Genomic DNA, 57671 nt, shown 5'->3' with positions numbered 1-57671 from the left:
ATCGTGCCCTGTTGGCTTCTACTGGAAGTACTAAGCTGAACCATGCTCATCGTCCTATGCGAAACCTTTTTGTAAACATGACTTAACTCTTTGTGCACTTTAGGTTGATCCAAAGCCTAACTGTTAGACAGCTGTAGCAAGTGAAAGCTTCCTTAATTTGTCAAAGTGCTGGACGTTCCGCCACTGCGTGAAGACGCTGCGCGCATATTCCGAGACAGGATTCATATGCGTGCCTGATATCAGTCGATAACAACAGTTTCTCCACCTTCGTCTGGAGTCTGTCACCCATTGCCAGCATCCGGTCATCCAAAACACTGTTTTGGTTGTATTTCTTCCAATACTGCTCGCGAAACCGGCTGAACCGGTCAGGCGCATCAATCGGTTTCGTTCCCTGACCGCGCTGGCGCTTTAGTTCGAAACTGTCCCTTGTTTTCACCGGGTAGTGAAATACAGCGGCCCAGTCATGACAAACTAGGTGCTCGGGCGCAGCTCCAAAGGCATGCCGTCTCCGCACGCCGGAACGATAAATATCGTCATGCATGGGTTGCCCCGAGGCGTTGACGAACTGCCCTCCATCAACCTGAAACCCCTTGTACAGGTGGGGCCTGTGGATGCCGAACCCGCGAATTTTTTCAGATGTCTGAAACAGAGTTTTGTAGCGTCGATGCAGGCGATGATGGTCGTCCGCGCGTTGCAGAAATCGTTGGGTGACGAGGCCGGGTTCCCAGTTGTGGTGAAATCCGTCCCCGAATATCAGCCAATTCACCGCTACACCCTCTGCGTTTCCAGCGCATCGCTCGATCAGATCCGTGACCTTATTGTTGGGGCTCGCACAGTAGAGGAATTCATCAATATCGAGCCACATCAGCCAATCGGCATAAACAAGCGATGGGTGCAAAAAGGCCTTGTCGGCAGCCGCGTGCTGAGGAATTTCGCCCGACTTCAAGTCCTGCAGAACATGAGCGATGATGCCATTGCGATCGAGTGCATCAAGCAGTTCAGTTGTGCCGTCAGTTGAGTCATTGCTGTAGATCAGGATCGGGTCAAACCCGACGAGCAAATGATAGGCGACCCACTCAAGAATGAACGGCCCCTCGTTTCTGGCGCAAGAGAACAACCCGACATTCATATCGAATTGATCCCAGGCCCGGCTATGAGGGTTGGCTCTTGCTGCATGACCTACCTTTTGAATATGATATTGCGCTGGGTTTGAAAGACATTCTTGTAACCACGGCCGGAAATGGCGGCAAAGAGGTTTTCAGCACCTTCGTCAAGCTTCACGGCCTCCAGTTGCAGGTATCGGGGAAGAGCCTCGTCCTCAGCGACCTCAAAGAAAGGCATAAGAATATTCGGCTCGTGCCCTTCCACGTCAAGCTTGGCGTAGTCGACCCCGTGCAGATGCGTCAGCTCCAAAAGCGATCGGGTTTGCACTTGTATGAACTCGTATTTTGTCTTGTCCAGGTGCGCTGGGTCGGTGGTCAGATGCGCTTCACCAAGATTGGTCGCTGTGTCCCCGCGCAGCTCGATTGAAAGCGTTGCTTCGCCGGTTTCGCCCGAGATGGCGCAGATGTTGAGGTCTACATTGTCAAAACCATTCAGAGCGCAGTTTCTCTTGAAACGCTTAGCCAACGTGGGGTTTGGTTCAAATGCATAAATCCGGGAGTCCGAGGCGAGGACTGACGCAAAGAAAAGCGAGTACAGGCCAAAGTTGGCCCCAATATCCAAGATTTTGACAGTTTTGCCCCCAAAAGTGTCTTTCAACCAGTTCAGCTCAAGCTCTTCTGGGGACCGACCCTTTCGCCAAAGAACAAACTCGCTGAAATTGTCGCAAGGGTGCAGATGGATATTCAAGTTGCGATACTCGATCATCTGCGGCAGCAGCGATTTTCGGATCAGATTGCGCACCCGCCCCCGGCCCGCCAGATTGTAGGCTTCGCGCAAGCAGGAATTGGCGTATTCCATCTGCGCGTCTGTTACCCGTGCCCGGCTATCTGCATCGCTCATTTGAACCTGCGCCCGATAATAGTGTTGTTTATTGGCGGCCTAGCCTGCGCCGCACCGCTGACCTAGAAACTGGATAATAGCTCTTCGTGCCGCGCGGTATAGGCCTGTCGTACGTCGAGTGGTGGGCGCAGTTTGATCTGTAACCCCTCCAGAACTGCCCTGTCAGGGCGGCCAAAGAACTTTGTCGCCTCGGCCTCAGAAAAGCCCGCGATTTGCGTGGCCTCCATCCAGGCGCTGATCTTGTCGGCCTTTTTGATCTGGCGTTTTATCGTTTTCGGCACTGCAGCGGGCAATCCGAAACGGATATGTATGGCCGCAGCCAGCCGGTCATCTAAATCACCGTAATCCGGGCCAACAGCGGATTTGACAGGGGAAATCATGTCTCCGATCACATATTCGGGCGCGTCGTGTAACAGTGCTGCCAAACGCCATTTTGCGGGTGCATTTGGTGCGATGCGGCCAAAAAGCTCTTCAACCAGCAAGGAATGTTCGGCCACGGAATAGGCAAAATCCCCGTTTGTCTGCCCATTCCATCGCGCCACAAAGGCCAGCCCGTGCGCGATATCTTCGATCTCGATATCCACCGGTGTCGGATCTAATAAATCCAGCCGACGGCCCGACAGCATTCTTTGCCACGCTCTGGGTTGTGTTGCCATTTTGCCATGCCTTGTGAACTAGGACACGTTCAATCCGTGTTCTTATGTTATGATGTACCTGTCTGGATCACATGCTGCCAACACTTTCTTGAGCATTCGTGCTTTGAAACGGTACGATACGATCCCGACATAAAGGACTGAGGGGGGTGCTGATTCCTCCCAGTTGCGCCCTCTCGAAACGAAACTCGTATCGAAAGGAGCTTGTTATGTTCAAGCGTTTGTTTGCAATCACCCTGACCTTCGGAATGGCTGCGACCGCACCGCCTGCTTTTGCCCAGAATTGTGCAGAACGCGAGCACGTGATTACCAAACTGCAAGACAGTTACGCCGAGGAATTGGTCTTTGGCGGTCTGCAGAAGTCTCGTGGCGCGCAATCGGTCATGGAGGTTTGGACCTCGAAAGAAACGGGAAGTTATACCGTTTTGGTGACCCAAGCGAACGGCATCAGTTGTATTGTCGCCGTTGGCACAGATTTTTTTGAAGCGATCCCCAAGATCAAGGTTGAGGGCACGCCAAGCTGATATTTTTCAGTGTCAGGTTTTTTGCCTCGGCCATCCACATTGCCACCTGCCTCAATGAGTGTTAGGGCAGCCCGGATCAATATTTACCGGAGTGGAGCACCTGATGGCCGGGGACTATATCGTCAAAGACATTTCGCTGGCCGGATTTGGCCGCAAAGAACTGAATATTGCTGAAACCGAGATGCCGGGCCTGATGTCCCTGCGCGCTGAATACGGTGACAGCAAGCCATTGAGTGGTGCGCGGATCGTCGGTTCGCTGCACATGACCATTCAGACCGCTGTTCTGATCGAAACACTGGCTGCGCTGGGCGCGGATGTACGCTGGGCGTCATGCAACATCTTCTCAACGCAAGATCACGCGGCCGCGGCGATTGCCGAAGCGGGTATTCCCGTCTTTGCCATCAAGGGGCAGACGCTGGAAGAGCATTGGGATTATCTGGACAAATCCTTCTTGTTCGAAGATGGCCCGAACATGATCCTGGACGATGGCGGCGACGCAACATTGTACATCCTGCTGGGTGCCCGTGCCGAAGCGGGTGAGGACATTATCCCTGTTCCCGGTTCGGAAGAGGAAGAGGCGATTAAGGCGCAGATCAAGAAGCGCATGGCGGCCTCACCCGGCTGGTTCACCAAAATGCGGGACCAGATTCAGGGCGTGTCCGAGGAAACGACTACGGGTGTTAATCGGTTGTATCAACTGGTTAAAGAAGGTCAGTTGCCCTTCCCCGCGATCAACGTGAACGACAGTGTTACCAAGTCGAAATTCGACAACAAATACGGTTGCAAGGAATCGCTGGTCGACGGTATCCGCCGTGCTACCGATACGATGATGGCCGGTAAAGTTGCTGTGGTGTGTGGTTACGGCGACGTAGGCAAAGGTTCGGCCGCGTCTCTGCGCGGCGCTGGTGCCCGCGTGAAGGTGACCGAAGTGGACCCGATCTGCGCCCTGCAGGCTGCGATGGATGGGTTCGAAGTCACACTGCTGGAAGACGAAGTTGCAACGGCAGACCTTTTCATCACCACGACCGGCAACAAGGACGTGATCCGCATCGAGCATATGCGCGCGATGAAAGACATGGCCATCGTTGGCAACATCGGTCACTTCGACAATGAGATTCAGGTGGCCAGTTTGAAGAACCACAAATGGACCAACATCAAGGAACAGGTGGACATGATCGAGATGCCTTCGGGCAATCGCATTATCCTGCTGTCCGAAGGTCGTCTGCTGAACCTTGGCAACGCCACCGGCCACCCCTCTTTCGTGATGTCGGCCTCGTTTACCAACCAGGTTCTGGCGCAGATCGAGCTATTCACCAAGGGCGATGAGTACAAAAACGACGTCTACATCCTGCCCAAGCATCTGGATGAAAAAGTCGCCCGGCTGCATCTGGATCGCATTGGTGTAAAGCTGACCCAGATGGACAGTGAACAAGCGGCCTATATTGGCGTGAAGCCGGAAGGCCCGTACAAGCCGGAACATTATCGCTACTAATCCCGGCTCATTGTCAAACTACCCTGAAAACCACCGGCCAACCCCGGTGGTTTTTTCGTTGTGCTTTAGGGGGAAGGAACAGCGAAAAAAATCCTATTTGAGAAGCCCGGTTCTCTGCCAATCCTAGCATTCAGGCAATTGGGCCACTTTTAATTGAAATTCTGCGCAGGAGAGTTGAAAATGGGCAAACGCGATGAGCTGATCGCCAAATACGCTGAAGATTTGAAAGGCAAATGCGGGCTGGACCCTGATATGGACCTTTTGACCAAGGTTACAATCGGTTGTGGTCCGGCGATCTATGATGCGGATGCGTCAACAGTGGCTGCCAGCCAGGAAGCTGAGCTTGAGACGGTCAAGAACAACTTCCTTGTCAAAAAACTAGGCTTATCGGATGGTCCAGAACTGATGGAAGCGATCAACAAGGCCATGGAAACTTATGGCATGTCCGAACGCAACAAATACCGCGCTGTGGTCTATTACATGCTGACCAAGCATTTCGGTAAAGAGTCGGTCTACAGCTGAAAAGGGCTATAAACCAATGCGGAACCCATCGGTTGTTCCGGCGGGTGTTCCGTATTTGAGTGAAACTCTAACTACTTGGCGTTTGAAGCGCTGGGCGCAAATCGGTTAGGGTCAGGACATGACCAGGACGGTCAGAGCCAACAGATTTCCGTATGCGTGTGGTGAGTTTGGGAGCACGCGGGGTAGGGAAGGTTCTGCATTCGTCAGGGCCTTCCCTTTTTTCAATCCGCCACTGTGTGCCCCAGACCACAGATCAGCGACCATTCCGCATCACTGACCGGTTGCACGGATAGTCGAGAGTTCTTGACCAAGACCATCTCAGCCAGACGTTCATCCGCTTTGATCTGATCCAGTGTGACCGGAACGGTAAAAGGCCGTATCGCCTTGATGTCCACGCATTCCCAGCGTTCATCATCGGTGGTGCTGTCAGGATGCGCCTTGGCACAGACCTCGACAATGCCAACAACCGCCTTTTCCTTTTGCGAATGGTAGAAGAATCCCCGATCGCCAATCTGCATCTGGCGCATAAAATTACGGGCCTGATAGTTTCGGACCCCGTCCCATTCTTCGCCTGCATCACCTTTGGCGACCTGCTGATCCCAGCTCCAGGTTGAAGGTTCGGATTTGAACAGCCAGTACGCCATCAGCCAATCACCTTCTTCCATGGGATCAGCTCGACCGAGTCGAAAAGCCCTGCCAGCGCATAGGGGTCGTTGGCCGCCCAGGCCTGAGCGGCGGCCAGGTCTTCAACGTCCAAAATGATCAGCGACCCGATCATCGCATCGCCGTCCAACAGCGGACCCGCCTGCGACACAACACCGGTTTTCTCGATATAACCCAGATGGGCGGCGCGGTTGTCCATTCGGGTTTGCAGAGCGCCAGTTTTGTCCCGGGCGATCAGGGCAATGAGCATGTTATTCCTCCTTGAGCGGGCGACCCAGCAGCGCTTGAATCGCGTCAGTCACACTGTAATCACCGCTGCTGAGTTTCGCCACAGTCGAGCTGATGGGCATGTCCAATCCTTCATTCGCGGCGATCTTGGACATGGCTTGTGCGGTGGCAACACCTTCGACGGTGGTTGCGCTGTCGAATGATTTATTTAGGCCCAAAGACAGGCCAAAACGGTAATTTCGTGACAGCTCGGACGAGCAGGTCAGCACCAGATCGCCCAGACCTGACAGCCCCATCAGCGTGTCGGGCCGTGCGCCGCGCAGGGCGGCGAAGCGTTGCATCTCGGCAAATCCGCGGGTGATCAGCGCAGCGCGGGCGCTGTCACCCAGCCCCGCGCCAATGGCGGCGCCACAGCCAATGGCCATCACGTTTTTTAGCGCACCGCCCAGCTCAGCCCCGACAGTATCGGTGGTTCGATATAGACGCAGGTTGGCGGTCGTCAGTTCTTGTTGAAGGTTCTCACCCAATCCGGCGTCAGTGCAGGCTAGCGTCAGCGCGGTGGGCAGACCGCGCGCGATATCGTCGGCAAAGCTGGGTCCGGTCAGCAAGGCAGGATGCGCATCCGGGACGGTCTGATTAATAACGGCAACCGGTCCAAGCCCCGAGGTCAGTTCGATCCCTTTGCAGCAGGCCACCAGCGTCTTGCCGCTCAATTGAGCAGAGTTGAGGGTCAAGGCATCGCGTAGTTTCTGCATCGGCACCGCCAACAACAAAACATCGGATTGCACCGCCCGTTCAAAATCAGCCGTCACAGAAATGTTGTCAGGCAACGTCACGCCCGGCAGACGACCCGAATTCTCGCGTGACTGCTGCATAAGCTGCGCTTGCTCGGTGGTGCGCGACCAGAGTGTGACGGGCCCATTTCCCGCAAGAGATATAGCCAGAGCGGTTCCAAAGGCCCCTGATCCAAGTACGGATACGCTCATGCCTTGGCCCCTTTCCTACCACCACCGAGCATCGAAGGGCTGGTTTGATCCAGAGGCCATCGGGGACGTGCGATCAGATCAAGCCCGTCCCTTGCGCCGGTGCGATATCGCTCTAGACCGGCAAAGGCAATCATAGCCGCATTGTCGGTGCACAAGGCCAGTGGCGGGGCAATAAATCGGGCACCCATTTCTTCAGAAACAGTTTCTAACGCTGAACGAATGGCGGTATTTGCCGCAACACCTCCGGCTACTGCGATGACCGGAGCAGGTGGCGAGACTTCAAGGTACAGCCCAATTGCGCGGCGCGTTTTCTCAGCCAACGTATCGACGATGGATCGCTGGAACCCGGCACACAAATCGGCCCGATCCTGACGGGTCAGGCCACCTTTGTCGGCGACGATCTGATCCCGCAAACGCATCAAAGCGGTTTTTAGGCCCGAGAATGACAGATCACATCCGGGACGATCCAATAGCGGGCGGGGAAAGCGGAAACGGTTGGGATCACCCGCGCGGGCCTCGGCCTCGACCGAAGGGCCGCCGGGCTGCGGAAGGCCCAGCAGACGAGCTGTTTTGTCGAAGGCCTCTCCCGGAGCATCATCGATTGTACCCCCGAGGCGGGTGAACTGTTCCGGCCCGTGCGCGATCAGGTATTGGCAATGACCCCCTGAAACCAGAAGCATCAGATAGGGAAAGGCGATCCCGTCCGTCAGGCGCGGTGTTAGGGCATGCCCGGCCAGATGATTCACGCCGATCAGGGTCAGGCCGGTCGCGGCGCTCAGGCCCTTTGCGCACATGACACCGGAAATAACGCCGCCAATCAGGCCCGGACCGGCAGTTACGGCAATTGCATCGAGATCACTGAGGGCAATATCAGCCTGTGTTAGAGCCTGTTCTACGCAGACGTCCAGTTTTTCTGCATGCGCGCGGGCCGCGATCTCAGGCACAACACCACCATAGGCGCTGTGCAACTCGGCCTGGCCGTGCACCACTGATGACAGAATCTCGGCCTGCGCACCTGACTGCTGTCGCACGACAGCGGCGGCTGTATCATCGCAGCTGCTTTCCAGTCCGAGGACGGTAAGTGTTTGCACCATAGGCCTGATCCGTTGCATCATGATTGCCATGCGGGGTACCATCCCGCGCGGACGCAAACAATCCCAAGGCCGAAGGCGCCGACCGTTGTATTTGTTGATGACCCGCCCTCGCGCCGCCTCGGAAAGGTTTGTTGCGCAACTGCCGGCCCACATCAGGTCAGAGGTCGAGGTTATCCATTCACCCCTGTTGGAGATCGAACCGTTGAGGGTTGCGGTTGCGGCAGATGCAGTTGCTGGACTGATATTTTCATCGGCCAACGGCGTGAACGCTGCAACTATGTTGGATGTGGATCGCGACTTGCCCGCCTATTGTGTCGGTCCCGCGACCACAGAGGCCGCGAAAGCAGCTGGTTGGAACGCGCAGGTGCTGGGTGCAACGGCGGACGAGTTGGTGGCCAATCTGTTGAAGTGCGCACCGCAAGGTCCGCTGCTGCATCTGCGCGGAGAACATAGCCTTGGTAATGTCGCCGAGCGTCTGACCAATTCGGGCCTGACGACCCTTGAGCAACCGATTTATCAGCAACATCTATTACCGCTCAGTGACGCGGCAACCCAGGTCGCCGAATGTAATTCGCCAATTATCGCCCCAATTTTTTCGCCCCGCACAGCGCGACAATTTGCCGATATATGGGCCGGAACAGCGCCTTTGTTGCTGGCTGCAAATAGCGAAGCCACCGCGTGGCCCCTTAATTCCTTGACCTTTGAGCGATTGAAGATTGCGCGCGAGCCGAGTTCGGACCAAATGCAGGAAGTCGTTAAAAAACTTGTGAAACACGCGTTGCGGGTTGAGAGCGCGCCGGGTGCAGATTAACTTGGGTTAGTCTGTTGTTCACGTGTTTTGGGAATCGATAAGGGGATTAGGACGGTGGCTGATAAGAAGAAACCAGATCAGGAGCCGGTCGAAGACCCCAAGATTGAGGATGTTGCTGAGGCCATTGAGGATGAAAGCAACTCTAATTCGGAAGACAAAACCGTTGACGAAGCAGAGCCTGCGGATGATTTGACTTCCGAAGCCGAAGCCGAAGCCGAAGCCGAAGCCGAAGCCGAAGCCGAAGCCGAAGCCGAAGCCGAAGCCGAAGCCGAAGCCGTCGAAGTGCCAGAACCTGCAGAAGAGAAAGTGATCGAGCGCACCGTCGAAAAGCGGGGCGGGTTCGTTCCAGCCCTGCTCGGCGGGGTTGTTGCCGCCGGGATCGGGTTCGCAGTAGGCGGCGGATTTTCATCGCAAGGAGCAGACAGCGCAGATGCGATTGCCGCGCTCGAATCGAAACTGGCGGAACAATCCGATCAGATCGCCAAACTGACAAAATCCATGAGCGATAGCCCGGATGTCTCGGGTTTATCGGCTCAGATCACGGCACTGACAGACAAGCTGACGCCGGTCGAAAGCGATCTGGGCAGTTTGAAGTCCAGTGTTGATGGCCTGACAGGTCAGGTCGGACCTCTGGATGAGCGCCTGACCGCGCTGGAAAAGAAGCCGATCGAGGCAAATGTTTCACCCGAAACAACGGCCGCGTTTGAGGCTGAGCTGAAGAAACTTCAGGATTCACTGGCCGCTCAGCGCAGTGAAGTGGAAAAGATGGTTGCGGATGCGCAGGCATTGGAGGCCAAAGCCTCGGCCGAAGCACGCGCTGCGACCAATGCAGCGATCCTGTCGCGCTTGCATGGTCAGTTGGATGCGGGACAACCCTATGAGGATTTGGTTGCTGAACTGAAAGCCGGAGGTGTCGACGTGCCGGATGCATTGGCGGCGTCTTCGAAAGACGGGGTCGAAACACTCTCGGCCCTGCGCACTTCGTTTGCCCCGGCCGCCCGCGCGGCACTCTCCGATGCGCGCGATGCGGATAAAAGTACCGGGCTGGTTGCCTTTTTACAGCGTCAGACGGGCGCCCGGTCGGTGACACCGCAAGAGGGCGACGACCCGGATGCGATCCTGTCGCGCGCTCAGGCGGCGTTGGCGGATGGCGATGTCACACAGGCGCTGACCGAATTGAAATCTCTGCCCGAGGCGGCGCAGACCGCATTGGCTGATTGGGAGCAGGCGGCGCAGACGCGGGTCTCTGCCGTCGAGGCCGCAAACACGCTTGCTTCAAGCCTGAACTCGAACTGAAGGACCTGCCATGCTGTGGTCATTGTTAAAGATCCTTGTTTTTGTTGCGATTATCGGCCTGCTGGCCATGGGCGCGGGTTTCCTGATGGAATCGTCGGGCGGTGTTCAGATTACCGTCGCAGGTACTGAATACACGCTGGGGCCGTTGCAATCGGTGATCGCTCTGGGTGTTCTGGTGTTCGCAGTCTGGCTGTTCTTCAAACTGCTGACCCTTCTGATCGCGACGCTAAAATTCCTCAATGGCGATGAAACCGCCTTGTCACGCTATTTCGACCGCAGTCGCGAGCAGCGCGGATATCAGGCGCTGGCGGATGGTCTAATGGCGCTGGCCTCTGGTGAAGGCCGCGTTGCGATGACCAAGGCGAGCAAAGCCGAGAAGCTGTTGAATAAACCGGAATTGACCAATCTTCTGGTGGCGCAGGCTGCCGAGATGACGGGTGATACAAAAAAAGCCTCTGACACCTACAAGAAGCTGGTCGCTAATAATGCCACACGCTTTGTCGGTGTGCGTGGGATTATGAAGCAGAAGCTGGCGGAAGGGGATGATGAAACCGCGCGCAAGCTGGCCGAGAAGGCGCTGACGCTGAAACCCCGGCATGAAGAAACTCAGGATATGCTTTTGAACCTGCAGACCAAAGCGCAGGATTGGGCCGGGGCGCGGTCCACGCTGACGTCAAAGCTGAAGGCAGGGTATCTGCCACGCGATGTGTTCAAGCGGCGCGATGCGGTACTTGCCCTGTCCGAGGCCAAAGAGCTTTTGGATGAAACGGCAACGATCGAACAGCAGGAACACGCGATCGAGGCCAACCGCCTGTCACCTGATCTGGTGCCGGCTGCGGCCATGGCGGCGCGGGCTTATATCAAAAAAGGCAAACCGCGCCCGGCGACCAAAATTCTGAAAAAAGCATGGGAAGTTCAGCCCCACCCCGATCTGGCCCATGCCTTTGCCGAGATTGCGCCAGATGAAACACCCGAGCAGCGGGTCAAGCGATTCACAGTGCTGACCCGTATTCACCCCGAAAATATGGAGACCCGCCTGATCCTGGCCGAACTCAACATCGTTGCCGAGGATTTCCCCGAGGCGCGCCGCGCGCTGGGCGATGTGGTTGAAAAGCAAGGGGACGCACGGGCCTATACGCTGATGGCTGCGATTGAACGGGGCGAAGGTGCCTCGGACGCGGTGGTTCAGGGGTGGCTGGCCAGGGCGTTGAACGCACCGCGCGGACCACAATGGGTTTGCGACAATTGCCACGACATTCAGGCCGAATGGGGCCCGGTCTGCCAGAACTGCGGCAGCTTTGACACGCTTAGCTGGCAGACACCGCAGACGCCCGAGATCGCCAGCGCGACTGGGGTACATATGTTGCCGCTGATCGTCGGAGCACTAGAGGACCAAGCCGAACCCGAAGAGGTCGAGGAAGTGGAAGAACCCGACGAAACGCCGGCAGAGGAAGAGGTGATCGAAGTCGAGGCTGAACCGGTTACGGAAGAGGTCGCAAGACAGACTTAACGCGCGGTTTCGATGTTGAATGCGTCGTTCCACAGTTTGAACAACCCGGCCCGCCGGTTCTGATCAAGGGCCACCAGCAATGCGGGCGACAGCGGGATAAAGCGGCGGGCGCTCGGGGTTAGGCCGGTCTCAGATTCGTCCAGACGCGTCACGAGGCCCGAGGCTGCCAGCATTTCCTGCGCCTCAGGTGACAGCAGGAAATCCAGCAGCACAATAGCGGCTTGTTTGTTCTGTGCCTGACGCGGGATCATATAGGCACGGGACAGGACAAGCGTGTAGTCCTCGGGCAAGATCACGCCAACGCCGGGCAGATTGGCATTGGCCACATAAGATCCAAGCACATTATAGGCGATCAGAAAACGCCCCTGTGCTACCTCGTCAATAATGTGGGCAGAACAGCAGGTCGCTACTGCATCGATGCGGGCAAAGCCTTCGATCAATGAGCCGAATGTCGTCGCCTCAAGGCTGTCACCGTAGGCAAACAGATACCCAAGGCCGGATGCGGCGATGTCATATGTTGCGACCCGCCCGCGCAGCAAGTCAGGGCGTGTCCGCATCGCGTCGAGCAGCGCAAACCGGTCTCGTGGCACATCCTCATTCGTCAGGCCATCCTTGTTATAGACGATAACTGCGGGTTCCGTCGTGATGCCCCACAATTCATCCCGCCAACGTCGGGCCGGGGGCAGGGCCTGCGTTTCCGGTGAGCTGTAGCGATAGGCGCATGCAGAGTTCACCAGCCAGACCATTTGTTGAATGGCCGAGGAAAACACAACATCTGCTGGTGCCTCACCGGACTTACATGCGGTTTTGCTATGCTGAAACAAGGCGTTTGAGCCCCATTGCTCATAGGTGATGCTCAGGTTCGGGTTTTGTGCTGTAAACCGTTCCAGCACGGGACTGATGATTGCGATATCTGTGGTTGACCGGATCAGCATCATCTCGGGCCCGGTACCGAACTGAGTGACGTCCTCTTGCGCGCGCAGGGATGTCGCCGCGATCAAAGTCAAGCCAAGCAACAAGCGGATCATCATCGCACTCCTTCCGGTGCGGCTGGGAAACTCAGCGCCGCCCTGAAACCTGTGGTGTCGGCGGACATTTCAACCTTGCCGTCAAACGCTTCGGCCGTGGATTTCACGATCGAAAGGCCAAGCCCTGTGCTGTCTTCACCGGATCCAGCGGTGCGATTGAACCTGTCACCCAGTTGACTAGAGATGTTTAAGGCAGGGCCTGAACCGCAGTCACGAACCCAAAGGATTGCGCGATTGTCTGCGCATTCTGCCCCGATGCTCACTGGCGGTTTGCCGTGGCGAAGTGCATTGCGCAGCAGGTTCTTGGCGGCCTCACTGATGGAAAAGGCATCCCCTAGCACAAGAACCGGGTCTTCGCCGATCTCCAAACGTACTTCAACGCCGGGCGCGATCAGTTCATGATCGCGTTCTTCCAGGATTTCCAATGCCACCTCGCGCAGATCGACCGGAAGGCGCGGGGCGCTGTCGATGCGATGGATCACCATCGCGCGCGACAGAAGTTGATCCAGCAGGGTGCCCAGAGACCGGGTGCGCCCCAACAACCGGTCCAACGCACGTTTGCGCGCGGGCGCGTCTGGGTCGTCCTGTGCGATTTCGGCTTGTACGCGGATTGCTGCAACGGGGGTGCGCAATTGGTGCGCAGTATCCGCGATCAAGTTGCGCATCGTGTCCACCTGCCGGTCCAAACGCCCCATGAACCGGTTCATTGCACCAAGCATCACCTGCAGCTCTCGCGGTAAACCATCGCTTGGCATCGGCGTCAGATCATAGGGGTCGCGTCCCGTCAGATCATCCGATAGCGCCTCGAGCGGACGCAGAGCAGAGCGTGTGACAAACCACGACATGATCAACAGCAGAATTCCGGCAACGGCCATGGGCAGTAGGGCATCCCGCATTAGGCTGGCCGTCATGGACTGGCGCGCGCGCAGGGTCTGACCAACAAGGACCTCAACCTCGCCCGAGAAATCGCGTTCTGCAAACAAGCGCGTCACGCGTACAAAGCGGGCGGGTTCATCGTTCAGATCCGCTGCAAAATACTGTGGACCAATGCCATTTGGTTCGGGCGGAAGGATCTTGGTCTCCGGGTCCAGCCCGGTGATGAACGGCCCCTCGGGCACCTGTACCGCATAATAGATGCGATCATCGGGTGCCTGCGCCAGTAGCTGAAACGCCGAGACCGGCAGATCGACCACGGGCATACCGTCCTGAATACGCACCGATTCCGCGATATCGCTGGCGGCCCCCAGCAGTAACCGATCATAAGCTTCGCGCGCGGCCAGACGCCCGTTGACCCAGATTGACAAGGCCACCAACAAACCGCCAAGCACAAGGATCAGAATAACGGCGCTGAGAACGCGGGCCGTCAGGCTGTGGGGCAAGTGCAATCTAGCCATCCAGACCGATCCGATACCCCACGCCGCGTTGTGTTGTGATGCTGATAACGCTGCCAGAGAACCTTTTGCGCAGCCGAGCGATGTAAAGCTCGATTGCGTTTTCGCCGACGTCTGCGTCCTCGAACCCGTAGAGCGAATTATACAGCCGGGTCTTTGACATATACTGACCTTCATGCCGGATCAGCTCATCCAGGACCGCCGCTTCGCGCGCTGTCAGGTTCAGGCGTTTACCGTTCAGAGAGGCGCTGCGGTCCTTGGGGGCATAGATCAGTGGTCCCAGTGTGATTTGTTCGCTTTTGCGGTTCGCATCGCGGCGCACCAACGCGCGTAGCCGCGCCTCAAGTTCTCGCTGGTCGAAGGGTTTGCCCAGATAGTCGTCTGCGCCCTTGTCCAGCGCGGCGACGCGATCCTCAACCGAAGTCAGCGCCGTCAGCATCAAAACCGGGGTTCGGTCGCCCGAGGCACGGATCTTGCCCAGAAAGCTAAGGCCCGACCCATCGGGAAGATTGATATCCAACAGCATGGCGTCATAGCTCTGCACCGCGCGAAAATCTTGGGCGGATTCCACGGTGGTCGCCAGATCGCATACCACGCCGGACCGGGCCAGATGGGTCACAACCCCCTCGGCCAGATCTTCGGTATCTTCGATCATCAGTACGCGCATGTTCCCCCGCAAACCGTCCGTCAGCCGCGTGACAGGTTCGTGACAGCATTATTCGCTAAAGAAAATCATCCTGCAAGAAAAGGCCGCGCGGCCCAAAGCTTGCGGGGATTGGTTTTGGCTGTCGTGTAAGGCCCAAAAAGACCCTTGGAGGAGGAACGAATGAAACTGTTTGGAACAGGCGGCGCGATTGCCGCTGCTGTCTTTGCCCTATCTGGCGTTGCCGCCAGTGCTCAGGAGTGCATCGCCCCGGCCAACCCGGGTGGTGGCTGGGATTTCACTTGCCGTCAGGTCGGCAAGTCGCTGCAGGACCTGGGCCTGATCGACCAGACCATGCAGGTTGTGAACCTAGCCGGCGGTGGTGGTGGCGTTGCCTTTGCCGAGGTCGTGAACAAGCGTGGTGAAGACAACGAGTTGATCGTAGCCGCCAGCGCAGCCACAGCGACCCGTCTGGCGCAAGGCGCTTATCCCGGAAATACCATGGATCAGGTGCGCTGGCTGGCTGCGATCGGTGCCGATTACGGCGTGATCGCTGTTGCAGCTGATAGTCCGGTCAATACGTTGCCGGAACTGCTGGACCAGATTAAGGCAGACCCGACTACAGTTTCGGTCGCTGGCGGTTCGGCTGTGGGCGGCTGGGATCACCTGAAGGTGCTGATCGCGGCAAACGCATATGGTATCGACGATGTGCGCGCCGTTAAATACATCGCCTTTGATGGCGGCGGCGAGGCGGTGACACAGCTGCTGGCCGGTTCAGTTCAGGCCTTCACCGGTGATATTTCGGAAGCCAAAGGCTTTGTCGATTCAGGTGACATCAAGGTGATTGCAGTCCTCGCGCCCGAACGTCTGCCGGGCGAGTTCGCGGACTTCCCGACGGCCAAAGAGCAGGGCATCGACGCGATCGGCGCCAACTGGCGCGGATTCTACGCTCCGGGTGGTATGACCGATGAGGCTTATGGCGATTGGGTCGGCAAGATTGGTGATCTTTACGCGTCGGATGAGTGGAAAGAGGTTATGGCCGCTAATGGCCTAGCCCCACTGGATCTGCAAGGTGCGGACTTCCAGAACTTCGTCGCTGAATCTGTGGGCCAAATTCAAACCATCTCGAAAGAGATCGGCATCATCAAGTAATCGGCTCTAACTAAGGGTGTTTCGCATGTGTGTGAAACACCCGACAAGAATTCAAACGAATAGGAGACACCGATGAGTGACCGCATCTTCGGGGTCGTCGGACTGCTTCTCGCCATCGGATTTGCCTTTTCCGCACTGGCGATTGAAGAAAGCTTTCTGTCCGATGCCGTTGGACCCAAAGCTTTCCCGCTGATCATCGCCGCCATCTTGGGGTTGTCGAGCATTGTCATCGCGATCCGCCCGGATGCCGAACCTGAATGGCCCGCGCTGGGCCGGTTGGTCGAGGTTGGGGCCGCTGTGGTTGTCATGATCTTTTATGCCGAGCTGTTGCCGGTTGTTGGCTTTGTCATCGCCACTGCATTTGCCGCCACTTATCTGGCGTGGCGGCTGGGCTCTGGCCCGATTGAATGCGTTATAGTGGGCGTGGGAACGTCGCTGGGCATCTACGTTATCTTCCATCTGGTTCTGGGGCTTTCGCTGGCCCGCGGGCCACTGGGTTTCTGAGGAGGGGATCATGGAAACTTTTTCATCCCTTGCCGACGGTTTCGCCATCGCGTTGACATGGCAGAACCTGATGCTGGCCCTGCTGGGTTGTTTTCTGGGCACGATCATGGGCGCGTTGCCCGGTCTTGGCCCGTCTAACGGTGTGGCCATTCTGATCCCACTGGCGTTCACGCTGGGTTTGGGCGCGACACCTTCGCTGATTTTGCTAACCAGTGTCTATTACGGGGCAATGTATGGTGGGCGGATCTCATCCATCCTACTGAACATCCCTGGGGATGAGCCCGCAATGATGACCTGCCTTGACGGGCATCCTATGGCCAAGAAGGGGTTGGCTGGCGAGGCGCTTTCGCTATCCGGCATCGCCTCGTTTGTCGGAGCATTCCTAGCCACTTGGGGCCTGATCTTTCTGGCCCCGCAGTTGGTGAAGATCGCGCTGCTGTTTGGACCGGCCGAATATTTCGCACTATTCGCGCTGGCCTTCATGACGTTGGGCGGCGTGTCGTCGACCAATCAGGCGAAGTCGGCCTTTGCCGCAGCGCTGGGTCTTGGACTAGCAACTATTGGCGTCGATACCCAGACGGGCGTGCCACGTTTCACTTTCGGCGAGGTGCATCTGTATGACGGTCTTGATTTCCTCGTGGCCATTGTCGGTCTGTTTGCCCTGTCCGAGGTGTTCATCTTCCTTGAACACCGGCACGGCGGATCAGATGCTGAAGGTCGCAAGCTGAAGATTGGCCGTCTCTACCCACCGATGTCGATGGTCAAACAGTGTACACCCACCATGTTGCGTACTTCGTTCCTTGGGTTCCTCGCAGGCGTTCTGCCGGGGGCGGGGGCCTCTCTGGGCTCGTTCATCTCCTATTCGATGGAGAAACGGCTGGTCGACAAGGAAAACACATTTGGCACAGGCGACCCCCGCGGTGTTGCTGCACCTGAGGCCGGGAATAACGCGGCAGCGGGCGGAGCCCTGGTGCCAATGCTGGCGCTGGGCGTGCCGGGGTCAGGAACGACAGCGGTTTTGCTGGCCGTGCTGCTGGCGCTGAATATCACGCCGGGGCCTCTTTTGTTCACGCAAAACCCAGATGTGGTTTGGGGCCTGATTGCAGCTCTGTTCATAGCCAATTTCATGCTTCTTGCGATGAACATCCCGATGGTTGGCCTGTTCACCCGCGTGCTGATGGTGCCCTCGCGCATTCTGATGCCGGTCGTGGCGATGGTCAGCTTTGTGGGGATCTATGGCATCTCGGGATCCAGCTTTGATTTGCTGGTGATGATCGGGTTTGGCGTCATGGGCTGGGTTCTGCGCAAGCTGGATGTGCCGCTGGTGCCTATCATTCTGGGCACATTGCTGGGCAACTCGATGGAAAACAACCTGCGCCGTGCGGTTACCATCGACAATGGCAACTGGTGGACTCTGGTCGACAGTCCTCTGGCGATTGGGCTCTGGGCCATCGCGATCATCGGATTTGTCCTGCCCCTGATCGTAGGCGCGCGGGTCAAAGCAAAGATGCATCAGCGCCGCGACGAAGAAGGAGCGATCAGCGATTGATGACGGCAGGTGCTAATGCATCTGCCCGAACAGCTCATAAAGCTCGATTGTGGTTTTCACGCCTACTTTCTGCTGAATGCGCCCACGATGAATCTCCACCGTGCGGGGGCTGATGCCCAGCGCGGTGGCGATTTCTTTGCTCGATGTGCGAGATGGGTGAGTCAGAATATGCTGCAACACCTGTTCCTCGCGCTCGGTCAGAAGACCGCGCTTGTCCGCAAGCATTTGGCGCCGTGTTTTTTCGGCGCGCATTTGTGCGCCAAGGTCGAACGCAGCCTGTATCCGTTCAATCAAAACGGTCAGATCGAAGGGCTTTTCCAGAAAATCAATCGCACCCGCCTTGGTGGCACGCACGGATTCCGGAATACCCCCATGGCCAGAAATGAAAATGATCGGAATGGTCGATTCCCGCCGGTTCAGATGTTCCTGCAACTCCAGCCCGTCCATGCCGGGCATGCCGTAATCAAGGATCAGGCAACCTTTGGCGTCCTCATGCACCTGATTCAGAAATGTCTGCGCGTCCGCGAAGTGCTCGACCTGCATCCCGCGTTTGCTGAGGGAGCGCGACAAGGCAACGCGAACGCCTTCGTCATCATCGACAATGTATACAACCAGTGGATCAAAGATCATTCCTGATCTCCCTCGGACAGATCACTGCGGCGCAGGGTGAAACAAAAACACGCGCCTGATGTTTCGGTGGGTTCATACCATATCGTGCCACCATTGGCTTTGACGATGGTTCTGCAAATTGACAAGCCCAGACCCATCCCGTCGGTCTTTTGGGTGTCGAATGTATTGAACAATGTGACGTCATCGCTAACGCCTGGCCCGTTATCTCGGACATGCACCTCGACCATCGCATCAGTGATCCGTGTTATGATGTTGATTTGACCCTTGGTAACCGGATCGCGGGCCAAAGCGTCGATGGCGTTGCGCAACAGATTGACCAGAACCTGCGCGATCTGTGTTCGGTTTCCGATAACAGGGGGCAGGTCCGTTTCAACATATTGCAGTCCGATTTCGTGTAGTTTCGCCTCGGATTCCATCAAGCTGACGGTTTGCTGAATCAACCCGCCCAACTCGAACGGAGTCTGCCGCCCACGATCCTTGCGCACTATCTCGCGCAGGGCGCGAATGATGTCGCCCGCCCGGCGCGACTGGCGGTCGATATCCGACAGGATCTCGGTCAGTTCAGGGTCGGGATTACCGATTTCATCCAGCGTGATCTTTGCAGCATCGACGTTATACGCAATCGCGCTGAGCGGTTGGTTCAGCTCATGCGCCAGTCCTGAGGCCATCTCGCCCATCAAATTGACCCGCGCCACATGGGACAGATCGCGGTTGAGGCGGCTGGCCTCATCCTCGGCCTGTTTCCGGTCACTCACATCGTCGATAATGGCAACCGCGTGATCGGGCGTGCCACTTTCGTCGCGGATCAGAATGGCGTTGACCCGCAGCCAGATTGGTGACCCGTCTTTTCGGATGAACTGGTTTTCGGCAATGAACTCAGAATCCTGCAACAAAGTTTCGCGGAACTTGACGGCGATCTGCTGCCCGTCTTCAGGCAGAATATCGGCCAGGGTCATCGTCTCCAACTCATCCGGCTGGTATCCCATGATGTCACAGAGCTGTTCGTTCGCGCGCTGAAACCGCCCTGTTTCGGGCGCGATCTGCGCCATCCCGCGCGAGGCCAGATCGAAGGTGCGGCCATAGGCGGTTTCGAACCGTTGCCTCTGTCGGACTTCCTGCGTCAGAGCCGCGCCAGTATCTTCAAGCTCTCGATAAGGGCTATGCAGACCTTCTTCGGGTGTGATCTCGCCACTGGACAGTTGCTGGCTTTGGCTGGCAAATGTGCGCACCGGGGCATAAATCCGGTCGGCCATGGCCAGTCCGATTGCTCCGGTTAAAATGGCAATGGCCAGCGCGATCCAGATGCCTTGAACCCGGTTCTTCTTGATCTCGCCGATAAAGTTATCCTCGGCCGCATAAAGCCCGATGAGCCATCGTAGCCCCGGTTCCGAGACCTCGATCAGCATCGCGACATAATCCTGACCGTTCAGTTGGAAATCCGTATGAACGGGACCCTGAGCATCACTCAGGCCGGTTCGCACCACATCCCCGAATGCCTTTTGCGCAATGGGGTCTGCGATCTGATCCACGCGTGTCAGCTCGGGCGCTTCCATATGCGCCTCCTGACGGATCAGCACCAATGTCGGATGTGCCAGTACTGCGCCATCTTCGTTCAGAACCAGTGCGGCGCCGCGCCGTTCGGACCAGATATCCAGTAGGAAGCCCGAAAGCGCATCGATCTGGATATCCACGCCCAAAATGGCCCGGATTGCCCCGTCCTCGTCCAGTATCGGCACGCTATAGGTGATCCCCGGCTGCCGCGTGGTGAAGAAAATATAGGGCTCTGTCCAGATCGGTGCTTTGGTTTCAGAGACCATTCTGAACCATGGCCGGGTACGCGCCTCATAGGTATCGGTTTGGGTGGAGGCCGTTTCAAGAAGTGTGAACTGATCATTGCGCCATTGAAAAGCGGCGGGGTGTTCTGCTGTTCCCGGCGGGAAAGGCGGAACAAACTTTGTCCGATAGCGCCCGGGCTCTTCCGCGCGCATCACATAGATGAACCGTCCACTCTGGTCCGCCAGATAAATCCCAGCGAGCTGAGGCGCGACTTGAAGCTGCTGGAAAAAATGGCTTTCCAGCGCAGTCGGGTTGTTGATGTCCAACACGTCATTCTCAGCCAGCCGCCTTGTCGCATCTAATGCCTGCCGGGCTGGGTTCAGAAAGCTTTTGACCTGACCGATGACATTGACGCTGACTTCGTTCAGCGAGTTTCGCGATTGCCGCAGCAGCGCATTTTCCGAGCTGACAAAGGTCGACAGGATCACCGACAGGATGGCGAGAAACTGCAGCCCGCCCAAACACAACGCCAGTGTGGCGCGCAGCGACCTGCGCCTGCGGGCGGGTTCGGCCTGATCCTGGCGAGGTTCGTGTTGTCCTGCGTAGTTCAAGTTCTGTCCAAACAACCATCTTTAAGGGTCGGTATCTCGACCGCGGCCCGTGGCCGGTTGCCCTCAATCCCCTATGTTTGAGCCCAAGCCTATACGTAATCAACCGTATAGACACCTGCCGTCTGGTTTCGCTTTCCTGTTTACCATCGGGGGGCCTGATTCCATTGCGATTTTTTCTGTTGTGTTCTGAACGGTTTCAGGCGCCCCAACAGGTCAAAAAAAAGACTGACAACAGGAGTGTCAAAGTGTTCAGGAAATCTTCAATCACCGCATTTGCGGCAGCAGCGATGATGTCGTCTGCGGCCTATGCAGAAGAATTTATCACGATCGGAACTGGCGGCGTTACGGGTGTTTATTACCCGACGGGTGGCGCGATCTGCCGACTGGTCAACAAGGGCCGGAAAGAGCACGGAGTCCGGTGTTCGGTGGAATCAACCGGGGGGTCGGTTTACAACATCAACACCATTCGCGAAGGCGAGCTTGAATTTGGTGTGGCGCAGTCGGACTGGCAGTACCACGCTTACAATGGCAGCTCAAAATTCGAAGAAGCCGGCCCGTTTGAGAGCCTGCGTGCCGTGTTCTCGGTTCACCCAGAACCGTTCACGGTTGTGGCGCGTGCAGATTCCGGCATCACCAACTTCGAGGATCTGAAGGGCAAGCGCGTCAATATCGGTAACCCAGGTTCCGGTCAGCGCGGCACCATGGAGGTTCTGCTGGGCGAGATGGGCTGGACCACCGGTGATTTCGAACTGGCGACCGAACTGAAAGCAGCTGAACAGTCGGCAGCTCTGTGTGACAACCAGATCGATGCGATGGTTTATACCGTTGGTCACCCATCGGGTTCGATCCAGGAAGCAACCACAGCTTGTGACTCGGTTCTGGTCAACGTCAGCGGCGATGCGGTTAGCAAGCTGGTTGACGACAATTCGTTCTATCGTACAGCCACCATTCCCGGCGGCATGTACCGTGGTTCGGATGGTGACACCGCGACCTTTGGTGTTGGCGCGACCTTCGTGACATCGGCAGACGTATCGGATGATGCGGTTTATGCGGTTGTCAGCTCGGTTTTTGAGAACTTCGATGATTTCAAAAAGCTGCACCCGGCATTCGCCAACCTCAAACCTGAAGAGATGATTGCGGACGGCCTGTCGGCGCCGCTGCATCCAGGTGCGGAGAAGTACTACAAAGAAAAAGGCTGGATTCAGTAAACCAGACCTGATGCGGGGCGCCTGTTGGGCGCCCCGATTCACATCCGGGGTAAACCGGTGACAAGAAGGCCACAAAAACCAAGGCCAAGGACGGGGAGATTTCATCATGAGTTCCGACACACAGGGCAATCGCCCTTTATCTGAAGAAGAGCTTCAGGATCTGGTCGCCTCATCTGATGCGGGTGCGCGTAATCCGGCCGGGAATGTGGGGCTGTTTCTGGCGATTGTTGCTGTCTTGTGGTCGGTGTTTCAGGTGGTGTTAGCCTCTCCCTTGTCCAACTACCTGCTGCCGGGCAGCGTAGTGAACAATTCACGCCAGATTCATCTGGCCTTTGCAATGTTCCTGGCGTTCTCGGCTTATCCGGCACTCAAATCCAGCCCACGCAACTATATCCCGGTTCAGGATTGGATCATGGGCATCGTCGGCGCGTTCCTGGCGTTGTATGGCTACTTCTTCTACCAAAAGATTGTCGATGCCGGTGGGCTTGCAGACCATACAGACAAGTGGTTTGCGCTTGTAGGCCTGTTGCTGTTGTTCGAGGCCGCGCGTCGCGCTCTGGGCCCCGCAATGGCAATCATCGCGACGATTTTCTTGGCTTATGTTTTCTTTGGCGCGTCCTCATGGGTGCCCGAAGTGATCCGCTGGAAAGGTGCTAGCCTGCAAAAGGCGATGAGCCACATGTGGATCACGTCCGAGGGTGTATTTGGCATCGCGTTGGGCGTTTCGACTAAATTTGTCTTCCTGTTTGTCCTGTTCGGCGCATTGTTGGATAAGGCGGGTGCGGGGAACTACTTTATCAAGATGGCCTTTGGCGCGCTGGGCCACCTGCGGGGTGGACCGGCCAAGGCGGCTGTCGTGGGATCTGCTGCAACCGGTCTGATCTCGGGCTCGTCCATTGCCAATGTCGTGACTACCGGTACCTTTACCATCCCGCTGATGAAGCGGGTGGGCTTTTCCAGTGAACAGGCCGGATCGGTCGAGGTGGCCAGTTCGGTGAATGGCCAGATCATGCCGCCGGTCATGGGCGCCGCGGCCTTCCTGATGGTGGAATATGTCGGCATTTCTTATGTCGAGGTGATCACCCACGCCTTCCTTCCTGCGGCGATTTCCTACATCGCGTTGGTCTATATCGTGCATCTTGAGGCGGTGAAGCGGAATATGCCGACGCTGGGTGACCGCGTTGTTTCGATGGGTCGCACGATTGGCGGCATGGCGCTGTTCTTTGTTGGCTTTGCCGGGCTGTGCTATGGCATCCAGTATCCGATCAAGGCAATTATCGCGATGGTGCCCGATGCCTCGGGACTGGTCCTGTCTGCGCTGATCATTCTGGCCTACCTGTTCCTGCTGAAACTTGCGTCTGGGGTCGAGGATTTGGTTCCCGATGACCCCAATGCCAAAGAAGTTGAATTGCCGGTGATCGCCGAGATCTACAAAGCCGGTTTGCATTATCTGCTGCCGATCATCGTGCTGGTCTATTTCCTGATGATCGAACAGAAATCACCCGGTCTGTCCGCCTTCTGGGCGACCTCGCTGTTGTTTGTGATCCTGTTGACGCAGAAGCCGATGAAATCAATCTTTCGCGGTGAAAGCGATACGGCGAATGCTTTCAAAGACGGTGTTGTAGATCTTTGGAACGGACTGATCGACGGTGCGCGCAACATGATCGGTATCGCGCTGGCAACTGCTACCGCGGGCGTGATCGTTGGTACGGTGACGTTGACCGGAGTGGGCCAGGTGATGGCCGATCTGGTCGAGTTCCTTTCGGGCGGCAACCTGATCGCAATGCTGGCGCTTGTTGGCGTGCTTAGCCTGATCCTGGGTATGGGCCTGCCGACCACGGCGAACTACATCGTTGTAAGCTCGCTGATGGCCGGGGTCGTCGTGGAGCTCGGTGCGCAGGACGGTCTGATCGTGCCACTGATCGCGGTGCATCTGTTCGTGTTCTATTTCGGCATCATGGCCGATGTGACGCCACCGGTGGGTCTGGCCAGTTTTGCTGCCGCCGCTGTATCGGGCGGCGATGCGATCAGAACAGGCTTTATCGCGTTCTTCTACAGCCTGCGGACCGTGGCGCTGCCCTTCGTGTTCATCTTCAACACCGATCTGTTGCTGATTGATGTAGGCTGGGTGCAGGGCATTTTGGTGGCAATCTCGGCGACCATTGCGATCCTGATCTTCACCGCAGGCACCATGGGCTGGTTCCTGACGAAGAACCGCATCTATGAAAGCGTTGCCCTGATCCTGATCGCCTTTGCGCTGTTCCGCCCGGATTTCTTCATGAACCGGATCGCGCCTCCGTTCGCGCAGATCGAACCGGCGCAATTGACCCAGGCCGTGGGTGAAGCCGCACCGGGCAGCACCATGCGGATTGAGGTCGCGGGTCCTGACTTTGACACCGGCAATATGACTGAAACCACCGTGGTCTTAACCATTGGGGATGAGGCTGACGGCACTGCGCGCGTCGACGCCATGGGTCTGATCACGCTGGAAGAAGACGGTCTGGTCAAACTGGATGAGCCGCTGTTTGGCACACCGGTTGCTGATGAGTTGGACATGTTCGACTACTACGCTGACGACGCAGTTCACCTCACCAGCATTCAAGCCCCACAAAGCCAGCCTCCGAAAGAGCTGATCTTCATCCCGGCGCTGATCCTGTTGGGTCTTGTCGCCTTCCTCCAGCGCGGCCGCGCCGCAAAACAGGGAGAACCCGCATGACCAAAGGTATTCTATGTGCCGTGGATATCAGTAATGGCGATCTTGATGTCGCCGTTCTGAAACGGGCCGCCGCGCTGGCCGAACTGGATGGCGCGCGGCTGGACGTGGTGACCGTGACACCGGACTATGGCGAGGGTTTCGTCAGCAGTTTCTTCGAACCCCATCACCACGAACAGGTCATGCAAGAAGCCCATGACAATCTGGTCGCCCTGTGCGCAGCCACGTTGGGAGAAGAGCGTAACGCCAAGGTGCGCCATGTCGTGGCCACCGGCAGTGCATATCAGGAAATTCTGAAAACTGCGGAAAACGCGGGTTCTGACCTAATCGTGATTGGCGCGCATAAGCCTGATTTAAAAGACTATTTGCTTGGTCCGAACGCGGCGCGCGTCGTGAGGCATTCGCACACGTCAGTATATGTTGTACGATAAATCGATCGGTTTTAAACTAAGAGTCTGCCATTTGAACATTGTTACTCAGTAACCAATCACGCAGACCCATACCGGGAGATTTTTTGATGAAAACATTCTTTCAGACCGGCGCCGCACTGGCGCTGGGCGTTATTGCTTGCGCGGCCCATGCGCAGGACCCCGCACCAGAATATGGCTATGGATGGGAGGATAAGAATTCGGTGTCTGGCACCGAGTTCATGGTATCTGCCGCCAATCCCATCGCCGCAAAAGCCGGGTATGACGTGCTGGCCGCAGGCGGTACAGCCGCAGATGCGATGATCGCCGTGCAGCTGATGCTCAATCTGGTCGAGCCGCAATCATCGGGCATCGGCGGTGGTGCGTTTATGCTGTATTGGGACGCCTCTTCCAACACGCTGACCACGTTCGATGCGCGGGAAAAGGCTCCGGCCAAGGCCACGCCCGAACGCTTCCTGTTACCTGATGGTGAGAAGATGCCGTGGCCCGAGGCCGTTGTCGGGGGGCAGTCCGTTGGGGTGCCCGGCATTCTGCGCCTGATGGAAGTGACCCATAACCTATATGGCAAGAAAGACTGGGCCTCGCTGTTCCAATCAACCATTGATCAGGCTGAGCAGGGGTTCGAGGTTTCGCCCCGAATGGCGAACTCGATCCAAAGCACGATTGAACGCGAGCGATCTGTCGGTGTGTTCCCAGCGGGCAAAGCCTATTTTTTCAACGAAGATGGGACTCCGTTACAGGCTGGAACCTTGCTGAGGAATCCGGAATTTGCCGAAACCCTGCGCACGATGGCCGAACAGGGCGCGGACGCCTTCTACAATGGTCCGATTGCCGAGGATATCGTGGCTGCGGTTGACGCCACCTCGAAGGTGGAAAACAACATCACGCTTGAGGATCTGGCCGCCTATCGCGTCAAGGTTCGCCCTGCCGTCTGTGCCGATTATCGCGGTTTTGACGTTTGCGGCATGGGCCCACCGACCTCCGGTGGTCTGACTGTTGGGCAGATTCTGGGAATTCTGAACAATTTCGACCTAAAAGGCACCGGCTGGAATGCGGAACTGGCGCATCTCTATGCCGAGGCCGCCAAACTGGCCTATGCCGACCGTGCGCTTTACATGGCGGACAGCGATTTTATCGATGTGCCGGTCAAGGGCCTGCTGGATACGGATTACCTGAAGCTGCGCTCAGAAATGATTGACCCAGCAACCGCCAGTGAAAAACGCCAAGCAGGTGAGCCACCGCGCGATCACACTGCCCTGTTTGCCCCGTCGCAGAACCCGGATCGCCCGGGCACAAGTCACATCGTGATTCGCGACCAATATGGCAACGCGCTGTCGATGACGACGACCATCGAAACCGCCTTTGGCAGCCGGGTCTTTGTGCGGGGCTTTCTGCTGAACAACGAGCTGACGGATTTCGATCGTGCCCCCACGGACGGAGATCGTCTGGTGGCAAATCGGGTCGAAGGGGGCAAACGCCCGCGCAGTTCGATGTCGCCAACCATCGTGATGAAGGGTGGTGAGCCCTATCTGCTGATCGGCTCGCCCGGTGGCAGCCGCATCATCAACTATGTCGCCAAGACGATCATCGCGATCCTCGACTGGGACATGGACCCGCAGGACGCCATTGAGATCGGCCATTTCGTACACCGCAACGGATCCGCAATGGATCTGGAGCAGGGTACAGCCACTGCTGAATTTGCAGAGGCGCTGACCGGTAAAGGGCATGAGGTCAAGCAGGTCGACCTTAACAGTGGACTGCATGCAATCCTGATCAAGGACGGCCAGCTGATCGGCGCGGCTGATCCGCGTCGCGAAGGCGTGGCTTTGGGTCAGTAAACCAAAACAGCAAAGGGCTGCCACAGAGCATTCGCGAGATGTTCATCGCAGCCCTTTTCTCTTGCTTTACCGGCGCATGCGTCCGATAGGGCAGTATGTTCAAAAGCCGCGCCATAACCTTTATTCTGATCACCCTGATGATCGATGCCATCGGTATTGGCATCGTGTTCCCCATCATGCCCGACCTGATGAATCGCGTTGGTGCGGGTGATACGGGCCAAGGGGCCTTTTGGGGCGGTCTGCTGATGGCCGCCTATGCTGGTGCGTTGTTCCTGTGCGGACCCATTGTTGGCAGTATCTCAGACGCCGTCGGCCGCAGGCCAATCCTGATTGCCGCACTGGTCATGCTGTCTCTGGATTACGTGATCATGGCGCTGGCTGACAGTTTCTGGCTTCTGCTTCTGGGGCGTACACTTGCGGGGCTTGCCGGGGCGACCTACATCACCGCGACGGCTTACATTGCCGACATCTCTACCCCGACCGAGAAGGCTAAGAATTTCGGTCTAATCGGTGCTGCCTTCGGGATCGGCTTTGTCCTTGGGCCAGCCATCGGCGGTATTGCGGCCGAAATCAGCATCTCTGCACCGTTCTGGATCGCGGCAGTATTGTCAGCGGCAAATGCGTTGTTCGGAGCGTTTGTATTGCCTGAGAGCCTGACACCTGAAAAACGCCGCCCCTTTGGCAAGCGCGATCTGAACCCGTTCAAATCCATCTTTGACGCCTTTCGCTTTCCGGGGTTGGCTGTGCCGCTGCTCTGCATTTTCATCTTTGAGTTTGCCAATATGGTCTACCCGACCCTATGGGCCTTTTGGATCCGCGAGGTTTTTGGCTGGTCAACACTTTATATCGGTCTGTCTCTGGCCGCATACGGCGTGCTGCTGGCGTTTGTACAAGCAGGCCTGATGCCGATCTTTATCCGGTGGATCGGCGATTATCGGACCCTGTTGCTGGGGATGATATCAGCGCTAATCGGAATGATTGGCTTTGGGTTTACAGCGACGGTTACGGCCCTTGTTATCTTTATTCTGCTGGCCGCGTTGTCTGATCTGGTGCCTGCATTGATCACGGCTATGGCCTCGAACCAGGCTGACGAAGATCGGCAGGGTGTGGTGCAAGGGGTTATCGCGTCGCTGTCCTCCGTCGCTGCGGTTTTATCCCCGTTGGTAATGACGGTTATCTTTCAGGCTTCGGTCGATGGGGAGGGGACCTATATGCCCGGCGCACCCTATTTCTTCTCAGCGGCTCTGGTGCTCGTGATGATGCCTCTGGTGTTTCGCCTGCGCGGGCACGCATCGGTCTGAAGAAAAAACGCACCCACAGCAAGCTGTGAGTGCGTTGAGCTTTCGGCAGGTGGGACGTGCTTACTGAATTTCGCCCATGCAGAGGTACTTGATCTCAAGGAAATCCTCGGTCCCGTATTTTGAACCTTCGCGACCCAGACCAGATTGCTTGACGCCGCCGAACGGTGCGACCTCGGTCGAGATCAGGCCAGTGTTGATGCCCACCATGCCCGATTCCAGCCCCTCGGCCACGCGCCAGACGCGGGCCAGATCACGGCTGTAGAAATACGAGGCCAGACCGAATTCACTGTCATTCGCCATGGCCAGGACGTCTTCTTCTTCTTCGAACTTGAACAGAGGGGCAACGGGGCCAAAGGTTTCATCCTTCGCCACAACCATGTCGCGGGTCACGCCGGTTAGAACGGTGGGCTCAAAGAACGTACCACCCAGACCCGAGCGTTTGCCGCCCAGCGTAACAGTCGCGCCTTTTGATACCGCGTCCGAGATATGTTCTTCGACCTTGGCGACCGCTGCGTCGTTGATCAGCGGTCCGGTTGTGACACCGTCGCCGAACCCGTCACCCACGTTCAGACCTTTGGTCTTTTCTGCCAGCTTGGCCGCGAATTCGTCATAGACGCCCGCCTGCACATAGATGCGATTGGCGCAGACACAGGTCTGACCGTTGTTGCGGAACTTGGCAATCATCGCGCCTTCAACGGCAGCATCCACATCGGCGTCGTCGAACACGATGAAGGGTGCGTTACCTCCCAGCTCAAGCGACATCTTCTTGATAGTGCCCGCCGCCTGACGCATCAGAATCTGACCCACACGAGTCGAGCCGGTGAAGGTGATCTTGGCAACCTTGTCGTTGGTGCAAAGCTCATTGCCCACGCCCGAGCTGTCGGTGCCCGGGATCACGTTGAATACGCCTGACGGAATGCCGGCACGTTCACCCAGCACCGCCATCGCCATCGCCGAAAGCGGTGTCAGCGTTGCGGGACGCGCCACAAAGGTACAGCCCACTGCCAGCGCCGGACCAACCTTGCGCGCGATCATCGCGTTGGGGAAGTTCCACGGCGTGATCGAGCCCACCACGCCCACCGGCTGCTTCAACACGACGATGCGTTTGTCGCGCTGATGGCCGGGAATCACGTCGCCATAAACGCGCTTGGCTTCTTCCGCGAACCACTCGATGAAGGACGCGCCATACAGGATCTCTCCGCGTGCCTCGGCCCAGGGCTTACCCATCTCGGCCGTCAGAATGGTTGCCAAATCATCTGCGTTTTCGACCATCAGATCGAACCACTTGCGCAGGATCGCGCCGCGTTCCTTGCCAGTATGGGCGGCCCAGTCCTTCTTGGCGGCATAGGCCGCATCAATGGTTTGTACGGTGCCTTCGATGCTGACATCCGTCACATTGGCGATCAAATCACCAGTGGCGGGATTGTGGACGGGGAAACTCGCGTCACCTTCAACCCATTCGCCGTTGATATAGGCGCGGGTTTCCAGAAGGCTGGGATCTTTCAACTCCAGCTTGGTTACTTTGGTGTCCAGCATGTTCAGGCTCCTTTAGTAGCGTCGATCGAGGCTTCCATGATATCCATGGCCTCGGCGAGGACTTCATCCTGCACCGTCAGAGGCGCGAGGAAATGAAATTACTTTCCCATATACGCTAGATACCAGCAGGATCAATCCACGCTTCAACGCCCCGGCGCGCACGGCATAGGCACCTGTGATGACAAGGGTCGTCTTTTTGGTGAATTCGCCCGGTAGCCCATTCTTCAAACACGCGCCCAGACCGATCCAGGTTTCGGGCGTAGAATTTGAAGGCATACCTGGCTGAAATCCGCGGTTTGCTTTTGCACGACCCCCAATCACCATGGGGTGGCAACGTCAGGTTTTCACAGCACCGATGCCTGTGGCGGTATCGATTTTGCGATTGCCTACGGCAGTTGGCCCCCGCACCAGTTTAGGCACGTGGGCGCAGAAAAAAGCAGAATCGTCAGAGTCCGGATGCCATCGACATTTGAGAACTATCAGCGATCATGTGAGGAATATTTGGTGCCCAGGAGAGGACTCGAACCTCCACGTCCATACGGACACTAGCACCTGAAGCTAGCGCGTCTACCAATTCCGCCACCTGGGCAGGTGTCGTGGAGGCGCGTTTAAGCCGACTGGCGAGAGGCGTCAACCAGATTCGCGGCGTTTTTGAAAGTTTTTTGGTGTCGAACCCCGCCATGGGTTTTTACACCGGATTTTCAGGTATGCGCGGCGTTATTGCGCCTTGTTTGCAGGGCACTTGGGCGGTAGATCAGATCAGAGCAAGACAGCAGGAGCGCCATCATGTCCAAACTGGTCACGATTTTCGGTGGATCGGGCTTTGTCGGCCGATATATCGCGCGACGCATGGCGGCCGAAGGCTGGCGCGTTCGCGTTGCGGTACGGCGGCCAAATGAAGCGATGTTTGTCAGACCTTATGGCGCGGTCGGACAGGTGGAGCCCATCTTGTGCAATATTCGTGATGATGCATCCGTTGCTGCTGCGATGCACGGTGTCGACGTCGTGGTGAATTGCGTCGGCGTCCTGAATGAGCTGGGCAAAAACGCGTTCGACGCTGTGCAGGCTGAAGGGGCGGAACGGATCGCCCGGCTGGCGGCAGCGCATGGTATCGACCGTATGGTTCACATCTCGGCCATTGGAGCCGATTTGGAATCCGACAGTGAATATGCGCGCACCAAAGCACAGGGTGAGGCGGGTGTTCTGCAACACATGCCGGACGCGGTTATTTTGCGCCCCTCGGTCATCTTCGGAACCGAAGATCAGTTCTTCAACCGTTTTGCCGGGATGACCCGGTCGAGCCCGTTTCTGCCACTTGTCGGAGCGGATACCAAGTTTCAACCGGTCTACGTGGATGATGTGGCACAGGCCGCTGTTCAGGGCGCGTTGGGCAGGGCCTCGTCCGGGGTTTACGAACTTGGCGGGCCCGAGGTCAAAAGCTTCCGCGCTTTGATGCAGCAGATGCTGGGCGTGATCCATCGCCGCCGGATCATCATTGGCATGCCTTTCTGGGCGGCCAAAATCATGGCCGGAGTGCTGGACATCGCAAAGTTCGTCAGTTTCCAGTTGTTCCCCAATCACATCCTGACGCGCGACCAAGTTAAGAACCTGCGGCGCGATAACGTCGTGACAGAAGACGCCAAAGGTTTTGCCGATCTTGGGATCGAGCCTTCGACACTGGAATCGGTTTTGCCCGAATATCTCTGGAAATTCCGCCCTTCGGGTCAGTACGACGAGATTCAGAATTCGGCCAAGAACCTACGAATCTGATCAGCTGTAGGCGATCACCAGCAAGATAGATCCGAAGATGACGCGATAGATCACGTAAGGCGTGAAGCTGACGCTGCGCAGTAGCCGCATCATCAGGCTGAGAGCCAGAAGTGCGGCAACGAAAGCGAAGGCTGCAGCGATTGCGCCATCTTTGGCCAGTTCCCAGTCAGATTCGCGGATGACATCGACTGACAACAGCACGCCCGAGGCCAGAATGGTGGGGATGGACATCAGCATCGCAATCCGGGCGCCGTCTTCCCTGGTATAACCAAGCTGACGAGCTCCGGTGATTGTGATGCCCGAACGCGAGGTTCCTGGGATCAGGGCCAGAACTTGCCACAACCCCATGATAATCGCATCCTTCAAGCTCCAGTCTGATGCGTGCTTGGATTGCTCCCCCTTTTGATCCATCCAGTACAGCAACAGGCCAAAGCCCAGCATTGTCCAGCCGATCACCGTGACTGAACGGAGAGATTGCTCAAGCCCTGTCATGTACAGGATCGCACCAACGATGACGGTCGGAATGGTGGCGACGATCAGACCCAACGCCAGCCGAGCCTGTGGCGTATCGATTCGTCCGCGAATGACTTCGGGCAGGCCTGCCAACGCCTGTCTCACATCCGACCAGAAATACAGAACAACCGCGCCAAGCGTTCCCATATGGACGGCCACATCAATTGCCAGCCCTTGATCATTCGCGGCTGTCAGACCTGGCAGAAGGATCAAATGACCCGAGGAAGAGACAGGCAGGAATTCGGTAACGCCTTGTATGATCGCCACAAGAATCAAGTGAAATAGGCTCATCTGCTCTGCCAGTGTTGTGGTCGTTTTGTTGCGATCAATGGGTATAAGTGTGGTGTTGGAAAGGAAAGTGCTCATATAGATCCGAATCGGACCTAAATATCAGAGGGAATCCGCGAAAAAACCCTTTCGGCTGACAAATTTCTGTAAATAGGTCAGTATAACTGACTTTTCATCCTGAGTACCATCTTTTAAAGAGGCCTGAGTAAGCCAATTCATGGAGTCTGAGCCGTGGCCAAGCAACCGATGCTGAAATTTGTGCAGATCGATCGCGTCATGCCTGAAAAGCGTGCCGCCGGTGACCGCAAAGATGACTTTGATGAAATCTATGCCGAGTTCGCTGCCGAAAAAGCAGCCGAGCAGGCAAGCCGGTGCAGTCAATGTGGTGTGCCCTATTGTCAGTCGCACTGCCCGCTGCATAATAACATTCCCGACTGGTTGCGCCTTACTGCGACAGGTCGTCTGGAAGAGGCCTATCAGACCAGCCAAGCCACTAACACGTTCCCCGAAATCTGTGGCCGTATCTGCCCGCAGGACCGCCTGTGCGAAGGCAATTGCGTGATCGAACAATCGGGCCACGGCACCGTCACGATTGGCACCATCGAGAAATACATCACGGATACAGCGTGGGACAAAGGCTGGGTAAAACCAGCCGCCCCCAAGACTGAGCGTGGCGAAAGCGTTGGCATCATCGGTGGTGGCCCCGGCGGTCTGGCCGCGGCAGACATGCTGCGCCGCGCTGGCATTCAAGTAACTGTCTATGAGCGTTACGACCGCGCAGGTGGTTTGCTGATGTACGGTATTCCGGGCTTTAAACTGGAAAAGGACATTGTTCAGCGCCGCAATGACCTGTTGGCCGATGGCGGTGTCGAGTTCGTTTTGAATTGCGATGTGGACGCCTCAAAATTCGAAGAGATCCATAGTAAACATGATGCCCTGATCATTGCGACAGGCGTTTACAAATCGCGCGACCTTTTGATGCCGGGCAGTGGTCTGGCCGGGATCGAGAAAGCCATTGATTTCCTGACCGCCTCGAACCGCAAAAGCTTTGGGGATGCCGTCGAAGATTTCGACAACGGTCGCCTGAACGCTGAAGGTAAGAAGGTTGTCGTCATCGGCGGTGGGGACACGGCGATGGACTGTGTGCGCACCTCAATTCGCCAGGGCGCAACGTCGGTCAAATGTCTGTACCGTCGAGACAGGGCCAATATGCCAGGATCGCAGCGCGAAACCCAGAATGCCGAAGAAGAGGGCGTCATATTCGAATGGCTCAGCGCGCCCAAAGGCTTCACAGGTGAAGACCACGTGAACGGCGTGATGGTACAGAAGATGCGTTTGGGCCAGCCTGACGCCACCGGACGGCAGGCCCCAGAGGTTATCGAAGGTGCGGATTATGTGGAGGACGCCGATCTGGTGATCAAAGCACTTGGCTTTGAGCCCGAAGACCTGCCAACCCTGTTTGGCCAGCCCGACCTGCCTGTGACGCGTTGGGGCACGGTCAAAGCGGCATTTCAAACCGGTGAGACCGAGATGGATGGCGTTTATGCCATTGGCGACATCGTGCGCGGGGCCTCTTTGGTAGTTTGGGCGATCCGCGATGGCCGTGATTGTGCAGATGCGATCATTGACAGGTTCAACACCAAGGCGGCTGTCGCAGCCGAGTAACCTAACGCCCAGCGACAGGAGGGTCTGATGCCTGAATTGCAAGGACAATGTATGTGTGGCGCGGTGACGGTAACCGCGACTCCGGCGCGGGATGCGTTGGGCGCATGTCATTGCGATCAATGCCGACGCTGGACCAGTTCGATGCTGGTGACGTTCGAAGCCGAGCCGGGCTATGCCGCATTGGGTCCGGTCAAAACCTACATCTCATCCGATTGGGCTGAACGCGCTTTTTGCGCCGAGTGCGGCTCGTCCCTGTGGTACCGGATCACTCTGCCCGGCGATATGCACGGGCAAACGCAGATGGCTGCCGGGCTGTTCGAAGAAACCGGCAGCGATCTGAAACTTGAACTTTATATCGACAAAAAACCCCAAGGATACGCGTTCACAGGTGAGCGCCGGCAGATGACCAAGGCAGAAGTCGAAGCCATGTATGCCCTGCCCGATGAAGGAGACAGCCAATGACAAAGTATGACGCTGAATGGGTCCGGGCCGAAGAAGCCAAACGTCAATGGATGAGCCAAAATGGTCTCTATTCCGAGGAAGAAGAGCATTCTTCGTGTGGCGTGGGTCTGGTCGTTTCGGTTGATGGCAAGAAAAGTCGCAAGGTTGTTGACGCCGGAATCGACGCGCTCAAGGCGATCTGGCACCGGGGTGCTGTTGATGCGGATGGGAAGACGGGTGACGGTGCAGGCATCCATGTGCAGATCCCCGTGCCCTTCTTTTATGACCAGATCCGTCGCACCGGGCATGAGCCCAATATGGGCGAGTTGATTGCAGTTGGTCAGGTCTTTTTGCCGCGTACAGATTTTGGCGCGCAGGAAAGCTGTCGGACCATAGTGGAAACCGAAGTTCTGCGCATGGGTTACTATATCTATGGTTGGCGCCATGTGCCGGTCGATGTGACCTGCCTGGGCGAAAAGGCCAACGCGACCCGGCCAGAGATCGAGCAGATTTTGATCTCGAACTCAAAAGGCGTGGATGAAGAAACCTTCGAGCGCGAGCTTTATGTCATTCGTCGTCGTATCGAAAAAGCTGCGGCTGCTGCAGGTATTTCCGGTCTGTATCTGGCGTCACTGTCGTGTCGTTCGATCATCTACAAAGGCATGATGCTGGCCGAGCAGGTCGCGGTGTTCTACCCCGACCTGATGGATGAACGGTTTGAATCTGCCTTTGCAATCTATCATCAGCGGTATTCGACCAACACCTTCCCACAGTGGTGGCTGGCCCAGCCATTCCGAATGTTGGCCCATAACGGCGAGATCAATACGCTTAGAGGCAACATCAACTGGATGAAGAGCCATGAGATTCGCATGGCCAGTGCAACCTTTGGTGACCACGCAGAAGATATCAAACCGATTATCGCGGGCGGATCGTCCGATTCTGCCGCATTAGACTCGGTTTTTGAAGTTCTGGTGCGTGCAGGCCGTTCGGCCCCGATGGCCAAAACCATGCTGGTACCTGAAAGCTGGTCCAAGCAGGCGGTAGAGCTACCACAAGCGTGGCGCGATATGTATTCCTACTGCAATTCGGTGATGGAGCCGTGGGACGGCCCTGCCGCACTGGCGATGACTGATGGTCGTTGGGTTTGTGCCGGGCTTGACCGAAACGGTTTGCGCCCGATGCGCTATGTGGTGACAGGCGATGGTCTGGTCATCGCAGGGTCCGAGGCCGGGATGGTTCCGATCGACGAGGCCAGTGTAACTGAAAAAGGCGCCTTGGGGCCTGGTCAGATGCTGGCCGTGGATATGAAGAAGGGTAAGCTGTATCGCGACAAGCAGATCAAGGACAAACTGGCGCGGGCACTGCCATTTGGAGAATGGGTTGGCAAGATCCATGATCTAGATGACACGCTGGCCGGTGTGACAGAGACTGCGATCTATTCGGGTGAAGAATTGCGCAAGCGCCAAATCGCGGCAGGATATACAGTCGAGGAACTTGAACAGATCCTGGCTCCGATGGCGGAAGATGGAAAGGAATCGCTGGCATCCATGGGGGATGACACGCCGTCGGCCGTTCTGTCCAAACAATACCGCCCACTTAGCCATTTCTTCCGCCAGAACTTCAGTCAGGTGACGAACCCACCCATCGACAGTTTGCGCGAATATCGCGTGATGTCGCTGAAAACACGGTTTGGAAACCTGAAGAACGTGTTGGACGAGGACAGCAGCCAGACCGAGATCGTGGTTCTGGAAAGCCCCTTTGTCGGCAACGCGCAGTGGGACAAGCTGGTCGAAAGCTTTGACGCACCATTGGTTGAGATTGATTGCAGTTTCGAACCGGGACAAGGTGCGTTGGGTGCTGCATTGGCCCGTGTTAGAGCCGAATCAGAAGAAGCAGTGCGCTCGGGCGCCGGGCATTTGGTTCTTACGGACATGCGTTCGGGCGATGGGCGTGTGGCGATGCCGATGATCCTTGCAACCAGTGCGGTTCACTCGCACCTGACGCGTCAGGGCTTGCGGACTTTCTGCTCGTTGAATGTGCGGTCGGCGGAATGTGTTGATCCACATTATTTTGCCGTTCTGATCGGTTGTGGCGCCACTGTAGTCAACGCCTATCTGGCCGAAGATTCGATTGCTGATCGGATTGATCGCGACCTGTTGGATGGCACATTGACCGAAAACATCGCCCGCTACCGCGAAGCCATTGATCAGGGCTTGTTGAAGATCATGGCCAAGATGGGGATTTCGGTAATCTCGTCCTATCGCGGTGGTCTGAACTTTGAGGCCGTTGGCCTCAGCCGAGCGATGGTGGCCGAGTATTTCCCCGGCATGACCAGCCGTATCTCTGGTATCGGCGTGACCGGTATCCAGACCAAGCTGGAAGAGATCCACGCCAAGGGTTGGGACAGCGGTTTGGACGTGCTGCCGATCGGTGGTTTCTACAAGGCACGCATGTCCGGTGAGACCCATGCGTGGGAAGCGACCTCGATGCACATGATGCAAATGGCCTGTAACAGAGCCTCGTATGAGCTTTGGAAACAGTATTCAGCCAAAATGCAGTCGAACCCGCCGATCCATCTGCGTGATCTGATGGATTTCAAACCATTGGGTAAGCCGGTGCCGATTGAAGAGGTGGAATCCATCACCTCGATCCGCAAGCGGTTCGTGACCCCTGGTATGTCGCTGGGCGCGCTGAGCCCCGAGGCGCACAAGACGCTGAACGTCGCGATGAACCGGATCGGTGCTAAATCCGACTCGGGCGAAGGTGGTGAAGACCCCGCGCATTTCGTGCCCGAGCCCAATGGCGACAACCCATCGGCTAAGATCAAACAGGTGGCCTCGGGCCGGTTCGGTGTAACTGCCGAATATCTGAACCAGTGTGAAGAGCTGGAGATCAAGGTTGCCCAGGGTGCGAAACCCGGTGAAGGTGGGCAGTTGCCGGGCATGAAGGTCACTGACCTGATCGCGCGCCTACGCCATTCCACAAAAGGCGTGACACTGATCTCGCCACCGCCGCACCACGACATTTACTCGATCGAGGATTTGGCGCAGTTGATCTATGACCTCAAGCAGATCAACCCGCGCTGCAAGGTGACGGTGAAACTGGTGGCGTCCTCGGGCGTTGGCACAATTGCGGCCGGCGTGGCCAAGGCCAAAGCAGATATTATCCTTATTTCGGGTCACAATGGCGGTACAGGTGCCTCACCCGCCACCAGCATCAAATACGCCGGTCTGCCGTGGGAGATGGGTCTGACCGAGGCGCATCAGGTTCTGGCGATGAACAACCTGCGTGGCCGGGTGACCCTGCGCACAGATGGTGGGTTGCGTACCGGGCGTGATATCGTCATGGCCGCGATGATGGGGGCCGAGGAATACGGCATCGGCACAGCCGCTTTGATCGCCATGGGTTGCATCATGGTGCGCCAGTGCCAGTCGAACACCTGCCCGGTTGGCGTATGCACTCAGGATGAATCCCTGCGCGCCAAGTTCACCGGTAACGCGGACAAGGTCGTCAACCTGATCACCTTCTACGCGCAGGAAGTGCGCGAGTTGCTGGCTAGCCTCGGTGCGCGTTCTATCGACGAAATCATCGGCCGTGCCGATCTGCTGGCTCAGGTCAGCCGTGGGTCTGCCAACCTGGATGATCTGGACCTGAACCCGCTACTGATCACTGTCGATGGGGCACACGACATCGTCTATGACCGCGACAAGGATCGCAACGCAGTGCCGGATACGTTGGACGCCGAAATTGTCCGAGACGCGGCGCGGTTCCTGAAAGACGGTGAGAAGATGCAGCTGTCTTATGCCGTTCAGAACACGCACCGAACCGTGGGCACACGCGTGTCCAGCCATATCGTGCAGAATTTCGGGATGCGGAATACGTTCCAGGACGATCATTTGCACGTGAAATTGCAAGGTTCGGCAGGTCAATCGCTGGGGGCGTTTGCCGCTCCGGGGCTTAAGCTAGAGGTGTCGGGCGATGCGAACGACTATGTCGGCAAGGGATTGTCGGGCGGTACGATTGTTGTGCGTCCTCCTCAGGTGAGCCCGCTCAAGGCAGATGACAATACCATTATCGGCAACACGGTTCTGTATGGCGCTACCGACGGCCACCTGTTCGCGGCCGGCCGCGCGGGTGAGCGGTTTGCAGTGCGCAACTCGGGTGCCAGTGTTGTCGTCGAGGGCTGCGGCTCGAACGGGTGTGAATACATGACCGGAGGCGTTGCGGTGATCCTTGGGGAAATCGGTGCCAATTTCGGTGCTGGGATGACGGGGGGTATGGCCTATCTGTATAACCCCGACGGCAAGGCCGAGGCGTTGATGAATCTGGAAACGCTGGTGACATGTCCAATGACCGTTGACCATTGGGTCGATCAACTGAAGTCACTGATCGAACGTCACGCCGAGGAGACAAACAGCCGCAAAGCCTTGGATATCCTGCAGCATTGGGAAGTTGAAAAACGCCATTTCCTGCAGGTTTGTCCAAAGGAGATGCTGAATAACCTCAGCCATCCTTTGACATCCGAAGCAGCAGCTGTGCCCGCTGAATAGGCACTAATACGGACAAAACACTGACCTTGCGTGTTTTAAATGACACGCAGGGCTTCATTAAGCACGTACATATTGAGGCAAGTTCTTGCTCGCCCGGGCGGAAAACTCCTAGCTTTGGTCATAGTTTGTTCGGGAAATGCAGGCATTCTGCAATCCTGTCGATATGAGTGAAGCGGAGTTATCAGGTGCCTACGACCCATACGGACCAGTTTTTTGTGCTCGACCCAGCGAATCCTGGGGCGAACGGTACAGTGGTCGGAACCACACTGAACGTTGAGGTTTTTGACATCGTCGATCAGAACGACGATGACCTGATCAACCGGTTGAACGATGACTCTGTCGATGGGTCCGATATCACCGCGTCCTACTTTGATGATGTTGTTACGATCGAACTGCCGGACGGCACCGAGGTCACTTATACCGGCGTCACGTTCTATCTTGCCGACGGGCGGGAAGTATTTACACCCACCGATGGATCGGTTCTGCAGCAAGGCACGTTCGTGTCTTCCTCTGTCACCGATTTCAGCGATAACGGTGGGTCCTTTGGCTCGGTCGACATCGACAATGGCGATCTTGGGCCACCCTGTTTTACTCCTGGTACGCTGATCGCGACACCTGATGGCCCTCGTTTGATCGAGGACCTCAAGCCCGGGGATCTGGTGACAACTGCCGATAGCGGAGCAAAACCCTTGCTTTGGATCGGGCGCAAGTCGGTTGCCGCCACAGGAAAGTTTGCCCCGATCAGGTTCGAATCTGGAATGTTCGGGCTGACCCAGCCACTGCTGGTTTCCCCTCAGCATCGGATGTTGATCGACGATTGGCGCGCGCCGTATCTCTATGGCCATGACGAGGTTTTGATCGCCGCACATTGCCTTGTGAACGGAAAAACGGTGACGCGTGTCGAAGGCGGAGAGGTGGAATACATCCATCTTCTGTTCAGACGACATGAGATCGTGGTTGCCAACGGTGCCAAAAGCGAAAGCTATTATCCGGGCCATGCATTAACGCGGTCCGAACGACGCACTCAGGCAGAGATTTACGCGTTGTTCCCAGAGTTGAAGGCGCGTGGCGACGCAGCCATCAAAACAGTGCGTCCAGTTATTCGACCACGCGACGGGCGGATGCTGGCAAAATAATCCGTTTCAAAGGCGCCCGGTGCGGCGTATAGCAAGGCATGGCAAAGAAGGCAGCGCGCAATTCACGCGGTAAGAAAAACAAGGCGTCCAGGTCAAAAAAATCAACAGGTCTCATCGCGCGGATTCGGCGATGGGTTCTGCGTGTTGTTCTGGGTATTGTCGCTGTGTTTTTGGCGTTGATCCTGATTTACGCGGTCGTGAATCCTCCGATTACACATACAATCTGGTCGGAATGGCGGCGGCTGGGAAAGGTCGAGCGCGACTGGGTCTCGATTGAAGAGATCTCTCCGGTCATGGCGCGATCCGCAGTGGCGGCCGAGGATGCGAATTTTTGCCTGCATTGGGGATTCGATGTCGAAGCCATCCGGGACGCGCTGGAAGACGGAAGCTCTCGTGGGGCTTCGACCATAACACAGCAGGTGGTGAAGAATGTCTTCCTCTGGCAGGGGCGGAGCTGGGTACGCAAGGCGCTTGAAACTTCGATAACCCCAATTGTCGAAATCGTCTGGAGCAAACAACGCATCCTTGAGGTTTATCTGAACGTGGCAGAGACCGGGCAGGGGGTGTTCGGGGTAGAGGCGGCTGCACAGAAATATTACGGGGTAAGCGCGGCGAAGATGTCCCCGGTACAGGCGGCGCGATTGGCGGCAATTCTCCCGTCACCGCGCAAAAGGTCGGTTACAGATCCCTCTGCCCGAACCCGCAGGCGCGCGGCCTCGATTCTGGACGGGGCGGCCACCATCCGCGCAGATGGGCGCGCCGCGTGTTTCGAGGATTGAAACCCAAGCCCCTCAGAGGCTAAAGCTGAAGGGTACTCTCTGGTTCGATTGGAAGCCCATGGCGCGTCTGTTTCACGTTCCCCTCTCACCCTATTGCCGCAAGGTTCGCCTGTCTTTGGCTGAAAAGAAGATAGAGGTTGAACTGGTCGAAGAACGATATTGGGAACAGGATCCGGATTTTCTGAGACGAAACCCCGCTGGCAAGGTACCGGTGTTGCGACTGGATGGTCAGATCATGGCAGAAAGCGTCGCGATCTGTGAATATATCGAAGAAACCCGTCCAGAGCCACCTTTGATGCCCAAAAAGCCCGAGGCACGCTATGAAGTCAGGCGCCTTGTTGGTTGGTTCGACGATAAGTTCCATCATGAGGTCACTTCAAAGCTGCTGTATGAGCGGGTGAACAAGAAAGTGATCGGGCAGGGTTATCCGGACAGCAAAAACATCAAGGAAGGCGCGCGGGCGATCAAGTATCATCTGGATTATATGGCCTGGCTGCTGGACCATCGCCGCTGGCTTGCCGGCGATCAGATGACGTTGGCTGATTTTGCTGCCGCAGCGCATCTGTCGGCGTTGGATTATATCTCGGACGTGGATTGGAATCGCAGCGCGGCGGTGAAGGACTGGTATGCCAAGATCAAGTCTCGTCCGGCGTTCAGGTCAATTTTGGCGGATCAGATTTCGGGATTTCGGCCGCCGCCGCACTACGCGGATCTGGATTTCTGATAAGGTGGGCGTAAAGGGGGCTGTCTGCCCCCTCTTGGCCCTATGGGCCAATTCACCCCCGAAGGTATTTGTGGCCAGATGAAGAGCGGATTGGATCTAAAAGAGCAGTTGGTGGAGCAGGCCCTGACAGAGGGGTTCGTCGCGTGCCGGGTATGCCGCCCATGGGATGTGCCGCAGGTTCCCGAACGGTTGGAGGCGTTTCTGAACGCCGGGTTTCATGGACAAATGGCCTGGATGGCCGAGCGGAGCCATTGGCGGGGCGATCCATCAGTGCTGTGGCCAGAGGCGCGATCCGTGATCATGCTGGCCGAGAGCTACACGCCCGAACATGATCCGACAGAGGTGTTGGCGCATCCTGAATTAGGGGCGATTTCGGTTTATGCGCAGAACAAGGATTATCATGATCTGGTCAAGAAGCGCCTGAAACGACTGGCGCGCTGGCTCATTGCCAAGGGTGGGGGCGAGGTGAAGGTGTTTGTAGACACTGCGCCTGTGCCAGAGAAGGCACTGGGCCACGCGGCCGGGTTGGGCTGGCAGGGCAAGCATACCAATCTGGTCAGCCAGGATTGGGGAAACTGGGCCTTCTTAGGCTCTGTTTTTACGACATTGGACTTGCCCGTAGATGGCGCTGAGGTTGATCATTGTGGATCATGTAGGGCTTGTTTGACCGCCTGTCCGACGGATGCGTTCCCGGCGCCGTATCAGTTGGATGCGCGGCGCTGCATTTCATATTTGACCATCGAGCATAAGGGCCCGGTTGATGAAGATTTGCGGGCTCTGCTGGGCAACCGGATATATGGCTGCGATGATTGTCTTGCCGCGTGTCCGTGGAACAAGTTTGCGGTTGCGGCCAGCGATCTTCGCTATGCGGCGCGGGACGAATTGAAAGCGCCTGCACTTGCAGATTTGGCGGTGCTGGATGATACGGCGTTTCGTGCGATGTTTTCCGGTTCGCCCATCAAGCGGATCGGGCGGGATCGGTTTGTTCGCAATGTGCTTTATGCGATTGGGAATTCCGCGCAAACCTCTTTGCTTCCTGTCGCGCAGAATTTGACCGAGGATCCTGATCAGACTGTAGCCGATGCTGCGCGCTGGGCGGTCGATAGGTTGTCGTAAACGGGCTGGACGCGCCGTGTGAAAACGCTACACCCGATTCTGCGAACGGATGGAGGAGCCGATGGCGCTGGCTTTGGGGGTAGATACGGGCGGAACCTACACAGATGCGGTGTTGGTCCGGGATGAGCGCGAGGTTATTGCCTCGGCCAAGTCCCTGACCACTCGGGCGGATTTGGCGATTGGTGTGGGTCGGGCGATCTCGGCTGTGCTGGAAGAAGCCCAGATTGCGCCTGATCAGATCGGGTTAGCATCGCTATCGACCACATTGGCCACCAACGCGCTGGTCGAGGGGCAGGGCGGGCGTATTGCGCTGATCTATGTCGGGTTTCGAGAAGGTGATCTTGAAAAGCACGGGTTGCGGGATGCGCTGAAAGGTGACCCTGCGTTGGTTTTGGCAGGGGGGCACAATCATGCGGGTGGCGAGAAAGAATCGTTGGATATTGCCGCGCTTGAGGCTTTTTTAGGCTCTCATGAAGGGGTATCGGGTTATGCGGTCGCGGCGCAGTTCGCCACGCGAAACCCGGCGCATGAACTGGAAGTGGCACGCGTGATTGCTGAAAGAACCAATATTCCAGTGACATGCTCGCATCATTTGTCGGCTAAATTGAATGGGCCCAAGCGGGCTGTGACTGCGGTGTTGAATGCGCGGCTGATTGGCATGATTGATCGGTTGATCGGGCGGGCGCAGGACCAGTTGCAAGAGCTGGGTATCTCGGCGCCGATGATGGTGGTGCGCGGGGACGGGGCGTTAATGAGTGCCGAACAAGCGCGTGCGCGGCCAATCGAGACAATTCTCAGCGGACCGGCTGCGTCGATTGTTGGCGCGCGTTGGCTGACTGGTGCCGAAAACGCTTTGGTCTCGGACATTGGTGGTACGACCACCGATGTGGCTTTGATCCGAGAAGGTAGGCCTGCTATCGATCCTGTAGGCGCTCGGGTTGGCGGTTTTCGCACCATGGTCGAGGCCGTCGCGATGCGGACCCACGGCCTTGGCGGAGACAGCCAGGTGCATGTCTTGACCGAAGGGTTGGGGGGCGGTGTTTTTCTTGGCCCGCGTCGGGTGCTTCCGGTTTCATTGATCGCGTCCGAAGCGCCGGAGGTGGTTCACGCTGGATTGGATGAACAATTGCGCGCGCCGACTGTTGGCGAGCATGATACCCGTTTCGCACGACGGGTGCCCGGTATCCCTGTCGAGGGTGTGAGCCCTCGTGAAGCTGCCTTACTGGCCCGGCTGGGCGATGGGGTTTTGGCGCTGAACAAACTGTTGCAAACGCGCATGGAAAACGGCGCGCTGACCCGCCTGGTAGATCGTGGAGTTGTGCAGGTGTCTGGCGTTACGCCATCGGATGCCAGCCATGTTCTTGAACGACTGGATGACTGGGACGGTGAGGCGGCGCAAAAGGCGTTGCAGCTGATGGCGCGCAAGCGGGTGGGATCTGGTGAGCAGTTAGCGAAATCGCCTGAGGCTCTGGCGCATATGATCGTGGATCAATTGACCGAACAGACCTCATTGACTTTGTTAGAGACTGCTTTTGCCGAGGAATCTGACAGTTTCGGGCTTCCAGCGCAGGAATTGGCCAGGCACGTGCTAACGCATCGTGGCCTTGCCGAACATCGAGGCTTGATCGCGTTGGATACAGCGTTGAACGTCGATGTAGTGGGATTGGGAGCCTCAGCGCCGAGCTATTACCCGGCAGTAGGTATGCGGCTGCGCTGCAATATGATCCTGCCAGAACACGCTGGCGTTGCAAATGCGATCGGTGCGATTGTGGGGCGGATGACCTTGCGCAAATCTGGCACAGTTACGTCTCCGGCAGAGGGTCGCTATCGGGTGCATCTGGAGGAAGGGCCGCAAGATTTCTCGGATTCGCACGCTGCACTGCAGGTCCTGGAAACAGTATTGCGTGGTGAAGCCGAAGGTGCCGTACGCGAAGCGGGTGCCGAGGATATTCGTGTAACAGTCGACCGCGACATCCGGACCGCAAAAATCGAAGCGCAAGAGGTATTCGTCGAAGCGTTGATCACGGTTGAGGCCAGCGGACGCCCACGGGTAGCGGTCGGGTAGCCCCGGGGGGCTACCGGAACTATTATTCTGCCGCGCTGGATCGCTTTGGCAGAACCCAGTCCGCGCGCGGAAAGTGGCAGGTATAACCGTTGGGGATACGCTCCAGATAATCCTGATGCTCGGGCTCGGCCTCCCAGAAATCGCCAACGGGCTCAACCTCGGTCACCACTTTGCCGGGCCAGATACCGCTGGCATTTACATCGGCAATTGTGTCTTCGGCCATCTGTTTCTGGGCGTTGTCCACATAGTAGATCGCCGAGCGATAGCTCATGCCGCGGTCATTGCCCTGACGGTTCACAGTGGTAGGGTCGTGGATCTGGAAGAAGAACTCCAACAGTTCTCGATACGTGATCTGAGTTGGGTTGAACCAGATCTCGATCCCCTCGGCATGGGTGCCATGGTTGCGATAGGTGGCATTGGGCAGATCACCCCCGGTATAGCCGACGCGGGTGCGCAAGACGCCGGGCAATTTGCGGATCAGGTCCTGCATGCCCCAAAAGCAGCCTCCGGCCAGAACGGCGCGTTCATCGGTCATCAGATATCCTCCACATGGATCAGGTATTCGCCATAGCCTTCGGCTTCCATCTCATCACGATGGATGAACCGCAGCGAGGCAGAGTTGATGCAATATCGTAGCCCACCATGTTCGCGCGGACCATCGGGGAACACATGGCCTAGATGACTGTCGCCGTGTTTCGAGCGGACCTCGGTGCGGATCATTCCAAGTGTGGAGTCGCGATACTCTTCCACATGTTCATGCACGATGGGCTTTGTGAAACTGGGCCAGCCGCAGCCGGATTCGTATTTATGCGTCGAAGCGAACAACGGCTCGCCTGAGACGATATCAACGTAAATGCCCGGCTCCTTGTTATTCAGGTGTTTGCCGGTGCCCGGGCGTTCGGTTCCGCTGCGTTGGGTGACGTGGAACTCTTCCGGTGACAGGGCGGCGACAGCCTCGGGAGATTTGGAATAGCGGGTCATGGCTCCTCCGATTCTTTGGGGTTTGATCCAGTAGATGGGGTTCTGTGGGGGAAAGCAAAGCCTTGTAACATCTGCTCGCGCATACGTGCGTGACTTTAGGCCGGTTTGGCGACGGGTTGGCGCGACAGTTGCACGGCCAGAATACCCAACGTGGTGATCACAACGCCAACCGCATCCAATGGCCCGAGTTTTTCGCCCAGTAATATGGCGGCGATGGTGACGCCAAATACCGGATTGAGAAAGTGGAAGGTGGCCGCGCGAATGGGACCGATGCGGTTCAGCAGCAGGAACCAGATCAGCGTGGCCAACAGGCCAGGGAAGAGTGTGGTGTAAGTAAAGGCCAGCACAAAGGGGAGGGTGGGGTGGATATAGATCGTTTCAAAGATCGGCGCGGCGAGAAACAGCGCCGCTGATCCCACCAGCATTTGCAGCCCGACCACCATCATGAAATTCCCGCCCGATGTCGCCCCCCGCACCGCCAACGTGGCGAATGTCAGTGCCAGCGCCCCGAACCCGCAGAGCATGATGCCAAACAGGTCGATACCAGCCCCAATCCGGCTGCCCATGATCAAGGCGACGCCCGCAAAACCAGCACACAGCCCCATGACGCCAAGTGGACGCAGCCGATCACCAAGCAATAGCCATCCGGCCAGCGCGACAAGCAACGGCATGGTCGACGCGATAATTGCGGCCATCGATGCCTCGACCGTCTGCATGGCGTAAAAGTTCAGGCCCAAATAAAGGGCATTTTGGCATATTCCGAATAGAATGGTCGCACGCCATTGCGCGCGCGTCAGGTTCCAGCTTTGGCCCATTGCGCGCGCAATCACCACTCCCAGCAGGCCGGAAATCAGAAAGCGTAGCGCCAGCGAGAACAGCGGTGAAGCATCGGCGACAATGATACGTGCCGAGGTAAATGCCGATGACCAGATCAGGGCAAAGACAAGCCCCATGGCGATGGCGCGCACGTCCATATTGGTATCCTTAGTAAATCGGGGCGACTGTCACCGGTTTTTGCGACCACCGCAAGGAAAAGGGGCCGCCCGATGGCGACCCCTTCGATCTTGTGATCAATCTTCGGCGGATTAGCCGTTGACGCTATCCTTCAGAGCCTTCGCGATAGTCATTTTGACCACCTTGTCGGCTTCTTTCTTGAACTGCTCGCCGGTCGCAGGGTTGCGCACCATACGCTCGGGGCGTTCGCGGCAGTAGATTTTGCCAACGCCAGGCAGGGTGACGGCGCCACCAGCCGAAACTTCGCGTGTGATCAGGCCAGTCATGGCCTCCAACGCGACGTTTGCGGATTTCTTGTCAGTTCCCATTTCCTCAGCGAGAGCAGCCACCAGCTGAGTCTTTGTCATAGGCTTTGCCATTTCTTGGTCTCCTTAACGTGCCCGATCTATAGGGCCTCACCGCGTAACTGTAACGGGATATTGTGTCCGAACACAACGAATAGTAGCACCAAAAACCCCAAAAATAGGGGGAATTCGTTGCTTTTTTGCTTCAGAGAAAGGCCGTTTCGTCAAACGAACGCAATTTCCGGCTGTGTAAACGCTCTAGCGGCATGCCGCGAAGGTGCTCCATCGCCCGGATTCCGATCGCCAAATGACGACTGACCTGAGTGGTATAGAACGCAGAAGCCATGCCGGGAAGCTTTAATTCGCCGTGCAACGGCTTGTCTGAAACACATAGCAATGTGCCATAGGGCACCCGGAACCTGTAGCCGTTGGCGGCAATGGTTGCGCTTTCCATATCCAGCGCGATCGCGCGCGATTGGCTGAGCCGCTGTACGGGACCAGATTGATCGCGCAGTTCCCAGTTGCGGTTATCGACCGAAGCGACTGTGCCCGTGCGCATGATCCGCTTTAGTTCGTATCCTTCAAGTTCGGTGACTTCAGCCACAGCTTGCTCAAGCGCAACCTGCACTTCGGCAAGCGGCGGGATAGGCACCCAGACCGGAAGGTCGTCATCCAGAACTTTATCTTCGCGCAGATATGCATGGGCCAGCACGAAATCCCCCAGCGCCTGCGTGTTGCGCAGCCCGGCGCAATGCCCAACCATCAACCAAGCATGCGGGCGCAGGACCGCAATATGGTCGGTCGCCGTTTTGGCATTCGACGGACCAACGCCGATATTGACCAACGTGATTCCAGACCCATCCGCGCGTTTCAGGTGATAAGTCGGCATCTGCGGCAGCTTCAGAGGCTGTTCCAGATCAGCGTTGGCTTCCGTGATCTCGACATTCCCGGTCGAGACAAAGCTGGTGTAACCGCTATCGGGATCGGCCAACTGAGCCCGCGCATAGTTTTCAAACTCCGAGACATAAAACTGATAGTTGGTGAACAGAACGTGGTTCTGGAAATGGCCTGGGTCTGTCGCGGTATAGTGCGACAATCGCGCCAGAGAATAGTCCACGCGCTGGGCCGTGAACAGCGCAAGAGGCTCTGCATCATTCTCAGGCTCGTTGACGCCATTTACGATGTCATCATTGGTTGTGTTTAGGTCAGGTACATCAAACACATCACGCAATGTGAACCCGGCAGCGCCCTGCTGCGGAACAACCAGATCCGAGTTGTTCGCAACGGCGAAGTGCACCGGGATCGGTGTTTCCGAGGCACCGATTGTCACCGGCTGGTCGTGGTTCTTTATCAACAGCGCAATTTGCTGGGTCAGATATGACCGAAACAGATCAGGCCGGGTGACGGTTGTTGCGTGCGTGCCCGGTTCGGATACATGACCAAAGCTAAGCCGGCTATCTACCTGCGCATAAGAAGAGGTTCTGATCCGGATTTCCGGATAGAACGCGCGGTATCTCTCGGTCGGAGTGCCGTTTTTGAGTGCATTGGCAAATTGATCGCACAGGAATTTTGTAGCCTGCGTATAAAGCTCTTCCAATCGCGCGACGGCTGCCTGCGGGTCGGTAAACTTCTCGGGGTTGGGAACGTCAGGAGTTCTGATTGTTGTCATGCAAGGGGTTCCAGAAGGTCAATCTTTTTGAATGTGCGTACGTCCACCAGCCCAAGATCGGAAATCCTCAGTTCAGGGATCACGACCAATGCCAGCAGAGAATGCTGCATATATGCGTTGTTGAGTTGACAGCCGCACGCTTTCATCGCCTCGACCATTTGCTCGGCCTTGGCGGCAACGTCCGAGGCCGGGCTATCCGACATCAGGCCTGCGATCGGCAATTTTACCAATGCCAGTTCTTCACCATCCCGGAAGATCGTGATGCCGCCACCCACTTCGGCCAGTCGGTTTGCGGCTAGTGCCATCTGTTCGCGGTCAGTCCCCACGACAATCATATGGTGGCTGTCATGCGCCACGGTCGAGGCCATGGCCATTTTGCCTTGATACCCAAAACCCGACACAAAGGCGTTTGTCACACCGCCCGTGGCGCGGTGGCGCTCAACCAACGCGATCTGGCAAACGTCGCCTTCACCCTCAACAAGCCCTTCGATGATCGGCAACTCGGAATTCAGCGCCTGAGTCGGAGCTTGATTCTCGACGACGCCAATCACATTGGCCAGGACACGGTTCGCACCGGTTGGGGCCGCGATTTCGAAATCGGCTGAGGTCAGCTCATGGCCCAGATGGACGGTGTTTCTGGCCTTTGCAGACCAGTTCAGATGCGGGCAGTCAACCGTTACCGCTCCGTTTTCAGCCACGACCTGCCCACGGGCAATGACGGTTTCGATTGGCAACGTGATCAGGTCTGAACTCAGAATAATGTCGGCGCGCCGCCCGGGTGTGATCGAACCGATCTCGCGCTCTAGCCCAAAATGAGTGGCCGTGTTGATCGTCGCCATTTGGAGCGCGACCAGAGGATCGCATCCGCAGGCAATCGCATGGCGCACCACGCGGTTCATATGGCCCTCATTGACCAAAGTGCCGGAATGGCAATCATCGGTGCACAGGATGAAGTTCCTCGGGTCCAGCCCCTTCTCGGTAACAGCGGTGATCTGGCTTTCCACATCATACCAGGCGGATCCCAATCGCATCATCGACCGCATCCCCTGCCGGACGCGTGCGATAGCATCCGCCTCGCAGGTGCCTTCATGATCATCTGCCGGGCCGCCTGCGACATAGGCCGCGAAATCAGGCCCTAAATCAGGCGAAGCGTAGTGCCCTCCGACTGTTTTTCCCGCCCGCTGAGTGGCCGCAATTTCGGCTAACATTTTTGCGTCGCCGTGAATAACGCCAGGAAAGTTCATCATCTCTCCCAGCCCGATGATGCCGGGCCAGGACATTGCCTCAGCCACATCTTCGGCGGTGATCTCATATCCGGTGGTCTCAAGCCCAGGTGCCGAGGGCGCGCATGATGGCATTTGGGTGAAGATATTCACCGGCTGCATCAGCGCTTCGTCATGCATCAGGCGCACGCCTTCAAGCCCAAGCACATTGGCGATCTCATGCGGGTCGGTGAACATGGATGTGGTGCCATGCGGAATGACCGCGCGTGCAAACTCGGCAGGTGTCAACATACCCGATTCGATATGCATATGTGCGTCGCATAATCCGGGGACCATATAGCGCCCGCGTGCCTCGATGATCTGTGTGTCAGGACCGATACAATGCGATGCGTCCGGCCCTACGAATGCCACGCGCCCTGCTGCGATGGCGACGTCATGATCTGGCAAGGCTTCCCGGCTATGTACATTCACCCAAATGCCGTTGCGGATCACTGTATCAGCAGGTTCGCGGCCGGCAGCAACTGCGATGAGATGTGGGGCGGTATCGGGCCAACTGGGGAAGGGAGTGTATTCCATGGCCCAACTTTCCCGAATGCGGCGGAAGGTGCAACCCCCGCCGGCAACGCATCATGAAATCATCACAAATCCTGTCAATTGCAGCGCGTCAGCGCTGCCACGCCCAACCAGAAGAGATGCCCATAGGGCATTGACGATGGGCGGGAGCCATTTGCATTACCATTGAACCATGCGCGTTTTTTGGTGGTCAAACTTAGGCCATGAAGGCAGGCTTCCACCAACGACTCGATCAACTCACGAAGGAACCCTGCATGAGCGTCTCCAACTTGCGCCCCAACATCGATCATTGGTCCGAGCGTGTGGACATGGCCGCAGCCTTCCGCTGGACTGAGCGTCTCAACATGCATGAAGGTGTGGCCAACCATTTCAGCTTGGCTGTGAACGCAGATGGGACGCAGTTCCTCATGAATGCCAACCAAATGCATTTCGCGCGCATCAAAGCGTCCAATCTGCTGTTGTTGGATGCCAATGATACAGGCGTTATGGATCAGCCCGGTGCGCCGGACCCAACGGCATGGGGGCTACACGGTTCAATCCATCGCCATTGCCACCATGCGCGCTGTGTGATGCACGTGCATTCGATCTTTGCAACTGTTCTGGCCGCGCTGGCGGACAGCACGCTGCCGCCGATTGATCAGAACACTGCTACCTTCTTCAATCGTTATGTGATCGATGACGCGTTTGGAGGCCTGGCATTTGAAAGCGAAGGCGAACGCTGTGCCTCGATGCTATCGGACCCGAAGAAGAAGGTCATGATCATGGGCAATCATGGGGTTCTTGTAATTGGCGACAGCGCGGCAGATGCCTTTAATAGACTCTATTATTTCGAACGCGCGGCAGAGACATACATTCGCGCACTTCAAACCGGGCAGCCTTTGCGCCTTCTATCTGACGAGATCGCCGAGAAAACCGCACAAGAGCTTGATGACTACCCCGGTCAGGCCGAAGCGCATTTGCGCGAGATCAGGGCTGTTCTGGATGCCGAAGGCTCGGACTATGCAACCTGATCGCGCCTTTGGTGCTTCAGCCATGGCGCAGAGGCCATGAGCTTGTGCGCCCTGCGGCTGTCCAGAATTGGTACAAATAGGCTTGGGTGCCGCTTATATTATTGATCCTCTGTTTGTGTTGAAGGTGACGGCATAATTCACCTCTTTTCGAACAGCGCGATCAAAGCGACATCATCTTTGTTGGGTCCAGCGGCCAACTCGCCATAAATCCGGACCTCGGTGAACGACAGATTGCTGATCTGATCCACTTCGAGACTACGGAACGCGCCGGCGAATCCCAGTGCCTCAAAGTGTTTTTCATTGATTGACAAGGCGAATTGCGCGCCTGGCCGCGCGACGCGCAGTAACGCTGGCAAGGTTTCAGGCCCCAAATGGCCATGGGTGAATGTTCCGGAGGAGACAACGCCCGCATAACTGGCGCGCGAGACCGGCAGGCCGTGATTCAGATCGGCCTCGATCGCATCGCGGTAGATATCTTTGCGCATCGCCTGATCCAGCATCTCGGCGCTGATATCGGTGGCATCAATCGGACCCACGCCCAAACCGGCCAGAATCGCTCCGCACAGCCCGGTGCCTGCGCCCACATCCAGAACTGGCCCTTGCCCGCCCGCACCAACGAACGCGCGTGCTGTATGGTGGTGGAGTTGATAGTCCTCCAGCGCTGCAAAACCCTCATCGTAATCCCCGGCCCATTCGGCATAGAGTTGCTTGTTCTCTTCAGGCGATTTCAGAGAATAGGCGGCGTGCAGGTCGGGTGTCTTTTTGCTCATGCATCAATGAATGCGCATCAGAGGATTCGAATCAAGTGCGTCCATCCGGCGCTTGCATCCTTGGGCCGGGCGGATCATCAAAGGGGACATGACACCGACACTTTTTTCCTTCGGCCATGGCTATTCCGCCCGAGCGATATCGAAACGTCTCGCCCCTTTGGCGTGGCGCATCATTGGAACCACCCGTGACCCAAGACAGCTTGAGATTATTCGCGCCTCAGGCGCAGAGCCTTGTGTCTGGCCGGGCGACCAACCTGATCTGGATGGGGTGACGCATCTTCTGATTTCGACCGCGCCCACAGCCGATGGCGATCCTGTACTGGCAGAACTGCAGGGCGAAATTGCCGCGCGCGCCGAGCAATTCAAATGGGTCGGGTATCTGTCAACCACAGCGGTCTACGGTGATCATCAGGGAGAGTGGGTGGATGAGTCCACGCCACCTGCACCAACTGCCAAACGCGGTCGGTGGCGTGTGCGTGCCGAAACGCAATGGGGCGATATTCCGGGTTTAAAGCTGCACATATTCCGTTTGGCGGGAATATATGGGCCTGGACGCGGACCATTTTCGAAGCTCAAGCGCGGCGGTTTGCGGCGGATCATCAAGCCGGGGCAGGTATTTTCGCGCATCCATGTCGATGATATTGCGCAGGTTCTGACCGCATCGATGGCTAAGCCCAATCCGGGGGCGATCTACAATGTCTGCGATGACGAGCCCGTGCCGCCGCAGGATGTGATCGGCTATGCTGCCGAGTTACAGGGCCTGCCACTGCCGCCTGCAGTTCCATTCGATGAGGCTGACCTGACCCCAATGGCGCGTAGTTTTTATAATGAAAACAAACGCGTCCGAAATGACCGGATCAAGGATGAGCTGGGGGTCTCGTTAGCCTATCCGAATTACCGTGTTGGGCTTGAGGCGCTGATGCAGCATCAGGGCGGCACATCGTGAGTGCCGTTGCTTGCCAAGAAACCAATGCGGGATGTATGGGGGTTCGATGAAGGATCGCTCTGCCCCGCTGAAGATCACCGTTTCGACCCTGACCCGGCAGAGGCCCGGAATGCTGGCCGCTTTGATCCAGAGCTGGGGAGAAATGAAGCTGCCGCCCGATTGCACAGTTCGATGTTTGGTGGTGGAAAACGACAGCGCAGCGCTCAGCGAAGAAACCGTGCGGGCAGCGGGCGACGTTTTACCCAATGGAGCAGCTCTGGACTACGTCCTTGAGACCGAGTTGGGTATCCCATTTGGGCGCAACCGCGCAGCACGCGAAGCGTTGCAGAACGGCTCGGATCTGCTGTGCTTTGTGGATGATGATGAAGTGGTAGCACCCGACTGGCTTGAACAGCTTGTCGCTGGATATCGCGCCAGCTCCGCCGTGTTGCTGGGTGCGCCGCTTCGTGCAGCAGGGCCAACGGGTCAGGAAACCGCGTTGCAGCGGCTGATGTTACGTAACATCAGCAACCGTTACCTTGATAAGGAAAACGCGGCCGCGAAGAAAGCCACCCTGAACGATACGGGCGGCGTGACCATTGTGACCAATAACTGGCTGGGCGAGACACGCCTGTTCAGCGAAACCGGTCTTTGGTTCGATGAAACGATGCGGATGACAGGCGGGACGGACGCAAAGTTCTATGCCGAAACTGTTGCCGCCGGATTGCCTGTCGGCTGGGTGCCCGACGCGTTTGTGTATGAGACCATTCCGCCCGAGCGCCTGTCATTCTGGTACCAGGCCGCCCGCGGGCGCGATCAATCCAACACCCATATGCGTCGCAAGCTTGATCAAAAGCCAAAGCGGGCTGTTTTGGGTTTTCTAAGCGCCCCGCTGCGCTTGGTGGCTCTGCTGGGGGCAATCCTGTTGTTGCCGTTTCAGCCGGATCGACGGTTTATCCAGATCGCCCGAACTGCCGGATGGCTGGTCGGTGTATTGGGTATCCCGTTTGGATATAAGTCGGCGCTCTACAAGAAAGTCAGCGGCCACTGAACCTGCGTTGACGGACCGGTGCGTATTCCTTGCGTTCAACCACAACCAACAGGCTCACTTTGGCCTCGGGGCCTACGTTTGGGTGATTGGCAGCAACCGCTCATTCCTACGATCCCACGGGCGAAGCTCTCACTTTTTTCACATCTGTGATCTGGAGTGGGGGCCTAACACAAGAATATGGTCGCGACAGTTCCTTAGCATCGGACAAAGCTGGGCGGAAGCGGCTGCATCTGGAGGGCCTGATGATAGCCTATGACTATCGCTTTCATCGAAAAACAAAACTTATCCAAATGGATTGGATTTGCTAAGTCTACATCCAAACAGAAAGAACGAGTCGTTAATGCCATTTCCCAGATTGAGAGCAGGGCGGACCTGCGTGATCACGCGCATCGCCCAATCTGATAATGGACGCAAAGACACTCAAGACCGCTGTTTCTCGTTTCAGATTTAACCACACGACGCACACATCTAGCCAGGACTGGAGATCGATATGGACGGAAGTGACACCCCCAACACGGGCAAATGCCCAGTAATGCATGGCGCCGAGGCCCGGACCAACCGGGATTGGTGGCCGAACCAGCTGAACCTTTCGATCCTTCACCAACGTGGACCTGCCTCGAACCCGATGGGTGAGACGTTCGATTACGCGGAAGAGTTCAAGAAGCTCGACTTGCAGGCGCTGAAAGAAGACCTCTATGCGCTGATGACCGACTCGCAGGATTGGTGGCCAGCGGACTATGGGCACTATGGCGGTCTGTTTATCCGGATGGCGTGGCACAGCGCCGGTACCTATCGAACGGCGGATGGTCGTGGTGGCGCTTCGACCGGTAATCAGCGTTTTGCACCACTGAACAGTTGGCCCGATAACGGCAACCTGGACAAGGCGCGCCGTCTGCTGTGGCCGATCAAGCAGAAATACGGCAATCAGATTTCATGGGCTGACCTGTATATTCTGGCGGGCAACTGCGCGATCGAATCCATGGGCGGCAAAACCTTTGGCTTCTCAGGCGGTCGCGAAGATATCTGGGCGCCCGAAGAAGACATCTATTGGGGCGCTGAAACCGAATGGTTGGCTCCGACCGAGAACCCGCACAGCCGGTATTCGGGCGAACGTGATCTGGAAAACCCGCTGGCTGCCGTACAGATGGGTCTGATCTATGTGAACCCGGAAGGCCCCGATGGTCAGCCTGACATTCTGGCCTCTGGTCGTGACATCCGTGACACGTTTGGCCGGATGGCAATGAATGACGAAGAAACCGTGGCGCTGGTTGCAGGTGGCCACACTTTCGGTAAGGCACACGGCGCGGGTGATCCCGATCTGGTCGGCCCCGAACCCGAAGCTGCCCCGATCGAGGCCATGGGATTTGGCTGGATCAACAAGCTCGGCAGTGGCAAAGGTGATGACACCACCACCAGCGGCATCGAAGGCGCGTGGACGGCGAACCCGATCAAATGGGACAACGGTTATTTCGACCTGCTGTTCGGTTATGACTGGAACCTGACCAAAAGCCCTTCGGGGGCATGGATCTGGGAACCGGTCGGCGTGAAAGACGAAGACATGGCACCGGTGGCGCATGATCCGTCCAAAAAGGTCAAGACTATGATGACCACCGCCGACATGGCGATGCGCATGGATCCGATCTATGGGCCCATCTCAAAGCGGTTCCACGAAAGCCCGGAAGAGTTCGCGGATGCCTTCGCTCGCGCCTGGTTCAAGCTGACCCACCGCGACATGGGCCCCCGCTCACGCTATCTGGGTGCTGAAGCGCCTGCCGAAGAACTGCTGTGGCAGGACAACGTACCAGCCGTAGATCACGCGTTGATCGATGATGCAGATGTGGCCGACCTGAAGGCCAAGATCCTAGCGACCGGGCTTTCGGTTTCAGAGCTGGTATCGACCGCATGGGCTTCGGCCTCGACCTACCGGGGTTCGGACATGCGTGGCGGTGCCAACGGCGCCCGCGTACGTCTGGCCCCGCAGAAGGACTGGGATGTCAATGAGCCTCTGAAACTCTCAAAGGCATTGGATGCGCTGGAAGGCGTTCAGACAGCGTTTAATGACGCCCAGTCCGGCGGGAAGAAGGTCTCATTGGCTGATGTCATTGTTCTGGGTGGCGCTGCAGCCATCGAACAGGCAGCCAAGGCGGCGGGTCATGAGGTTGACGTGCCCTTTGCACCGGGCCGTACCGATGCTTCGCAAGAGCAGACGGATGTCGATTCCTTCGCTGTGATGGAACCCATCGCAGATGGCTTCCGCAACTACCTGCGTAAGGAGTATTCGGTTCCGGCCGAGGCTCTGCTGGTCGACAAGGCGCAACTGCTGACGCTGTCCGCACCTGAGATGACTGCGCTTGTCGGCGGGATGCGTGTGCTGGGCACAAACTTCGGCGGTACCTCTCATGGCGTGTTCACTGACCGCGTGGGCGCACTCAGCACCGACTTCTTCGTGAACCTGCTGGATATGGGCACCGAATGGAAACCATCTGGTGACGGTGTCTATGAAGGTCGCGACCGCGCCAGCGGAGACGTGAAGTGGACCGGCACCCGCATGGATCTGGTATTTGGTTCGAACTCGCAACTGCGCGCGCTGGTCGAGGTCTATGGTCAGGCCGATGCGGGTGGTAAGTTCGTCTGCGATTTCATCTCGGCCTGGAATAAGGTGATGAATGCGGATCGTTTCGATCTGAACTAAACACACTGACCACTCACAGAATGACGCCGCCTCGGGAAACCTTGGCGGCGTTTTCTATGGCTGAGTCTGAGGTGCAGGTCGCGATTCCGCCTGAATGCTCGAATTTGAGCTTTCCTAGGGTGTTCCATAAGCATGAGGAAGCAGGTGAAAGCCTGAATTGTTAAGGTAACCTGTTGTTTTTATTAAGGTGATGAAGAATCTGATGGGAAATGTGAAGTTTTTTCAGAATGGGGGTTGCAGGTCTCAGACCTAATCCGTAAATACCCCTTCACCGGCGCTGGTGAGGTGCTGGAGACGGGCCGGAGAGACGGTTGAGACGCATCGGAGAGACGGTGGGCATC

49 protein-coding genes and 1 tRNA gene are annotated in these 57671 nt (G+C 57.1%); 27 read left to right on the top strand and 23 right to left on the bottom strand.

From position 1 onward, the window contains the following. Positions 1–160: 160 nt before the first annotated feature. The 3 genes from Q1B46_RS17645 to Q1B46_RS17635 form a co-directional block, all read right to left on the bottom strand. A complete protein-coding gene (locus Q1B46_RS17645; RefSeq protein WP_299950042.1) occupies positions 161–1129 on the bottom strand; it encodes a glycosyltransferase family 2 protein in 969 nt (322 codons plus the stop codon). A gap of 50 nt (positions 1130–1179) precedes the next feature. After that, positions 1180–2004 (bottom strand): FkbM family methyltransferase, encoded by an 825-nt coding sequence (locus Q1B46_RS17640; protein ID WP_299950040.1) that lies wholly within the window; start codon positions 2002–2004, stop codon positions 1180–1182. Between the two features lie 62 nt (positions 2005–2066). Then, a complete protein-coding gene (locus tag Q1B46_RS17635) occupies positions 2067–2660 on the bottom strand; it encodes an HD family hydrolase (protein WP_299950038.1) in 594 nt (197 codons plus the stop codon). A gap of 206 nt (positions 2661–2866) precedes the next feature. Between Q1B46_RS17635 and Q1B46_RS17630 the strand changes: the two genes are divergently transcribed. The 3 genes from Q1B46_RS17630 to Q1B46_RS17620 all read left to right on the top strand — a co-directional run bounded on the left by Q1B46_RS17630 (position 2867) and on the right by Q1B46_RS17620 (position 5195). Further along, the gene (locus Q1B46_RS17630) at positions 2867–3181 is read left to right on the top strand and encodes a hypothetical protein (protein ID WP_299950034.1); all 315 of its coding nucleotides are present in this window, start codon (positions 2867–2869) and stop codon (positions 3179–3181) included. Between the two features lie 103 nt (positions 3182–3284). After that, complete coding sequence (gene ahcY / locus Q1B46_RS17625) at positions 3285–4673, top strand: adenosylhomocysteinase (RefSeq protein WP_299950032.1); 1389 nt, start codon at positions 3285–3287, stop codon at positions 4671–4673. A 180-nt stretch (positions 4674–4853) separates the two neighbouring features. Continuing rightward, positions 4854–5195 carry a DUF2853 family protein gene (locus tag Q1B46_RS17620; RefSeq protein ID WP_299661177.1) on the top strand — a complete coding sequence of 114 codons (342 nt, stop codon included), beginning with the start codon at positions 4854–4856 and terminating at the stop codon, positions 5193–5195. Between the two features lie 221 nt (positions 5196–5416). Here the strand turns inward: Q1B46_RS17620 and Q1B46_RS17615 are convergent, their stop codons facing one another. Genes Q1B46_RS17615 through tsaD form a run of 4 tightly spaced genes read right to left on the bottom strand, consistent with a single transcriptional unit; the run spans position 5417 to position 8166 of the window. Then, a complete protein-coding gene (locus Q1B46_RS17615) occupies positions 5417–5839 on the bottom strand; it encodes an EVE domain-containing protein (protein WP_299950196.1) in 423 nt (140 codons plus the stop codon). Continuing rightward, complete coding sequence (locus Q1B46_RS17610) at positions 5839–6108, bottom strand: YciI family protein (protein ID WP_299950030.1); 270 nt, start codon at positions 6106–6108, stop codon at positions 5839–5841. Before Q1B46_RS17610 ends, Q1B46_RS17615 begins: the two co-directional genes overlap by 1 nt. Position 6109: 1 nt before the next feature. Then, on the bottom strand, positions 6110–7072 hold the full coding sequence (locus tag Q1B46_RS17605; protein WP_299950028.1) for an NAD(P)H-dependent glycerol-3-phosphate dehydrogenase: 963 nt from the start codon (positions 7070–7072) through the stop codon (positions 6110–6112). Further along, entirely contained in the window at positions 7069–8166 is a 1098-nt protein-coding gene (gene tsaD / locus Q1B46_RS17600; protein WP_299950194.1) for a tRNA (adenosine(37)-N6)-threonylcarbamoyltransferase complex transferase subunit TsaD, read from the bottom strand. The genes Q1B46_RS17605 and tsaD overlap by 4 nt, the downstream gene beginning before the upstream one ends. 97 nt (positions 8167–8263) lie before the next feature. Between tsaD and Q1B46_RS17595 the strand changes: the two genes are divergently transcribed. From Q1B46_RS17595 to Q1B46_RS17585, 3 genes are read left to right on the top strand one after another with little or no spacing between them, the layout of a single operon-like run. Beyond that, a complete protein-coding gene (locus tag Q1B46_RS17595) occupies positions 8264–8977 on the top strand; it encodes a uroporphyrinogen-III synthase (RefSeq protein WP_299950026.1) in 714 nt (237 codons plus the stop codon). A gap of 54 nt (positions 8978–9031) precedes the next feature. Beyond that, positions 9032–10273 (top strand): hypothetical protein, encoded by a 1242-nt coding sequence (locus Q1B46_RS17590; RefSeq protein WP_299950024.1) that lies wholly within the window; start codon positions 9032–9034, stop codon positions 10271–10273. A gap of 10 nt (positions 10274–10283) precedes the next feature. Beyond that, complete coding sequence (locus Q1B46_RS17585; protein WP_299950022.1) at positions 10284–11783, top strand: heme biosynthesis HemY N-terminal domain-containing protein; 1500 nt, start codon at positions 10284–10286, stop codon at positions 11781–11783. Here Q1B46_RS17585 and Q1B46_RS17580 read toward each other — a convergent pair. Genes Q1B46_RS17580 through Q1B46_RS17570 form a run of 3 tightly spaced genes read right to left on the bottom strand, consistent with a single transcriptional unit; the run spans position 11780 to position 14869 of the window. Continuing rightward, a complete protein-coding gene (locus tag Q1B46_RS17580) occupies positions 11780–12811 on the bottom strand; it encodes an extracellular solute-binding protein (RefSeq protein ID WP_299950020.1) in 1032 nt (343 codons plus the stop codon). The genes Q1B46_RS17585 and Q1B46_RS17580 overlap by 4 nt on opposite strands. Next, positions 12811–14205 carry a sensor histidine kinase gene (locus tag Q1B46_RS17575; protein WP_299950018.1) on the bottom strand — a complete coding sequence of 465 codons (1395 nt, stop codon included), beginning with the start codon at positions 14203–14205 and terminating at the stop codon, positions 12811–12813. Before Q1B46_RS17575 ends, Q1B46_RS17580 begins: the two co-directional genes overlap by 1 nt. Continuing rightward, entirely contained in the window at positions 14198–14869 is a 672-nt protein-coding gene (locus Q1B46_RS17570; RefSeq protein ID WP_299950017.1) for a response regulator transcription factor, read from the bottom strand. Before Q1B46_RS17570 ends, Q1B46_RS17575 begins: the two co-directional genes overlap by 8 nt. A 159-nt stretch (positions 14870–15028) precedes the next feature. Between Q1B46_RS17570 and Q1B46_RS17565 the strand changes: the two genes are divergently transcribed. From Q1B46_RS17565 to Q1B46_RS17555, 3 genes are all read left to right on the top strand, one after another. Continuing rightward, a complete protein-coding gene (locus tag Q1B46_RS17565) occupies positions 15029–15997 on the top strand; it encodes a tripartite tricarboxylate transporter substrate-binding protein (RefSeq protein WP_299950015.1) in 969 nt (322 codons plus the stop codon). A 72-nt stretch (positions 15998–16069) separates the two neighbouring features. Then, positions 16070–16501 (top strand): tripartite tricarboxylate transporter TctB family protein, encoded by a 432-nt coding sequence (locus Q1B46_RS17560; RefSeq protein WP_299669491.1) that lies wholly within the window; start codon positions 16070–16072, stop codon positions 16499–16501. A gap of 10 nt (positions 16502–16511) precedes the next feature. Next, complete coding sequence (locus Q1B46_RS17555; protein ID WP_299669490.1) at positions 16512–18050, top strand: tripartite tricarboxylate transporter permease; 1539 nt, start codon at positions 16512–16514, stop codon at positions 18048–18050. 12 nt (positions 18051–18062) lie between these two features. On the opposite strand, the gene Q1B46_RS17550 is transcribed toward Q1B46_RS17555, so the two are convergent. Both Q1B46_RS17550 and Q1B46_RS17545 read right to left on the bottom strand, forming a co-directional pair. Beyond that, positions 18063–18680 (bottom strand): response regulator, encoded by a 618-nt coding sequence (locus tag Q1B46_RS17550; RefSeq protein ID WP_299950013.1) that lies wholly within the window; start codon positions 18678–18680, stop codon positions 18063–18065. Further along, a complete protein-coding gene (locus Q1B46_RS17545; protein ID WP_299950011.1) occupies positions 18677–21067 on the bottom strand; it encodes an ATP-binding protein in 2391 nt (796 codons plus the stop codon). Before Q1B46_RS17545 ends, Q1B46_RS17550 begins: the two co-directional genes overlap by 4 nt. 245 nt (positions 21068–21312) lie before the next feature. Here Q1B46_RS17545 and Q1B46_RS17540 point away from each other — a divergent pair, with 245 nt between their 5' ends. From Q1B46_RS17540 to Q1B46_RS17520, 5 genes are all read left to right on the top strand, one after another. Then, on the top strand, positions 21313–22275 hold the full coding sequence (locus Q1B46_RS17540; protein ID WP_299669487.1) for a TAXI family TRAP transporter solute-binding subunit: 963 nt from the start codon (positions 21313–21315) through the stop codon (positions 22273–22275). A gap of 106 nt (positions 22276–22381) precedes the next feature. Beyond that, a complete protein-coding gene (locus Q1B46_RS17535; protein ID WP_299950009.1) occupies positions 22382–24991 on the top strand; it encodes a TRAP transporter permease in 2610 nt (869 codons plus the stop codon). Beyond that, positions 24988–25419, top strand: a complete 432-nt coding sequence (locus Q1B46_RS17530; protein WP_299950007.1) for a universal stress protein — start codon at positions 24988–24990, stop codon at positions 25417–25419. Before Q1B46_RS17535 ends, Q1B46_RS17530 begins: the two co-directional genes overlap by 4 nt. 86 nt (positions 25420–25505) lie before the next feature. After that, positions 25506–27254: a gamma-glutamyltransferase gene (ggt, locus tag Q1B46_RS17525; protein ID WP_299950005.1), complete on the top strand. Its 1749-nt coding sequence runs from the start codon at positions 25506–25508 to the stop codon at positions 27252–27254. Between the two features lie 95 nt (positions 27255–27349). Next, entirely contained in the window at positions 27350–28555 is a 1206-nt protein-coding gene (locus Q1B46_RS17520; RefSeq protein WP_299950003.1) for an MFS transporter, read from the top strand. Between the two features lie 60 nt (positions 28556–28615). Here Q1B46_RS17520 and Q1B46_RS17515 read toward each other — a convergent pair whose 3' ends face one another. From Q1B46_RS17515 to Q1B46_RS17505, 3 genes are all read right to left on the bottom strand, one after another. Next, positions 28616–30091: an NAD-dependent succinate-semialdehyde dehydrogenase gene (locus tag Q1B46_RS17515; protein ID WP_299950001.1), complete on the bottom strand. Its 1476-nt coding sequence runs from the start codon at positions 30089–30091 to the stop codon at positions 28616–28618. Positions 30092–30154: 63 nt separating this feature from the next. Next, positions 30155–30367 carry a hypothetical protein gene (locus Q1B46_RS22225; RefSeq protein ID WP_366871602.1) on the bottom strand — a complete coding sequence of 71 codons (213 nt, stop codon included), beginning with the start codon at positions 30365–30367 and terminating at the stop codon, positions 30155–30157. A gap of 226 nt (positions 30368–30593) precedes the next feature. Further along, positions 30594–30680 (bottom strand) — tRNA-Leu (locus tag Q1B46_RS17505). 197 nt (positions 30681–30877) lie between these two features. On the opposite strand from Q1B46_RS17505, the gene Q1B46_RS17500 reads away from it, so the two are divergent. Continuing rightward, positions 30878–31861 (top strand): complex I NDUFA9 subunit family protein, encoded by a 984-nt coding sequence (locus tag Q1B46_RS17500; protein WP_299949999.1) that lies wholly within the window; start codon positions 30878–30880, stop codon positions 31859–31861. Here the strand turns inward: Q1B46_RS17500 and Q1B46_RS17495 are convergent, their stop codons facing one another. Beyond that, complete coding sequence (locus tag Q1B46_RS17495; protein ID WP_299949997.1) at positions 31862–32665, bottom strand: undecaprenyl-diphosphate phosphatase; 804 nt, start codon at positions 32663–32665, stop codon at positions 31862–31864. Positions 32666–32893: 228 nt separating this feature from the next. Here Q1B46_RS17495 and Q1B46_RS17490 point away from each other — a divergent pair, with 228 nt between their 5' ends. The 8 genes from Q1B46_RS17490 to Q1B46_RS17455 all read left to right on the top strand — a co-directional run bounded on the left by Q1B46_RS17490 (position 32894) and on the right by Q1B46_RS17455 (position 45138). After that, positions 32894–34327 carry an NAD(P)-dependent oxidoreductase gene (locus Q1B46_RS17490; protein WP_299949995.1) on the top strand — a complete coding sequence of 478 codons (1434 nt, stop codon included), beginning with the start codon at positions 32894–32896 and terminating at the stop codon, positions 34325–34327. A gap of 27 nt (positions 34328–34354) precedes the next feature. Continuing rightward, positions 34355–34789: a GFA family protein gene (locus Q1B46_RS17485; protein ID WP_299949993.1), complete on the top strand. Its 435-nt coding sequence runs from the start codon at positions 34355–34357 to the stop codon at positions 34787–34789. Continuing rightward, entirely contained in the window at positions 34786–39318 is a 4533-nt protein-coding gene (gltB, locus tag Q1B46_RS17480) for a glutamate synthase large subunit (protein ID WP_299949991.1), read from the top strand. Before Q1B46_RS17485 ends, gltB begins: the two co-directional genes overlap by 4 nt. Positions 39319–39503: 185 nt before the next feature. Further along, a complete protein-coding gene (locus Q1B46_RS17475) occupies positions 39504–40454 on the top strand; it encodes a Hint domain-containing protein (protein ID WP_299949989.1) in 951 nt (316 codons plus the stop codon). Between the two features lie 38 nt (positions 40455–40492). Beyond that, on the top strand, positions 40493–41233 hold the full coding sequence (mtgA, locus tag Q1B46_RS17470) for a monofunctional biosynthetic peptidoglycan transglycosylase (protein WP_299949987.1): 741 nt from the start codon (positions 40493–40495) through the stop codon (positions 41231–41233). A gap of 58 nt (positions 41234–41291) precedes the next feature. Then, entirely contained in the window at positions 41292–41957 is a 666-nt protein-coding gene (locus Q1B46_RS17465; protein ID WP_299949985.1) for a glutathione S-transferase family protein, read from the top strand. A gap of 78 nt (positions 41958–42035) precedes the next feature. Continuing rightward, on the top strand, positions 42036–43073 hold the full coding sequence (gene queG, locus Q1B46_RS17460) for a tRNA epoxyqueuosine(34) reductase QueG (protein ID WP_299949983.1): 1038 nt from the start codon (positions 42036–42038) through the stop codon (positions 43071–43073). 61 nt (positions 43074–43134) lie between these two features. After that, positions 43135–45138 (top strand): hydantoinase/oxoprolinase family protein, encoded by a 2004-nt coding sequence (locus Q1B46_RS17455; protein WP_299949981.1) that lies wholly within the window; start codon positions 43135–43137, stop codon positions 45136–45138. Positions 45139–45160: 22 nt separating this feature from the next. Here the strand turns inward: Q1B46_RS17455 and msrA are convergent, their stop codons facing one another. From msrA to ade, 6 genes are all read right to left on the bottom strand, one after another. After that, positions 45161–45673, bottom strand: coding sequence for a peptide-methionine (S)-S-oxide reductase MsrA (gene msrA / locus Q1B46_RS17450; RefSeq protein WP_299949979.1), 513 nt, complete (start codon positions 45671–45673; stop codon positions 45161–45163). After that, complete coding sequence (gene msrB / locus Q1B46_RS17445; protein ID WP_299949978.1) at positions 45673–46119, bottom strand: peptide-methionine (R)-S-oxide reductase MsrB; 447 nt, start codon at positions 46117–46119, stop codon at positions 45673–45675. The genes msrA and msrB overlap by 1 nt, the downstream gene beginning before the upstream one ends. A gap of 95 nt (positions 46120–46214) precedes the next feature. Then, entirely contained in the window at positions 46215–47093 is an 879-nt protein-coding gene (locus Q1B46_RS17440; RefSeq protein WP_299949976.1) for a DMT family transporter, read from the bottom strand. 111 nt (positions 47094–47204) lie between these two features. Then, entirely contained in the window at positions 47205–47492 is a 288-nt protein-coding gene (locus Q1B46_RS17435; RefSeq protein WP_299949974.1) for an HU family DNA-binding protein, read from the bottom strand. Between the two features lie 130 nt (positions 47493–47622). Further along, positions 47623–49086 carry an AMP nucleosidase gene (locus Q1B46_RS17430; protein ID WP_299949972.1) on the bottom strand — a complete coding sequence of 488 codons (1464 nt, stop codon included), beginning with the start codon at positions 49084–49086 and terminating at the stop codon, positions 47623–47625. Continuing rightward, positions 49083–50885, bottom strand: a complete 1803-nt coding sequence (ade, locus tag Q1B46_RS17425; RefSeq protein ID WP_299949970.1) for an adenine deaminase — start codon at positions 50883–50885, stop codon at positions 49083–49085. Before ade ends, Q1B46_RS17430 begins: the two co-directional genes overlap by 4 nt. Before the next feature lie 251 nt (positions 50886–51136). On the opposite strand from ade, the gene Q1B46_RS17420 reads away from it, so the two are divergent. Then, on the top strand, positions 51137–51892 hold the full coding sequence (locus Q1B46_RS17420) for a class II aldolase and adducin N-terminal domain-containing protein (RefSeq protein ID WP_299949968.1): 756 nt from the start codon (positions 51137–51139) through the stop codon (positions 51890–51892). Between the two features lie 137 nt (positions 51893–52029). Here the strand turns inward: Q1B46_RS17420 and Q1B46_RS17415 are convergent, their stop codons facing one another. Next, on the bottom strand, positions 52030–52662 hold the full coding sequence (locus tag Q1B46_RS17415; protein ID WP_299949966.1) for a class I SAM-dependent methyltransferase: 633 nt from the start codon (positions 52660–52662) through the stop codon (positions 52030–52032). Positions 52663–52750: 88 nt separating this feature from the next. Here Q1B46_RS17415 and Q1B46_RS17410 point away from each other — a divergent pair, with 88 nt between their 5' ends. The 3 genes from Q1B46_RS17410 to katG all read left to right on the top strand — a co-directional run bounded on the left by Q1B46_RS17410 (position 52751) and on the right by katG (position 57330). Beyond that, positions 52751–53608, top strand: a complete 858-nt coding sequence (locus tag Q1B46_RS17410; RefSeq protein ID WP_299949963.1) for an SDR family oxidoreductase — start codon at positions 52751–52753, stop codon at positions 53606–53608. A gap of 46 nt (positions 53609–53654) precedes the next feature. Then, complete coding sequence (locus tag Q1B46_RS17405; protein ID WP_299949961.1) at positions 53655–54638, top strand: glycosyltransferase; 984 nt, start codon at positions 53655–53657, stop codon at positions 54636–54638. 490 nt (positions 54639–55128) lie between these two features. Then, positions 55129–57330: a catalase/peroxidase HPI gene (gene katG, locus Q1B46_RS17400; RefSeq protein WP_299949959.1), complete on the top strand. Its 2202-nt coding sequence runs from the start codon at positions 55129–55131 to the stop codon at positions 57328–57330. The last annotated feature ends 341 nt before the right edge of the window (positions 57331–57671 follow it).

Origin of the sequence: uncultured Ruegeria sp. (genome assembly GCF_947500045.1) — a bacterium.
Lineage (GTDB): Bacteria > Pseudomonadota > Alphaproteobacteria > Rhodobacterales > Rhodobacteraceae > Ruegeria.
This window is presented reverse-complemented; position numbering and strand designations above follow the sequence as displayed.

Excerpts from the sequence above, each read along its gene's own strand:
- Q1B46_RS17635 (WP_299950038.1), bottom strand. The coding sequence starts at position 2,660 with ATGGCAACACAACCCAGAGCGTGGCAAAGAATGCTGTCGGGCCGTCGG.
- msrA (WP_299949979.1), bottom strand. The coding sequence starts at position 45,673 with ATGACCGATGAACGCGCCGTTCTGGCCGGAGGCTGCTTTTGGGGCATG.
- Q1B46_RS17405 (WP_299949961.1), top strand. The coding sequence starts at position 53,655 with ATGAAGGATCGCTCTGCCCCGCTGAAGATCACCGTTTCGACCCTGACC.
- Q1B46_RS17415 (WP_299949966.1), bottom strand. The coding sequence starts at position 52,662 with ATGAGCAAAAAGACACCCGACCTGCACGCCGCCTATTCTCTGAAATCG.
- Q1B46_RS17605 (WP_299950028.1), bottom strand. The coding sequence starts at position 7,072 with ATGAGCGTATCCGTACTTGGATCAGGGGCCTTTGGAACCGCTCTGGCT.
- Q1B46_RS17565 (WP_299950015.1), top strand. The coding sequence starts at position 15,029 with ATGAAACTGTTTGGAACAGGCGGCGCGATTGCCGCTGCTGTCTTTGCC.
- Q1B46_RS17585 (WP_299950022.1), top strand. The coding sequence starts at position 10,284 with ATGCTGTGGTCATTGTTAAAGATCCTTGTTTTTGTTGCGATTATCGGC.
- ggt (WP_299950005.1), top strand. The coding sequence starts at position 25,506 with ATGAAAACATTCTTTCAGACCGGCGCCGCACTGGCGCTGGGCGTTATT.
- Q1B46_RS17455 (WP_299949981.1), top strand. The coding sequence starts at position 43,135 with ATGGCGCTGGCTTTGGGGGTAGATACGGGCGGAACCTACACAGATGCG.
- Q1B46_RS17500 (WP_299949999.1), top strand. The coding sequence starts at position 30,878 with ATGTCCAAACTGGTCACGATTTTCGGTGGATCGGGCTTTGTCGGCCGA.
- Q1B46_RS17530 (WP_299950007.1), top strand. The coding sequence starts at position 24,988 with ATGACCAAAGGTATTCTATGTGCCGTGGATATCAGTAATGGCGATCTT.
- Q1B46_RS17555 (WP_299669490.1), top strand. The coding sequence starts at position 16,512 with ATGGAAACTTTTTCATCCCTTGCCGACGGTTTCGCCATCGCGTTGACA.
- Q1B46_RS17520 (WP_299950003.1), top strand. The coding sequence starts at position 27,350 with ATGTTCAAAAGCCGCGCCATAACCTTTATTCTGATCACCCTGATGATC.
- queG (WP_299949983.1), top strand. The coding sequence starts at position 42,036 with ATGAAGAGCGGATTGGATCTAAAAGAGCAGTTGGTGGAGCAGGCCCTG.
- Q1B46_RS17615 (WP_299950196.1), bottom strand. The coding sequence starts at position 5,839 with ATGGCGTACTGGCTGTTCAAATCCGAACCTTCAACCTGGAGCTGGGAT.
- msrB (WP_299949978.1), bottom strand. The coding sequence starts at position 46,119 with ATGACCCGCTATTCCAAATCTCCCGAGGCTGTCGCCGCCCTGTCACCG.
- Q1B46_RS17645 (WP_299950042.1), bottom strand. The coding sequence starts at position 1,129 with ATGAATGTCGGGTTGTTCTCTTGCGCCAGAAACGAGGGGCCGTTCATT.
- Q1B46_RS17595 (WP_299950026.1), top strand. The coding sequence starts at position 8,264 with ATGACCCGCCCTCGCGCCGCCTCGGAAAGGTTTGTTGCGCAACTGCCG.
- Q1B46_RS17640 (WP_299950040.1), bottom strand. The coding sequence starts at position 2,004 with ATGAGCGATGCAGATAGCCGGGCACGGGTAACAGACGCGCAGATGGAA.
- Q1B46_RS17430 (WP_299949972.1), bottom strand. The coding sequence starts at position 49,086 with ATGACAACAATCAGAACTCCTGACGTTCCCAACCCCGAGAAGTTTACC.
- Q1B46_RS17420 (WP_299949968.1), top strand. The coding sequence starts at position 51,137 with ATGAGCGTCTCCAACTTGCGCCCCAACATCGATCATTGGTCCGAGCGT.
- Q1B46_RS17560 (WP_299669491.1), top strand. The coding sequence starts at position 16,070 with ATGAGTGACCGCATCTTCGGGGTCGTCGGACTGCTTCTCGCCATCGGA.
- Q1B46_RS17465 (WP_299949985.1), top strand. The coding sequence starts at position 41,292 with ATGGCGCGTCTGTTTCACGTTCCCCTCTCACCCTATTGCCGCAAGGTT.
- Q1B46_RS17485 (WP_299949993.1), top strand. The coding sequence starts at position 34,355 with ATGCCTGAATTGCAAGGACAATGTATGTGTGGCGCGGTGACGGTAACC.
- Q1B46_RS17630 (WP_299950034.1), top strand. The coding sequence starts at position 2,867 with ATGTTCAAGCGTTTGTTTGCAATCACCCTGACCTTCGGAATGGCTGCG.
- Q1B46_RS17620 (WP_299661177.1), top strand. The coding sequence starts at position 4,854 with ATGGGCAAACGCGATGAGCTGATCGCCAAATACGCTGAAGATTTGAAA.
- Q1B46_RS17495 (WP_299949997.1), bottom strand. The coding sequence starts at position 32,665 with ATGAGCCTATTTCACTTGATTCTTGTGGCGATCATACAAGGCGTTACC.
- katG (WP_299949959.1), top strand. The coding sequence starts at position 55,129 with ATGGACGGAAGTGACACCCCCAACACGGGCAAATGCCCAGTAATGCAT.
- Q1B46_RS17570 (WP_299950017.1), bottom strand. The coding sequence starts at position 14,869 with ATGCGCGTACTGATGATCGAAGATACCGAAGATCTGGCCGAGGGGGTT.
- Q1B46_RS17440 (WP_299949976.1), bottom strand. The coding sequence starts at position 47,093 with ATGGACGTGCGCGCCATCGCCATGGGGCTTGTCTTTGCCCTGATCTGG.
- Q1B46_RS17610 (WP_299950030.1), bottom strand. The coding sequence starts at position 6,108 with ATGCTCATTGCCCTGATCGCCCGGGACAAAACTGGCGCTCTGCAAACC.
- tsaD (WP_299950194.1), bottom strand. The coding sequence starts at position 8,166 with ATGGTGCAAACACTTACCGTCCTCGGACTGGAAAGCAGCTGCGATGAT.
- Q1B46_RS22225 (WP_366871602.1), bottom strand. The coding sequence starts at position 30,367 with ATGCCTTCAAATTCTACGCCCGAAACCTGGATCGGTCTGGGCGCGTGT.
- Q1B46_RS17575 (WP_299950018.1), bottom strand. The coding sequence starts at position 14,205 with ATGGCTAGATTGCACTTGCCCCACAGCCTGACGGCCCGCGTTCTCAGC.
- ade (WP_299949970.1), bottom strand. The coding sequence starts at position 50,885 with ATGGAATACACTCCCTTCCCCAGTTGGCCCGATACCGCCCCACATCTC.
- gltB (WP_299949991.1), top strand. The coding sequence starts at position 34,786 with ATGACAAAGTATGACGCTGAATGGGTCCGGGCCGAAGAAGCCAAACGT.
- Q1B46_RS17410 (WP_299949963.1), top strand. The coding sequence starts at position 52,751 with ATGACACCGACACTTTTTTCCTTCGGCCATGGCTATTCCGCCCGAGCG.
- mtgA (WP_299949987.1), top strand. The coding sequence starts at position 40,493 with ATGGCAAAGAAGGCAGCGCGCAATTCACGCGGTAAGAAAAACAAGGCG.
- Q1B46_RS17515 (WP_299950001.1), bottom strand. The coding sequence starts at position 30,091 with ATGCTGGACACCAAAGTAACCAAGCTGGAGTTGAAAGATCCCAGCCTT.
- Q1B46_RS17435 (WP_299949974.1), bottom strand. The coding sequence starts at position 47,492 with ATGGCAAAGCCTATGACAAAGACTCAGCTGGTGGCTGCTCTCGCTGAG.
- Q1B46_RS17535 (WP_299950009.1), top strand. The coding sequence starts at position 22,382 with ATGAGTTCCGACACACAGGGCAATCGCCCTTTATCTGAAGAAGAGCTT.
- Q1B46_RS17580 (WP_299950020.1), bottom strand. The coding sequence starts at position 12,811 with ATGATCCGCTTGTTGCTTGGCTTGACTTTGATCGCGGCGACATCCCTG.
- ahcY (WP_299950032.1), top strand. The coding sequence starts at position 3,285 with ATGGCCGGGGACTATATCGTCAAAGACATTTCGCTGGCCGGATTTGGC.
- Q1B46_RS17550 (WP_299950013.1), bottom strand. The coding sequence starts at position 18,680 with ATGATCTTTGATCCACTGGTTGTATACATTGTCGATGATGACGAAGGC.